The 55582-nt window shown below is 64.5% G+C and carries 56 protein-coding genes, 2 tRNA genes and 2 rRNA genes (1 of these 60 cut by a window edge); 35 read left to right on the top strand and 25 right to left on the bottom strand.

Annotated elements, in window-relative coordinates:
• The 6 genes in view from VNM24_08345 to VNM24_08320 are tightly spaced (at most 52 nt apart) and all read right to left on the bottom strand, a layout consistent with a single transcriptional unit that may run on beyond the window.
• Positions 1 to 615, bottom strand: partial view of an RNA polymerase factor sigma-54 gene (locus tag VNM24_08345; GenBank protein HWQ38604.1) — the 5' portion only. It extends 819 nt beyond the left edge of the window; only the first 615 of its 1434 coding nucleotides appear in the window; its start codon is at positions 613 to 615; its stop codon lies beyond the left edge, outside the window.
• A gap of 37 nt (positions 616 to 652) precedes the next feature.
• A complete protein-coding gene (gene lptB / locus VNM24_08340; protein ID HWQ38603.1) occupies positions 653 to 1375 on the bottom strand; it encodes an LPS export ABC transporter ATP-binding protein in 723 nt (240 codons plus the stop codon).
• A gap of 43 nt (positions 1376 to 1418) precedes the next feature.
• Positions 1419 to 2036 (bottom strand): lipopolysaccharide transport periplasmic protein LptA, encoded by a 618-nt coding sequence (gene lptA, locus VNM24_08335; GenBank protein HWQ38602.1) that lies wholly within the window; start codon positions 2034 to 2036, stop codon positions 1419 to 1421.
• Complete coding sequence (lptC, locus tag VNM24_08330) at positions 1993 to 2592, bottom strand: LPS export ABC transporter periplasmic protein LptC (protein HWQ38601.1); 600 nt, start codon at positions 2590 to 2592, stop codon at positions 1993 to 1995. The genes lptA and lptC overlap by 44 nt, the downstream gene beginning before the upstream one ends.
• The gene (locus tag VNM24_08325; protein ID HWQ38600.1) at positions 2589 to 3116 is read right to left on the bottom strand and encodes an HAD-IIIA family hydrolase; all 528 of its coding nucleotides are present in this window, start codon (positions 3114 to 3116) and stop codon (positions 2589 to 2591) included. The genes lptC and VNM24_08325 overlap by 4 nt, the downstream gene beginning before the upstream one ends.
• A 52-nt stretch (positions 3117 to 3168) precedes the next feature.
• Positions 3169 to 4158 carry a KpsF/GutQ family sugar-phosphate isomerase gene (locus tag VNM24_08320; protein ID HWQ38599.1) on the bottom strand — a complete coding sequence of 330 codons (990 nt, stop codon included), beginning with the start codon at positions 4156 to 4158 and terminating at the stop codon, positions 3169 to 3171.
• A 219-nt stretch (positions 4159 to 4377) separates the two neighbouring features.
• Between VNM24_08320 and VNM24_08315 the strand changes: the two genes are divergently transcribed.
• Positions 4378 to 6345 carry a monovalent cation:proton antiporter-2 (CPA2) family protein gene (locus VNM24_08315; protein ID HWQ38598.1) on the top strand — a complete coding sequence of 656 codons (1968 nt, stop codon included), beginning with the start codon at positions 4378 to 4380 and terminating at the stop codon, positions 6343 to 6345.
• Positions 6346 to 6360: 15 nt separating this feature from the next.
• On the opposite strand, the gene VNM24_08310 is transcribed toward VNM24_08315, so the two are convergent.
• The 4 genes from VNM24_08310 to VNM24_08295 form a co-directional block, all read right to left on the bottom strand.
• Positions 6361 to 7068, bottom strand: coding sequence for a prepilin-type N-terminal cleavage/methylation domain-containing protein (locus tag VNM24_08310; GenBank protein HWQ38597.1), 708 nt, complete (start codon positions 7066 to 7068; stop codon positions 6361 to 6363).
• 141 nt (positions 7069 to 7209) lie between these two features.
• A complete protein-coding gene (locus VNM24_08305; GenBank protein HWQ38596.1) occupies positions 7210 to 7908 on the bottom strand; it encodes a prepilin-type N-terminal cleavage/methylation domain-containing protein in 699 nt (232 codons plus the stop codon).
• A gap of 233 nt (positions 7909 to 8141) precedes the next feature.
• Positions 8142 to 8870, bottom strand: a complete 729-nt coding sequence (locus VNM24_08300) for a hypothetical protein (GenBank protein HWQ38595.1) — start codon at positions 8868 to 8870, stop codon at positions 8142 to 8144.
• Positions 8870 to 9667 carry an ABC transporter permease gene (locus tag VNM24_08295; protein HWQ38594.1) on the bottom strand — a complete coding sequence of 266 codons (798 nt, stop codon included), beginning with the start codon at positions 9665 to 9667 and terminating at the stop codon, positions 8870 to 8872. The genes VNM24_08300 and VNM24_08295 overlap by 1 nt, the downstream gene beginning before the upstream one ends.
• A 41-nt stretch (positions 9668 to 9708) precedes the next feature.
• Here VNM24_08295 and VNM24_08290 point away from each other — a divergent pair, with 41 nt between their 5' ends.
• Positions 9709 to 11415 carry an ATP-binding protein gene (locus tag VNM24_08290; protein HWQ38593.1) on the top strand — a complete coding sequence of 569 codons (1707 nt, stop codon included), beginning with the start codon at positions 9709 to 9711 and terminating at the stop codon, positions 11413 to 11415.
• A 7-nt stretch (positions 11416 to 11422) separates the two neighbouring features.
• On the opposite strand, the gene VNM24_08285 is transcribed toward VNM24_08290, so the two are convergent.
• The 12 genes from VNM24_08285 to VNM24_08230 form a co-directional block, all read right to left on the bottom strand.
• The gene (locus tag VNM24_08285) at positions 11423 to 12208 is read right to left on the bottom strand and encodes a prepilin-type N-terminal cleavage/methylation domain-containing protein (GenBank protein ID HWQ38592.1); all 786 of its coding nucleotides are present in this window, start codon (positions 12206 to 12208) and stop codon (positions 11423 to 11425) included.
• Positions 12183 to 13517, bottom strand: coding sequence for a hypothetical protein (locus tag VNM24_08280; GenBank protein HWQ38591.1), 1335 nt, complete (start codon positions 13515 to 13517; stop codon positions 12183 to 12185). The genes VNM24_08285 and VNM24_08280 overlap by 26 nt, the downstream gene beginning before the upstream one ends.
• Before the next feature lie 38 nt (positions 13518 to 13555).
• The gene (locus tag VNM24_08275) at positions 13556 to 14119 is read right to left on the bottom strand and encodes a hypothetical protein (GenBank protein HWQ38590.1); all 564 of its coding nucleotides are present in this window, start codon (positions 14117 to 14119) and stop codon (positions 13556 to 13558) included.
• Positions 14116 to 14721 carry a hypothetical protein gene (locus tag VNM24_08270; GenBank protein ID HWQ38589.1) on the bottom strand — a complete coding sequence of 202 codons (606 nt, stop codon included), beginning with the start codon at positions 14719 to 14721 and terminating at the stop codon, positions 14116 to 14118. The genes VNM24_08275 and VNM24_08270 overlap by 4 nt, the downstream gene beginning before the upstream one ends.
• A gap of 3 nt (positions 14722 to 14724) precedes the next feature.
• Positions 14725 to 16266 carry a hypothetical protein gene (locus VNM24_08265; protein ID HWQ38588.1) on the bottom strand — a complete coding sequence of 514 codons (1542 nt, stop codon included), beginning with the start codon at positions 16264 to 16266 and terminating at the stop codon, positions 14725 to 14727.
• A gap of 1 nt (position 16267) precedes the next feature.
• The gene (locus VNM24_08260) at positions 16268 to 17473 is read right to left on the bottom strand and encodes a type II secretion system F family protein (protein HWQ38587.1); all 1206 of its coding nucleotides are present in this window, start codon (positions 17471 to 17473) and stop codon (positions 16268 to 16270) included.
• Between the two features lie 13 nt (positions 17474 to 17486).
• Positions 17487 to 19193: a GspE/PulE family protein gene (locus VNM24_08255; protein ID HWQ38586.1), complete on the bottom strand. Its 1707-nt coding sequence runs from the start codon at positions 19191 to 19193 to the stop codon at positions 17487 to 17489.
• 13 nt (positions 19194 to 19206) lie between these two features.
• On the bottom strand, positions 19207 to 20502 hold the full coding sequence (locus tag VNM24_08250) for a tetratricopeptide repeat protein (GenBank protein HWQ38585.1): 1296 nt from the start codon (positions 20500 to 20502) through the stop codon (positions 19207 to 19209).
• Positions 20499 to 22295, bottom strand: coding sequence for a secretin N-terminal domain-containing protein (locus VNM24_08245; protein ID HWQ38584.1), 1797 nt, complete (start codon positions 22293 to 22295; stop codon positions 20499 to 20501). Before VNM24_08245 ends, VNM24_08250 begins: the two co-directional genes overlap by 4 nt.
• A gap of 89 nt (positions 22296 to 22384) precedes the next feature.
• Entirely contained in the window at positions 22385 to 23836 is a 1452-nt protein-coding gene (locus VNM24_08240) for an AAA family ATPase (GenBank protein HWQ38583.1), read from the bottom strand.
• A 2-nt stretch (positions 23837 to 23838) separates the two neighbouring features.
• A complete protein-coding gene (locus VNM24_08235) occupies positions 23839 to 25305 on the bottom strand; it encodes a sigma-54 dependent transcriptional regulator (protein HWQ38582.1) in 1467 nt (488 codons plus the stop codon).
• 56 nt (positions 25306 to 25361) lie between these two features.
• Positions 25362 to 26108, bottom strand: a complete 747-nt coding sequence (locus VNM24_08230) for an ABC transporter ATP-binding protein (GenBank protein HWQ38581.1) — start codon at positions 26106 to 26108, stop codon at positions 25362 to 25364.
• A 200-nt stretch (positions 26109 to 26308) separates the two neighbouring features.
• Here VNM24_08230 and VNM24_08225 point away from each other — a divergent pair, with 200 nt between their 5' ends.
• The 22 genes from VNM24_08225 to tatC all read left to right on the top strand — a co-directional run bounded on the left by VNM24_08225 (position 26309) and on the right by tatC (position 41355).
• Complete coding sequence (locus VNM24_08225) at positions 26309 to 27142, top strand: ABC transporter ATP-binding protein (GenBank protein ID HWQ38580.1); 834 nt, start codon at positions 26309 to 26311, stop codon at positions 27140 to 27142.
• A complete protein-coding gene (gene mlaE, locus VNM24_08220; protein ID HWQ38579.1) occupies positions 27143 to 27937 on the top strand; it encodes a lipid asymmetry maintenance ABC transporter permease subunit MlaE in 795 nt (264 codons plus the stop codon).
• A gap of 3 nt (positions 27938 to 27940) precedes the next feature.
• Positions 27941 to 28420 carry an outer membrane lipid asymmetry maintenance protein MlaD gene (gene mlaD, locus VNM24_08215; protein HWQ38578.1) on the top strand — a complete coding sequence of 160 codons (480 nt, stop codon included), beginning with the start codon at positions 27941 to 27943 and terminating at the stop codon, positions 28418 to 28420.
• Between the two features lie 30 nt (positions 28421 to 28450).
• Entirely contained in the window at positions 28451 to 29089 is a 639-nt protein-coding gene (locus tag VNM24_08210; GenBank protein HWQ38577.1) for an ABC transporter substrate-binding protein, read from the top strand.
• On the top strand, positions 29086 to 29373 hold the full coding sequence (locus VNM24_08205) for an STAS domain-containing protein (protein ID HWQ38576.1): 288 nt from the start codon (positions 29086 to 29088) through the stop codon (positions 29371 to 29373). The genes VNM24_08210 and VNM24_08205 overlap by 4 nt, the downstream gene beginning before the upstream one ends.
• Before the next feature lie 55 nt (positions 29374 to 29428).
• A complete protein-coding gene (locus VNM24_08200) occupies positions 29429 to 30331 on the top strand; it encodes an ABC transporter ATP-binding protein (GenBank protein ID HWQ38575.1) in 903 nt (300 codons plus the stop codon).
• Between the two features lie 5 nt (positions 30332 to 30336).
• Positions 30337 to 31092 (top strand): ABC transporter permease, encoded by a 756-nt coding sequence (locus VNM24_08195; protein HWQ38574.1) that lies wholly within the window; start codon positions 30337 to 30339, stop codon positions 31090 to 31092.
• Positions 31093 to 31106: 14 nt separating this feature from the next.
• Complete coding sequence (locus VNM24_08190; protein ID HWQ38573.1) at positions 31107 to 31343, top strand: BolA family protein; 237 nt, start codon at positions 31107 to 31109, stop codon at positions 31341 to 31343.
• A gap of 43 nt (positions 31344 to 31386) precedes the next feature.
• Positions 31387 to 32640: a UDP-N-acetylglucosamine 1-carboxyvinyltransferase gene (murA, locus tag VNM24_08185; GenBank protein HWQ38572.1), complete on the top strand. Its 1254-nt coding sequence runs from the start codon at positions 31387 to 31389 to the stop codon at positions 32638 to 32640.
• A 10-nt stretch (positions 32641 to 32650) separates the two neighbouring features.
• Positions 32651 to 33313: an ATP phosphoribosyltransferase gene (hisG, locus tag VNM24_08180; protein ID HWQ38571.1), complete on the top strand. Its 663-nt coding sequence runs from the start codon at positions 32651 to 32653 to the stop codon at positions 33311 to 33313.
• A 3-nt stretch (positions 33314 to 33316) separates the two neighbouring features.
• Positions 33317 to 34615 carry a histidinol dehydrogenase gene (gene hisD, locus VNM24_08175; GenBank protein HWQ38570.1) on the top strand — a complete coding sequence of 433 codons (1299 nt, stop codon included), beginning with the start codon at positions 33317 to 33319 and terminating at the stop codon, positions 34613 to 34615.
• Complete coding sequence (gene hisC, locus VNM24_08170) at positions 34612 to 35679, top strand: histidinol-phosphate transaminase (protein ID HWQ38569.1); 1068 nt, start codon at positions 34612 to 34614, stop codon at positions 35677 to 35679. The genes hisD and hisC overlap by 4 nt, the downstream gene beginning before the upstream one ends.
• Positions 35680 to 35717: 38 nt before the next feature.
• Positions 35718 to 36305 (top strand): imidazoleglycerol-phosphate dehydratase HisB, encoded by a 588-nt coding sequence (gene hisB, locus VNM24_08165; GenBank protein HWQ38568.1) that lies wholly within the window; start codon positions 35718 to 35720, stop codon positions 36303 to 36305.
• A 21-nt stretch (positions 36306 to 36326) separates the two neighbouring features.
• Positions 36327 to 37007, top strand: a complete 681-nt coding sequence (gene hisH, locus VNM24_08160; GenBank protein ID HWQ38567.1) for an imidazole glycerol phosphate synthase subunit HisH — start codon at positions 36327 to 36329, stop codon at positions 37005 to 37007.
• A gap of 79 nt (positions 37008 to 37086) precedes the next feature.
• Entirely contained in the window at positions 37087 to 37833 is a 747-nt protein-coding gene (hisA, locus tag VNM24_08155; GenBank protein ID HWQ38566.1) for a 1-(5-phosphoribosyl)-5-[(5-phosphoribosylamino)methylideneamino]imidazole-4-carboxamide isomerase, read from the top strand.
• 96 nt (positions 37834 to 37929) lie between these two features.
• Positions 37930 to 38700 carry an imidazole glycerol phosphate synthase subunit HisF gene (gene hisF, locus VNM24_08150; GenBank protein HWQ38565.1) on the top strand — a complete coding sequence of 257 codons (771 nt, stop codon included), beginning with the start codon at positions 37930 to 37932 and terminating at the stop codon, positions 38698 to 38700.
• Positions 38697 to 39089, top strand: coding sequence for a phosphoribosyl-AMP cyclohydrolase (hisI, locus tag VNM24_08145; GenBank protein ID HWQ38564.1), 393 nt, complete (start codon positions 38697 to 38699; stop codon positions 39087 to 39089). Before hisF ends, hisI begins: the two co-directional genes overlap by 4 nt.
• Positions 39086 to 39412: a phosphoribosyl-ATP diphosphatase gene (locus VNM24_08140; GenBank protein ID HWQ38563.1), complete on the top strand. Its 327-nt coding sequence runs from the start codon at positions 39086 to 39088 to the stop codon at positions 39410 to 39412. Before hisI ends, VNM24_08140 begins: the two co-directional genes overlap by 4 nt.
• A gap of 52 nt (positions 39413 to 39464) precedes the next feature.
• Positions 39465 to 39824 (top strand): histidine triad nucleotide-binding protein, encoded by a 360-nt coding sequence (locus VNM24_08135; GenBank protein ID HWQ38562.1) that lies wholly within the window; start codon positions 39465 to 39467, stop codon positions 39822 to 39824.
• 26 nt (positions 39825 to 39850) lie between these two features.
• The gene (gene tatA, locus VNM24_08130) at positions 39851 to 40075 is read left to right on the top strand and encodes a Sec-independent protein translocase subunit TatA (GenBank protein ID HWQ38561.1); all 225 of its coding nucleotides are present in this window, start codon (positions 39851 to 39853) and stop codon (positions 40073 to 40075) included.
• 34 nt (positions 40076 to 40109) lie between these two features.
• Entirely contained in the window at positions 40110 to 40559 is a 450-nt protein-coding gene (gene tatB / locus VNM24_08125) for a Sec-independent protein translocase protein TatB (GenBank protein HWQ38560.1), read from the top strand.
• A gap of 55 nt (positions 40560 to 40614) precedes the next feature.
• On the top strand, positions 40615 to 41355 hold the full coding sequence (tatC, locus tag VNM24_08120; GenBank protein ID HWQ38559.1) for a twin-arginine translocase subunit TatC: 741 nt from the start codon (positions 40615 to 40617) through the stop codon (positions 41353 to 41355).
• A 3-nt stretch (positions 41356 to 41358) separates the two neighbouring features.
• On the opposite strand, the gene VNM24_08115 is transcribed toward tatC, so the two are convergent.
• Entirely contained in the window at positions 41359 to 42525 is a 1167-nt protein-coding gene (locus VNM24_08115) for a Do family serine endopeptidase (protein ID HWQ38558.1), read from the bottom strand.
• Between the two features lie 264 nt (positions 42526 to 42789).
• On the opposite strand from VNM24_08115, the gene rplM reads away from it, so the two are divergent.
• From rplM to erpA, 6 genes are all read left to right on the top strand, one after another.
• Positions 42790 to 43218, top strand: a complete 429-nt coding sequence (gene rplM, locus VNM24_08110; GenBank protein HWQ38557.1) for a 50S ribosomal protein L13 — start codon at positions 42790 to 42792, stop codon at positions 43216 to 43218.
• 15 nt (positions 43219 to 43233) lie between these two features.
• Positions 43234 to 43632, top strand: coding sequence for a 30S ribosomal protein S9 (rpsI, locus tag VNM24_08105; protein ID HWQ38556.1), 399 nt, complete (start codon positions 43234 to 43236; stop codon positions 43630 to 43632).
• Positions 43633 to 43734: 102 nt separating this feature from the next.
• Positions 43735 to 44763 carry an N-acetyl-gamma-glutamyl-phosphate reductase gene (gene argC, locus VNM24_08100; protein ID HWQ38555.1) on the top strand — a complete coding sequence of 343 codons (1029 nt, stop codon included), beginning with the start codon at positions 43735 to 43737 and terminating at the stop codon, positions 44761 to 44763.
• Between the two features lie 14 nt (positions 44764 to 44777).
• Complete coding sequence (locus tag VNM24_08095; GenBank protein ID HWQ38554.1) at positions 44778 to 45503, top strand: DUF6776 family protein; 726 nt, start codon at positions 44778 to 44780, stop codon at positions 45501 to 45503.
• A 10-nt stretch (positions 45504 to 45513) separates the two neighbouring features.
• The gene (locus VNM24_08090; protein HWQ38553.1) at positions 45514 to 45921 is read left to right on the top strand and encodes a polymer-forming cytoskeletal protein; all 408 of its coding nucleotides are present in this window, start codon (positions 45514 to 45516) and stop codon (positions 45919 to 45921) included.
• Between the two features lie 51 nt (positions 45922 to 45972).
• Positions 45973 to 46323, top strand: a complete 351-nt coding sequence (erpA, locus tag VNM24_08085) for an iron-sulfur cluster insertion protein ErpA (GenBank protein HWQ38552.1) — start codon at positions 45973 to 45975, stop codon at positions 46321 to 46323.
• Between the two features lie 54 nt (positions 46324 to 46377).
• Here the strand turns inward: erpA and VNM24_08080 are convergent, their stop codons facing one another.
• Both VNM24_08080 and VNM24_08075 read right to left on the bottom strand, forming a co-directional pair.
• On the bottom strand, positions 46378 to 47487 hold the full coding sequence (locus tag VNM24_08080; GenBank protein HWQ38551.1) for an anhydro-N-acetylmuramic acid kinase: 1110 nt from the start codon (positions 47485 to 47487) through the stop codon (positions 46378 to 46380).
• Positions 47488 to 47496: 9 nt separating this feature from the next.
• Complete coding sequence (locus VNM24_08075) at positions 47497 to 48729, bottom strand: M23 family metallopeptidase (protein HWQ38550.1); 1233 nt, start codon at positions 48727 to 48729, stop codon at positions 47497 to 47499.
• A gap of 221 nt (positions 48730 to 48950) precedes the next feature.
• On the opposite strand from VNM24_08075, the gene tyrS reads away from it, so the two are divergent.
• The 5 genes from tyrS to VNM24_08050 all read left to right on the top strand — a co-directional run.
• Positions 48951 to 50144, top strand: coding sequence for a tyrosine--tRNA ligase (tyrS, locus tag VNM24_08070; GenBank protein ID HWQ38549.1), 1194 nt, complete (start codon positions 48951 to 48953; stop codon positions 50142 to 50144).
• Positions 50145 to 50512: 368 nt separating this feature from the next.
• Positions 50513 to 52058, top strand: a 16S ribosomal RNA gene (locus VNM24_08065).
• 145 nt (positions 52059 to 52203) lie between these two features.
• A tRNA-Ile gene (locus VNM24_08060) sits at positions 52204 to 52280 on the top strand.
• A gap of 6 nt (positions 52281 to 52286) precedes the next feature.
• A tRNA-Ala gene (locus VNM24_08055) sits at positions 52287 to 52362 on the top strand.
• Between the two features lie 370 nt (positions 52363 to 52732).
• Positions 52733 to 55582, top strand: a 23S ribosomal RNA gene (locus tag VNM24_08050); the annotation flags it as partial.

Here is a 55582-nt window from a genome sequence, read left to right as displayed (position 1 = left end):
CAGCTGCAGTGCCAGGCATTCGGACAGCGAACGCGCGCCGATTCCGGCGGGCTCCAGATGCTGCAGGTACTTGAGCGCGATGGCGAGTTGCTCGCTGTCGATTTCGAGTTCCTCTGGCAGGATCGCGGCGAGTTCCGCGAGATCCTGCTTCATGAAGCCGTCATCGTCCAGATTGTCGATGAGAAAGGCGACGATGCGCTTGTCGCGTTCGGAGAGCTGCATCAGGACAAGCTGCTCGAGCAAGTGATCGCGCAGCGTTGTTGCACCCGCGCCGAGTTGCGGCGACTCTCCGTCGTCATCCGCGTCGGACCCCGCGTACCCCGAATAGCCGTCCTCGATCGACCACTCGGCTTCGGCCGGGGAATCTGCCACGCTTTCGGCCGGGCTGTCAGCGGCGGTCTGAGCGGTCGGGGCGCTCAAGGGTTGCGACGGTGAAAGCGGGCCGCTGCCCTCTTCCTCTTCTTCCTCGCGCTCGAGGAGGGGATTCTCCTGCAGGAAGCGCTCGATCTCCTGATTGAGTTCCAGCGTGGAGAGCTGCAACAGACGGATGGATTGCTGCAGCTGCGGCGTCAGCGTGAGGTGCTGGGACAGCTTGAGCTGCAGGGAATGTTTCATGGTTGAGCCTGGCGGGGCGGTGAGTCGGGGGCCCTTCTTAGAGTCTGAAGTGCTCGCCCAGGTAGACTTTCCTTACGCTTTCATTATAAACGATTTCCTCCGGATGGCCGCAGGCCAGGACGGAGCCGTCGTTGATGATGTAAGCGCGGTCACAGATGCCCAGCGTCTCGCGCACGTTGTGGTCGGTGATGAGCACGCCGATCTGCCGTTCCTTGAGAAAGCGGATGATCTTCTGGATGTCGAGCACGGCGATCGGATCGACCCCGGCGAACGGCTCGTCGAGCAGGATGAAACGCGGCTGGGTCGCCAGAGCCCGCGCGATCTCGACCCGGCGGCGCTCCCCGCCGGAGAGACTGATGGCCGGACTGTTGCGCAGGTGCGCGATATGCAGATCGTGCAGCAACTCGTCCAGCCGCTGTTCGACCTGGTCTTCGTCCAGGCCGCGCAGCTCGAGCACGGCCTGGATGTTCTCCGCCACCGTCAGCTTGCGGAAGATCGACGCCTCCTGCGGAAGATAGCTCAGACCGAGCCGCGCCCGCTGATGGATCGGGGCGTGCGTGAGCGAGCGTTCGTCCAGGAACAGCTCGCCGCCGTCGGCGGGGACCAGTCCGACCATCATGTAGAAGCAGGTGGTCTTGCCCGCGCCGTTCGGGCCTAGCAGGCCGACCACCTCACCGCTTTCCACCTCGAGCGAGACGTCCTTGACGACGGTCCGCGCCTTGTAGCGCTTCTTGAGCTTCTCGGCGCGCAGCCTGCTCATCGCTCCCTTGGAATTCGTGTGCGTAGGGACGGTGTGTGTTGGGCTACCGGGAACCGCCTACCTGTTCGGCCGGCTTGAGCGGCAAGGGCTCCTGCGCGGTGGGCTGCGGGTTGCGCGGTCGCGGCTGGATCGTGGCGCGCACTCGTCCCTGCGGATTGCCCGGCGTCGCGGCGGTCTTGCCGCCGCCAATGACCTGGAAGAACTCGGTGGTTGCGTTGTAGGAGATGTAGTCGCCCCTGACCTCGTCGGCGCCGCGCTTGAGCTGGGCGTTGGCAAACATCTCGAGCTTGTCGGCCTTGCCGTTGTATTCCAGCCGGTCAGCGAAACCTTCGATGTATTCATCCACGCCCTCGCGCTTCTGGCGGAAGTAGGCCTGGTTGCCGTAGGCGATTCCGTACTGGAAGCCCTCGGCATCCTGCTTGACGATGATGCGGTCGGCTTTGATCATCAGCGTGCCCTGCGTCAAAGTCACGTTGCCGTGAAAGACCGCCTCCTTCTTGGCGTCGTCGATTTCCACGCGGTCGGCTTCGAGATTGACCGGCTTGTCGCGGTCGGCGCGCTCGGCCAGGGCCGGCGATGGCACCACCGCCATGGCCAGCCAGAGCGCGATCAGGGTGTCAGCGGCGCGGCGGGCCAAGCTTGAGCGATCTCGGAGTTTCATAGCGCGCCCTCACCTGAGAGGAGAGTTTCAGCAGCCGGGTTCTGTTGTCGAATTCTAAGCCAACCGAACTGGCCGTGGAGTTCCCCTCGATCAGCGTGACCGGCTGGTCGGTTCGCGCCAGCTGCTTTTCGGGCATTACGTGCAGATAGGTCGTGAGCACGCCCAGCTCGGGTTTGTCCGCATAGGCGGCGCGCACCACTTGCACGTTACCCAGGAAGTAGAGGTCATCGCCGCCACGAGCGATCTGCGCGACATCGGCCTTGACCGTTACCGGGGCCTGGCCCGGGTCGTAGTAAATCAGTTGCGGAGCATGCAGCTCGGTGCTGTTGTCGTCGGGATAGTGCACCAGACGCTTGCCCTTCAGTTCGTAGCGTCTGGAGCCGTCGGCGTTCATGCGCGCGGCGGAATAGCCCTCGACGTACATGTCCGGATCGTGCCGCGTGCTGCCGTCGGAACGCCACTCGGGGGGCTGCACTTTGCTGTCCAGCCACCAGGTGAGCGCGGCGAGCAGGAACAGCAAGGCGAGCGGCGCCCAGGTCACCAGGCGGTCGTTCATCGCAGATACGCCTCCAGCTGGCGGCTCAGGGTGCCTTGCGCCTGCATGAGCAGTTCGCAGGCTTCGCGCACCGCGCCGAAACCACCCGGGCGCCGGGTGACGTAGTGCGCATGCCTTTGCACGAGCGCCGGCGCGCCCGGAACCGAAATGGCGAAGCCACAACAGCGCAGCACGGGAAGGTCGGGCAGGTCATCGCCCATGAAGGCCGCCTCGGTCTCGGTGAGCCCTGCTTTGCGCAGCAGCATCCGGAACGCGCGCAACTTGTCTTGGGCCCCCTGCACGACATGGTCGACGCCCACCTCTGTAGCGCGTTTGAGGACGGCGGCAGACTTGCGTCCGGACAGCAGCGCCAGCTCCACGCCGCTTGCGCGCAGCATCTTCAGACCCTGTCCATCGAGGATGTGAAAAGCCTTGAACGCTTCGCCGCGCTCCGACAGGTAGAGCACGCCGTCGGTCAGCACGCCGTCCACGTCGAAGATCGCCAGGCGCACGGCCCGCGCGCGGGGGAGCAGGCGTCGCGTCATGCGTCGCGCCAAGTCACCTTGTTTGGCGTCGCGTCGGCCAGGCGCATCCTCGTCAGATCACCTTGGCCTGCATGAGATCGTGCATGTTGAGGGCGCCCACCAGGCGACGCTCGGCATCGACCACGGGAAGCTGGTTGATCCTGCGTTCTTCCATCAGCTTGACCGCCTCGACTGCAAGCTGCTGCGGTCCGATGGTGCTCGGGTCGGGCGTCATCACGTCGGCCACGGCCACCGCGCTCAAATCGCCGGTGCGCTCGAGCGTGCGGCGCAGGTCACCGTCGGTGAAGATGCCGACCAGCCGATCGGCCTTCTCCACCACGGCGGTCATGCCCATGCCTTTGCGGCTGATCTCCAGGACGGCTTCCTTGAGCGTGGCGCCGACCGGGACTCGGGGCACTGCCGCGCCGGTGCGCATGACGTCCGCCACGAAGGTGAGCAGCTGGCGCCCGAGGCTGCCTCCCGGGTGGGAGCGCGCGAAGTCCTCCCGGCCGAAGCCGCGCGCCTCGAGAAGCGCCACGGCCAGCGCGTCGCCCAGCGCGAGTGCAGCGGTAGTGCTGGCGGTCGGCGCAAGACCCAGCGGGCAGGCCTCCTCCGTCACGCGCGCGTCCAGATGAATGTCGGCCTCGCGTGCGAGGGTGGAGCGCGCATTGCCGGTGATGGCGATCAGGCGCGCGCCCTGGCGCTTGATCAGGGGCACGATCACGAGCAGCTCGGCGCTTTCGCCCGAATTGGACAGCGCGATCATGACGTCGTCTCGGGTGATCATGCCGAGATCGCCGTGGCTTGCTTCGGCCGGATGGACGAAGAACGCGGGTGTGCCGGTGCTCGCCAGCGTGGACGCGATCTTGCGGCCGATGTGCCCGGACTTGCCGATGCCGCTCACGACCACGCGGCCCCTGCACATCAGGATTGCGTGCACCGCCTGGGTGAAGCGCGCGTCGAGCCGCGCAGCGAGCTCGGAAACGGCGCGCGTCTCGATCTCCAACACGCGCCGCGCGATCTGCAACGCCTGGTCCGGCGAGATCCTGCCGATCGATTGCATGAACACGATTGTAGCGCGGCCGCATGGCCGTGGCCCTCGCCGGCAAGCCCCCTGTGCTAAAGTCGATTCACCGCACTTCCGCCAACCCGACGTGGCGCCGCTTCTTCCGATCCCGATCGCGTGCGCATCGCCTGGCCAGCCGCGATCGCGCTCCCGGTGCGCCGGCGGACGAATCGTCGCTTGCAGCGCAGCGCCCCCGCCGAACAACGCATGCTGACGCTGCACGGTACGCTGGAAGTGGTCCTGGTGCTGCTCGCGGCCGCCGTCCTGGTGGTCGTGATCTTCCGCCAGCTGCGGCTGCCGGTGCTGATCGGTTATCTGATCGTGGGCACCTTGATCGGCCCGCACGCGCTCGGTTTCGTCACCGATACCAGGGAAACGCGCTATCTCGCGGAGTTCGGCGTGGTCTTCCTGATGTTCTCGATCGGACTGGAGTTCAGCCTGCCCAAGCTTCTCACTATGCGGCGCATGGTGTTCGGGCTGGGCGCCGCGCAGGTGGCAGTGACCCTGATGCTGGCTCTCGCGCTGGCTGTGGCCGCCGGACTGGACTGGCGCGCCGGGGTGCTGCTCGGCGGCGTGTTCGCCATGTCCTCGACGGCGATCCTGGCGAAGATGCTGGCCGAACGCATGGAACTGAATTCGCCGCACGGGCGGCAGATCATCGGAATTCTGCTGTTCCAGGACCTGGCGGTGGTCCCTTTGCTGATCGTCGCCCCGGCACTGGCCGTGGGCGAAGCGCTCGCCTGGTCGCTGCTGCTGGCGCTCGCCAAGGCGGCCGTGGCCCTCGCACTCATCCTGGCCTTCGGGCAGCGCCTGATGCGACCGTGGTTCACGCTGGTGGCGCGCCAGAAATCTTCCGAACTCTTCGTGCTCAACGTGCTGCTCATCACGCTGGGTCTGGCTTGGCTTACGGGGCTCGCCGGCCTGTCGCTGGCTTTGGGCGCCTTTCTGGCCGGGATGCTGATTTCAGAGACCGAGTACCGCTACCAGGTCGAGCAGGACATCAAGCCGTTTCGCGATGTCCTGTTGGGACTGTTCTTCATCACCGTGGGCATGATGCTGGAGGCACGCGTGCTGATCGAGCACGGGCTGCTCGTCGCCGTCATGCTGGCCGGTGCGCTGGTCATCAAGGCGGTGGTGGTGGTGGGGCTGGCGCGGCTGTTCGGCTCGGAACTCAGCGTGGCGCTGAAGAGCGGCCTGGCGCTGGCCGGGGCCGGTGAGTTCGGCCTGGTGCTGCTCGCCCAGGCCGGTCATCTGGGCATCGTCGGCGGCACGCAACTGCAGGCGGTACTCGCCACGCTGATCCTTTCCATGCTGGTCTCTCCCTTCGTCATCGAACACAGCGAAGGTCTGGTGCGCAGAGTGGGTGCCTCGGAGTGGCTCAGTCGCGCCATGGAGCTGCACAACATCGCGATCCAGACGATGGAGGCCGAGCGGCATGTCATCATCTGCGGCTTCGGCCGCAGCGGACAGAACCTGGCCCGATTCCTGGCGCAGGAAGGCATTCCCTTCATCGCCCTGGATCTGGATCCGCAGCGGGTCAAGGAGGCGGCTGCGGCGGGCGAGAGCGTGGTGTTCGGCGACGCCGCGCGTCGCGAGGTTCTGATCGCGGCCGGATTGCTGCGCGCCAACGCGCTGGTGGTGTCCTACGCCGACACCGAATCGGCCTTGAAGATCCTGAACGTGGTGCGCGAGCTCAGGCCGGGCCTGCCGGTGATCGTGCGCACCGTGGACGACGCCGACATCGACCGCCTGAAGGAGGCGGGCGCCGCGGAGGTGATCGCGGAAATCCTGGAAGGCAGCCTGATGCTCGCCTCGCACGTGCTGATGCTGCTGGGCGTGCCGCTCAATCGCGTATTGCGCCGCATCCGCGAAACGCGCGAGCAGCGCTATAGCCTGTTCAAGGGATTCTTTCGCGGACTGTCGGATGAGATCGACGAAGACGGCGATCGCCATCAGCCGCGGCTGCATTCGGTGGTGCTGCCGCCAGGGGCGGCCGCGCTCGGACGCAGCCTCGAGGAGCTGAACCTCGCGCGGTTCAGTGTGGAAGTCACTGCGGTGCGCCGGCGCAACGCCTCCAGCGCAGTGCCCGATTTTCAGGCGCGACTCGCGGAGGGAGACGTGGTGGTCCTGCGGGGCAAGCAGGAGGAACTGGCGCTCGCGGAGATGTTCCTGCTGCAGGGATAGGTCGCATTCATGGCGTTAGAACACGCTTGCCACACCGCAATTGCTCTGACCAGACGCGGCAAGCCAGGTCGCGGGGGCTGCACCCGCGGCGGGATTGACGCAGTTCGTGGCGCTGGGCGCGGCCGGCGCATTGCCCTGGTAGGCCGAGAACTGGATGTCGCCCCGGTAAGGCAGCCCATCGTCGATCTTGCGATCGATCTCGGCGGCGATGTGCACGGGAATCTGGGCCCCGAGCTTCAGATTGTGTCTTGCGGGAAGCGTGGTTGCAGGATCGCCGTAGACCGCGTCGAAGGCGATGCGCTGGTACACGCCGTAGGGATTGGCCGGGCTGCTGGCCGGTGAATCCGTCGCGCTGTAACTGTAGGTGCGATTGAGAAATCCGGCGTGCGCGAGGTGCTCCCAGGCGAGAATGGCCTCGTTGGGTGTCGCGGCGGCTTCGATCCGTCCATTACCGTTGCCGTTCTGCGAGGTACCCGAGATACGCGTCACCGCCTGTGCATAGTCGCCGGGCAGGGCGCGGTATCGATCCTGGAAGCCGTAGAAGGCGGCCTTGATGCCTTGCTCCTGCGCGATGAGGTTGCGCACCCGCGCGCCGGTGACCAGTTCGTGCGCTTTGAGAACGCTGCCCAGCAGCAGGCCCATGATCACCAGAGCGATGGCGATCTCCACGAGCGTGAAACCGCAGGCCGAATCTTCCTCGTGGCGAAATCCGGCCGCTGACATTCAGCCGGAGCCCCAGTGGCGGGGCCACCGATGCCCCGGATCGTTGGTGCGGCACCGATCATCTGAGATCACGGTGTGCCTCCAAAGGCGCAAGCCCGCCGTTGGCGGGCTTGATCGCATGCGGACTCGCGTTCGCGACCGTTACAGCAGGCTCGCCCCGCCGCAGTTGGTGACGCCGTTCGTGGCATTCCAGGTCGCTGCGGTGGTGTTGCCGCTGGTGCAGGTGTTTGCGCCGTTCTCCGTGGGCGCCGCCGCGGCACCGCCTTGGTAGGCGGAGAACTGGAAGCCGCCGGTATAGGGCAGGCCGTCATCGATCTTGCGGTCGATCTCGGCGATGATCTCGACCGGGATCTGCGCGCCGGTCTTGATGTTATGCCGGGCTGCGCCGCTGCTGGCGATGCCGTAGACGCCGTCGTAGATCAACTGCACACGGACGTTGTACGGGTTGAGCGGCGTCGTGGTAGCGCTTTCCGTGGCCGCGCAGGTATACGTGCCGGTGATGAAACCGGCTTTCGACAGATGCTCCCAAGCCAGCACCATTTCGTTACCTGTGGTCTCAATCTGCCCGTTGCCGTTGCCGTTGCCGTTGTTGCACGCGGCGGTGGCCGCGACGTTGGCGATATTGGTGGTCGCCTGAGCATAGTCGCCCGGGAAAGCGCGGAACCGGTCCTGGAAGCCAAAGAACGCCGCCTTGATCCCATCCTGCTGGGCGATCAGATTGCGAACGCGCGCGCTCGTGATCAGCTCCTGCCCCTTCAGGATGCCGCCGAGCAGCAGGCCGATGATGACCAGCACGATCGCGATCTCGATCAGCGTGAAACCCTGTTGTCTGGGATGCATGATTACCCCTCCGATGGGATGCTTTTGCGCTGATGGTGCCATTTCCATGCCATGCGCGCTGGCGTGCGCGGCGTCCTGATTCTCGACCGTGCATGGGCCCACCACGGCTGCGGGCAGCCCGCGCTTCCATCCTCCGCCAGAGCCCAAGGCATTGATTTCCATGTGGCAAGCCGGGACGTGCGGCACTGCGGTTGCGCGCCGCAGGCCATCGCGCTGAGCGGATTCTGACGTCGTCATTTCGGCACAAGCGTCGACTTTTCGACGTTTTTCAACGCGTTCAAACGCTCTGTCAGGAACAGCGCTTCGTGCGGATCGGTGATGGCGCCGCTTGCCAGCAGCCCGCCCAGCAGGATTCTGGCGGCTTCGTACTCGCCCAGATCCTCGAGCAGGAAAATGTGCATCTGGCGTGCCCAGCTCGGTACCGAGGGGTGATCGGCCCGTTCGGCGAGCGCTTGCGCATAGCGCAGCGCCAGCGGAAGGTCATGCAGGCGGTGCTTGGCCACGATCGCGGCGTGGGCCAGCCAGCGCCAACGGCGCTGCGGATCGCGCTCGAATTCGCGATACACCAGGTCGAGCATGCGTCGCTGTTTGTCCGCATCGGGCACTTGCGCATAGACCTGGGCGGCGAGCAGCAACGGATACTGGCCATCGGGATGCAGGGCGAGGATCGCGCTCAGCCAGCCGGCGAGCTTGTGGTAGTCCAGATCCTTGAACGGCACCGAGATGCCGGGCTGGGTGTCGAATGCCTGCAAGTACAGCGTCAGCACCTGCGCCAGTCCGATCGGCTCGCCCAGCGCGACGGTCCTGAGCGCCGGCACGGAGGGCGGCGCCGGCAGATCGGCGGCCGAAGCCGTCGGCCTCGGTTCGGCCATACGCAGGCCGACCTGGAGCGCAAGCGCGAGTCCAAGCAGGAGGCGCACGGCCGGCGGCACCCGCCCCGGCGCTTTCTGAACCCCGGCCATCAGAAATTGCGCCGGTGCAGGTCGAACATCGCGGCGCCGAGCAGCAATGGAACGTAGATTGCGACCTGCAGCGCGGCCGAGCCGAGAACCCCTGCCGCTGTGGCGGCATCCAGCAGCCACGCCGTCTGCGTGAAGGCATCCAGCCGCGGCAGGACGAGCGCGATCAGATCCGCAATCCAGCCGGCCAGCTTCGTGCTCCAATCCGGGCCCAGCAGCGTGGAGGTGCTCATCAATTGGATCGCGGAAATCGACCGGCCCAGCAAGTAGAATCCGGCCACGAAGGTCGCGGCCGGCAGCAACTGAGTGAAGGTGACCATGCAGAACACGGCCGCCGCCGCGACCAGCCACAGTTCGAGCAACAGCGAGCAGCCCCATAATAGCGGCGCCGCAGTGTCCGTACTGAGTGCGAACAGGGGTAGGGCACACAGGGCGCTCGCCGCCGCGCAGAGCACGGCGTACCCGGCGAACTTTCCAAGGACATAAGTCGCGCGGGGCAGGTCGAGCGAGAGGACCAGCTCGACGACTTTGTCCTGGAACTCGCGGACCAGGCCCTGCAGGATGTAGACCGCGATCGCGAACACCACCGCGAGGCGCATGGAGGCGGCGAAAAAACCAACCTGAAACTGGTTGCTTTCCGTGATGGCGAGCGCTTTGACGAACAGGCTGGCGAGGTAGAGCAGCGCTACCAGACCCAGGACGATCGCCAGGAAGCGGTTGCGCCAGGCCTCCAGCAGGGTGTAGCGTGAAATGGCGAAGACGCGGTCCCAGTGCCAGGGCATTCGGTCGAGAGTCTGCATGGACGACAAGCACGAAGAAAACCGGTTGAGGTTGTCACGAAATGGCGGTTGAGATCAACCGCGGCAGTCCGCTCTCGCGCTTCATCGCCTCGCTGCGTCAGGAGCATTGGCTCGCGCTGATGCTGCTCGCTCTGCACGGCTCGCTTGCGCTGGAGCTCGCCGACCTGCTGGCGCAAGCGCTGCTGATCTCGCATTTCGGGTTGTTCCTGTTGTGGCAGCCGCTGTGGCACGGCGAGCACCGGCTAGTCGGCCGTCAGGTCGCCTTGATCCTGGTGGGAGGCGCGCTGCTGGTCGCGGCGCGCAGCTGGTGGCTGATGGCGCTCTGGCTGGCCGTTCTGTTCTCGCTCATCGGCGGCAACGTTCCCGGGATCAAGAACTTCGGTCAGCGCGTCGTTTCCATTCTGGCTGCCGTCTATCTGCTGTCGGCATTGCTGATGTGGGTCGTACCCCATCTATTCGTCGAGCAGTCCTTCCCTGCGTTCGTCCGCAACGCCGTGCGCTATGGGCTGGTCCTGCCGCTGCTCGCCATCCTGGTGATCCGCACCGGGCGCCAGCCGGCGCAGTCGCACTACTCGGTCGATCTCTTTTACAGCGTGCTGATCTTTCTGATGACGGTCGTGCTGGTGCTGGGTGCGTTCGCCATCAAGCAGGTGAGCCAGGGCAACTACGTGCTGGCTCTGGCCGAGGCCCTGCTGGTGTTTGCCGTGTTTCTGATTGCGCTGTCCTGGCTGTGGGACCCGCGCGGCGGCTTCTCCGGCATCGGGCAGTTGCTGTCGCGGTATTTTCTGAGCGTGGGCGTGCCCTTCGAGCGCTGGATGCACAGCCTGGCGGCGCTCGCCGACCGCGAGCGCGACGCCGACAAGTTCGTGATTCTCGCGGCGCACGAGCTGGCGGAGCTGCCCTGGGTGTCGGGCGTGCGCTGGAAGGCTTCCGGGACGAGCGGACTGGTCGGGGAGCAGACCGGTCATCCGACCGCGTTCACCTTTGGCGGACTCACGCTGACGGTTTTCACGCGCTGGTCCCCGGGCCCCGCGCTGGTGCTGCACGTTCGGCTGCTGGCGCGCCTGCTCGGCGATTACTACGAAGCCAAGGTTCGGGAGCAGGAGCAGCGGCGCACGGCCTATATGCAGGCGATCTACGAGACCGGCTCGCGGCTCACGCACGATGTCAAGAATCTCCTGCAGACGCTGAAATCCCTGTGCAGCGCGGCGCAGACGAGCAGCGAGGGCGATGCGGAATCGGTGCGCCTGCTCATGCAGCGCCAGTTGCCCCAGATCGCGCAACGCCTGCAAATCACGCTCGACAAGCTCGGCAGCAAGCCGGCCGCCGTCTCTTCCGTGGAAGACGCGCTGTCCTGGTGGTCGGGCTTCAAGCAGCGCTTCGCGCACGAGCGGATCGCTTTCGAGGAAAGAGGGCTTCCCGCGGGCGGCACGCTGCCCGCCGAGCTGTTTGAAAGCGTCGCGGAGAACCTGCTGCAGAACGCCCTGGAAAAGCGCAAGCTCAATGCCGAGCTCAAAATCACGGTGACGTTGTCGTGGAGTGACGGATACCTCCTGTCAGTGCACGACGATGGCGACGCGATCCCGGAGTCCGTTGCGCAGCAGCTCTTCCAGTCGCCGGTGCGGTCGAAGACGGGACTGGGCGTGGGGCTGTATCAGAGCGCCCGGTTCGCGCGCGAGCAAGGCCACGAATTGCGGCTCTCGTCGAACACCGCCGGCAACGTCGAGTTTCAACTGCTGCCGTCGTGAGGGCCGCCTACGGTAGCTGACCTGCGGCGACCAGACGGTTGAACAAAATCGGCGGCGCGATCCAGGTGACGACATCGTCGAACACCGCTCCCGCGACGTTCGACTGCGCGCGCATCACGAACACGCGGTCATTGTCGAGGTTCTTGTCTTCATGCGGGCTGCCGCCGCCGGTGGGGGCGTTGGGACCGAGCGACCAGATCACGGCGATGGCGTCATCGCTCAACTGATCGGCCGCCGCCGCGCAGCCGGTGCCCGTCACGCCGGAACCGGTGCCGCAAACATAAAGCAGTTGGGTCGAGGCGGCGATGTTGGACATCCCGGCACTGCGCATGCCGTTGATCCGCGTAAAGGGGTTGGTGATTCCGTTGACGGTGGCGTTGGCCACCGCGTAGCGGATGCGGTTCTGCACGAGCGTCCAGGCGTCCACTGCGTACCCGCTGCCGTCGACCGGTGTGAACCCGATCGTGACCGCCGGCAGGAAACCGACATACGCATTCGTTCCGGTGACCGCTGCCGCGCAGGCGCCGCTGGCGTGACTGGTGACCGCCTCCTGGCCGTTGCTCGCGGCGCTGGCCGGGCACGGAAAATATCCGTAGGCGGCGACATAGCCCAGCAAGGCATCACGCGCTTGATCCAGGAGCCGTCGCGTTTCCTCCAGTCTGCGGGTTTCGATTTGTGTCTGCAGGGGAACGAGGATGCTGCCAAGCAGCAGCGCGATCACGAAAACCGCGATCGCCATCTCGATCAGGCTGAACCCGCGGCGATGCCTAGCGCACGACGAAGAGGCGGTCATGATTGGCATTCGCGGTACTCGGGATGACGAAGCTGTCGTCGTCGTTGTCGCTGTTCTCCGCATCTTCGAAATAGCCGGTGATCGGATCCTCAGGATCCGATTGCGCCCACGTGCCGCGCGGACTGGTGGTCGCGGCGCCCGGCGTGATCAGAATCAAGTCCGCACTCCCGCTGGCCACCGTGGTGGTATTGCACGCGAACGGGCTCGATGAGGTCAGGCACAGGTCGGCGGTTCCGCTGTTGCCCAGACTGAGCGAGGTCGCGCTGCAAGTGGTGCATCCAGCTCCGCTGCCTTCCAGCCGGTTACGGGCGACGGCGTACTGAATGACCCCCGGCCACCCGGTCACCGACCCGCAGCCGTTGGTCAACCAGTTCGGCAGGGCCGGCGTGCCACCGCTGCCCCACGCCACCGGCGCGGCAGTTCCGCACGGGAAGCGGGCGCGGTTGTATGCATCGGAGTACAGGTTGGCATTGCTGTTACCGTCGGCCCAGTCAGCCCAGGGATAGACGCCGGTCGCCGTGCGATAGGCCTGCAACAGCGCCATCATCTCGCGCGCGACGCGTTGCTCGACCGCGGGCATGAGGTCGGCATTGGTCATGAACAGCAGGCGGTCGTTGAAAGTGTCCGTGGCCCGAGCCTGCACGAAAGGACCGTTGGTCTGCGCGTTGTTGCCCCCGCCTACGGCTTCGAGATAGTTCGTCGCGCAGCGATTGCGCGGGAGAGTGGTTCCTGTCGTCGCGCACGCCGCGCTGCTCGCCGGGTTGCGGTCCTGGGCACCGAGCGGCTGGCCGGGCGCGAAGATGACGGCGATCGCCTGGCTGGTGAGCACCGTGCCGCTGCTTTCGGCATAGACGGTGAGGTTGCCCAGGGTGTTGCTGGTGATCGGGGCGCTGCTCATGTTGTAGATGCGGAACGGGCCGGCTACGGCGTACCAGAGCGTTTCTCCCGCATCGTCTTTCGGCTCGGGGATGCCCAGCGTCTTCCATGGAACCCGGCCGATCGCGCCCGCGGAACAACTGCCGTCTTCGGACCCGTCGTTGTCCATGTCGGGGCACGGCAACTCCCCGGGGCGGGCATTGGGAAGGGCGCCGGTGGGCGTGCGCGTTGCCGACCAGCCAATCAGCGCTTCCCTGACCTGGGCGAGCGCCGGAAGGGTTTTCGTGAGCTGCTGACTGGCGCGCGAGGGCGTGGCCGCCGCGTAGTAGACGACGAGAGCGATTCCGACCGCGATCAGCAATACGGTAAAAAGGATGGCCTGACCGCCTTGCGCGCGGGGACCGTGGGGGCAAGATCGCCTGCGTGTTCTCATGGCAAAGCGGACGGCCCGGCCAGTCTGAGCGGGGGAACTCACCGGGCGGGGGCAGCCCGGGTCGTCTCGCCATTCTCGTCGACCCCCGGTGCGGTTTTGGGACGTGCTACCGAGGCAGAGCCGCTGCGCCGCTCGGCGCGCTGGGCACGGCTGCGAGGCTGTGGTCCTGCGGAAGCTCCCAGATACTTCTCGTGCACCTCGCCAGAACCGGCTTCCAGACGCTGGCCCACACGAAGATCGGTTGTTTTCTTTCCCGGGAGCCGGATGCGTGCCGAGGCGGGCCGGCCGGGGTCGGTCAGGATCTCTAGCCCGCGTGGTGAGCCCCGGTAGTAGGACTTGCCGTTGACCCAAACGGTACGTTCGCCGTCGCTGCGCATCACGATGCCGTTCAGCTCGATTTCGCGCGGTCGGCGCGACTGCCGTGCCGGTCTGGGATGATCGTCGCTCTTTTTCGCCGCGAAGATTCGCCGCCCGGCGTCGAGGGCCGCGCGCTGCTGGGGCGTGAAAAACAGGCGTCCGAGCTGCGGCTCCGCGGCGCCTGCCGGTGTCCACGCCACCGCCACCAGCAGGAAGAAGCCGAGCAGGCGCGCGAGCACCTTCATGCGCTGGGCTCCGCCGCCGCGACCGTCAGCCAGTCGATTTCGCACTCCGCTTGCAGGTTGGCGCGCCGGGGTGCCGGATCGCCCGGCTGTCCGGTCATTGCGCACGCGCGGACCGAGAACAGCCCCGCGCTTTGCGCCCGCAAGGCGTCCAGGAATTCCAGCAGATCCAGCTCGTGGGTCAGCCCCAGCGTCAACTTCATCGTCGAGCGCCGCAGCCGCTGCGCGATCACGCCCGCTGCCGCCGGGTGCTGGAACGGCTCCTGCGGATCGATTCGAAACTGCACGCCATCGAGGCCCGCCTTGCGGTCCGCGGCGCGCAGGCCCTCGATCCACTCGATTCTGCGTTCCCCGCCGACGAACCCTTCCTGCTGCAGCGCCTGATAGGCCGGCAGGTAGCGCAGGATGGCCGCCTTTTCTTCGTCGGAGCGCTGAAACCGGCGCCTGGCTTCGTCCAGGGCGGCGGTCTGCGCGGCGAGGCGCTGCTGGGCACGCGCCAGGTCGGCATTGGCATAACGGACGATGAGCGCGCCCGCTGCAACCGCCGCAGCCAGCACTACGCCGGGCAGCCACAGCGAGGACAGATTTTTCCACGTCAGTCTCATCGGTCAGACCCCCGCCCGGAAGGCCACCACGACCTGGAACTGCGTCTCCGGCGGGCGTGCCGTTTCCGACGTCGTCCCGGCCAGTGTCGATGCCGAGGTCACATCCATCGGCAGCTTGACCACGCGCACCTCCTCGACCTGCTGGTCGGCGCCCAGAGACGCCGCGAAACCGCGGATTCGATCGAGGACCGCGCGATGGTCCTGCGCCACCCGGACCACCTCCGCCGACACGACCGCGATCTGTCGCGGGGTGGTCGCGCCGCCCGCGCTGCTCGCCGAGGTCGCCGCCAGTCCCTCGAAAGTCTTGGGATCGCCGTAGCGCCACTCGATCTGCCTGAGCGAGATATCGGGCGAACCGTCCAGGGCGCGGCTGAGCACGACCAGCATGCGCTCCGGCGTGCGGAATTCCTCGCGAATGCGCCGCGCGGTCTCCACCGTGTCCTCCAGTTCTTCCGCCGAGGCCGGGGCTTGCGGAAACTGGGCGGTGACCTGCGCGTAGCGCGCTTGGTAGTCCCGGGTTTGGCGCACCAGATCGACCACTTGGTCTTCGATCTGCGTCGCGCGAAACTCGGCCGCGCCGGCCCACAACACAGCGCCGAGAAACGCAGCGGCGGACGCAATGTACACGTATTGCCGCATGCGGTAGAGGTGGAAACCGGCTTCGACCGGAGCCGGGGCCAGATCGATTGCCGGAACCCCGCTCGCGAGCAGATGCAGATGCAGCACGTCCGGCGAGGCATCGAGATCGGCCGGGGAAATGCCGAGCTTGCGGGCGATCTCGTCCCGGCCGAACCGCACGCATGGCATGTTGGGGCGTTCGCGCGCCAATACGCCCGGAATGCCGCTTAGCGTTGCGTCGTGGTCGAAGATGACCACGGTCACCGTGTCGTCGACGTGAGTGACGGTGAGTGCGTCGAGATACATGCGCGTGTTGCCGATCTCCTCGGCGTAATACGCGTCCGCAGGCGCGCTTCCCGTGCGCGCGGCGGTCAGGCGACTGATGCGAAACCGGAGGTTCTTGCAGAAAGTCTGGCGCAGTCCCGCCTTGTTCTTCGAGACGAGCAGCAGGTTGGGATGCTTGAGCTTGAAGCGCTCGATCAGCGACAGCGTGATGATCGGCAGCGGGTGAATGCCGGCCACCGGAACGTGCAGCCGCTCGATCACGCGCAGCCAGGGAAGCAGCAGTTCGGGATCGGTGATCGCCGCGAACAGGTAGCGATCCTCCCGGCGCTTGCCGGCGACGCGTTCCTGCAACTGGCACGCCGCAAAGGCGGTCGAACGATAGAGTTGACGCAGCTTGCGCGCAACGAGTTGCGCCCGGTCGGATCCGGAAGCATGGGGGAGCGTCTCGAACCGGTAGTCCTCGTCGATCGTGTCGACCACGATGCGCACCGGCAGTCCCTTGATCCCGCGCAGGTAGGCCGCGAACGCGGCGAGGCCTTCCTGACTGTTGTCGAAAGCGCGGATCAGCTCGAGCCTGCGGGAGCGCCAGACCGCGGCGGTCGCGCCTTCTTCCGTGACGCTCAGAAGCAGTTTGGCGGCCATCTCAGAGCTTCAGCTGTCCGAGCATATCGTACACGGGGGTCAGCACCGAAAACAGGATCAGCGCCAGCACGACGCCCAGTACGAGCGTGAGCGAGGGCTCGAGCAGCTTGAGCGCCTTGTCCACCGACTCGCGCACGTCGCGGTTGTAGAAATACGTCACGTTGAGCAGCGCGGTATCGATCGCGCCGGTATTCTCGCCGACCCGCAACATGCGGATGACGAGCGGTGGAAACATGCCGAGATTCTGGAACGCCTCCGACATGGTCTCCCCCGAATTGATCTGCTGTCCGGCACGCTGCAATCCGCGGGCGACGTGGCGGTTGCCGACGATATCCTCGCTGGTGCGCATGGCCTCCAGGATCGTGATCCCCGAGCGGTACATCAGCGCGAAGAAGTTGGCGAAGCGCGCCAGGATGATCTTCTGCAGGATCGGGCCGATGAGCGGAGTGCGCAGAATGGCGTAGTCGAAGAGATAGCGCGCCCTCTCGTTGCTCCTGACCAGGGCCGCGATTGCCGCCGCCGCCAGAACCGGCAGCGGGATGATGATCCACCAGTAGGCCGCCGTGAACTCCGAGATCGCGATGAGCACGCGCGTCTGGATGGGCAACTCGAGGCCCATGGTGCGCAAGAGGCCGACCACCTGCGGAACGAGGTACAGCAGCAAAAACAGAATGACCGCGCCCACCACGAAGCACACTAGAGCCGGATAGACGAGCAGACGTCGCGTCTGGGAGATCAGCTCGTCCTGCCATTTCAGCGTCGCTCCCAGGTTCTCGAATACCTCGGTCAAGCGTCCGGCCAGCTCACCAGCGCGCACCAGGCTGACGAATACGGGGCTGAATACGTTCGGGAAGGCGGCCAACGCCTGGGACATGGTCTTCCCGCCCTCGATGTCTTCCAGCACCGAAGTCAGCACCTCCCGGAAACGCGGGTTCTCCATGCCGTCGCGCAGGTCGCGCAGTCCCTCCACAAGAGGAATGCCGGCGCGCGAGACTTGCTCCATGTCGAAGCAGAACGCGATCAGATCCTGGCGGGTGATATGGCCGCCTCCCAGAGCCGACGCCTGACGGGCCAGCGTGCGATAGGTCACGAGGTCGAGCCCCATCTTGCGCAGCCGCAGCTCGAGGTCGACCTCGTTCGAAGCATCGAGGCGCCCGCGGGCCGGGTTGCCTTCGCGGTCGATCGCCTTGTACTGGAAAGCGGGCATGGCCGGCGTCCGTTCAGCTCACGCGGCCGGTGAGGTCGATCGCGCGCGCCACTTCGGCCAGGCTGGTCGTGCCGTCGATCACGCGCTGGATGCCTTCTTCGGCGAGCGAACGAAAGTCCTTGGCCCGCGCCGCTTCGCGCAGTTCTCGCGGCGAGGCACGACGGGCAACGAGTTCATCCATATCCGCGTCCATGTGCAGGATCTCCATCACGGCCGTGCGGCCCTTGTAGCCCCGGTGGCTGCACTTCGGACAGCCGACCGGACGGAACAGTTTCAGGTCCGGATCGAGGCCGGCTCCCAGAAGCTGGCGCTCCTCGGCATTCGGGGGGTAGGCCTCCTTGCAGTGGGTGCACAGCACCCGAACCAGCCGCTGGGCGATGATGCCGATGATGTTGCCCGCCATGATGTCCGGCATGATGCCGATGTCGAGCAGCCGCGGGAAAGCGCCGAGCGCCGAGTTGGTGTGTAGCGTGGTGAATACCTGGTGGCCCGTCATGGCCGCGCGAAACGCCATTTCCGCGGTTTCCCGGTCACGGACTTCACCGACCAGAATGATGTCGGGATCCTGTCGCATCATCGAGCGGATGCCGTTGGCGAAGTCCATGCGCACCGACTCGTTCACCGAGGTCTGGCGCATGAGCGCCACAGGGTACTCGACCGGGTCCTCCAGCGTCATGATGTTCACCGATTCGACGTTGAGCTTCGCGAGCAGCGAGTACAGCGTGGTGGTCTTCCCGCTGCCGGTCGGGCCCGTGATGATCAGGATTCCCTCGGGACGCGCCAGCATGAGATTGAGTTTGGCCATCACGTTCTTCGGCAGACGCATCTGCTCGAGCGAAATGATGGATTTTTCGCGGTCCAGGACGCGCAGCACGATGTTTTCGCCCCAGATCGTGGGCTGGGTCGATACGCGGAAATCGACCGGCCGGCCGTTGAGGTTGAGTGAAATTCGACCGTCTTGCGGGGCGCGGCTTTCGGCGATGTTCATTCCGCTGATGACTTTGAGCCGCACGGCGATCCCCGGCCAGTAGTTCTTGTGCAGGCTGCGCACCTGCTCGAGCACGCCGTCGATGCGGTAGCGGATGCGCAGGAACGCATATTCCGGCTCGAAGTGGATGTCGGAGGCGCCCCGCTTGACGGCATCGACCAACAGGGCGCCCACCAGGCGCACGATGGGTTGGGTGTATTCGTCGCCACCTGCCTGCTGCAGGCTCTGGTAGTCGATCTCACCGGTTTCGATCTCGCGCAGGATGCCGTCAACCGACAGCTCGTAACCGTAGAACTGGTCGACGTATTCATCGAGTTGCGCCTGCCCGGCCAGCACGGTCTTCAACTGGATGTTCGACCCCAGCATGGCGCGCAGCTGATCCAGGGCGACGACGTTGAAGACCTCGGTAATGGCCACCACCAGCAGGTCCTGCTCCGCGTCGTAGGCGATCGGGAGCAGCCGATGGCGCCGGGCAAACTCCTGGGGCACGAGCTTGAGTGCCTCGGCGTCGACGAGCACCTGCGACAAGTCGATGCTCTCCTGACCGATCGTGCGCGCCATGATGTCCCGGATGACCGCCTCGGTGACGAAGCCGAGGCGCACCAGCAGGCGCCCGATGGGGATGTTCTGAGCTTTCTGTTCGGTGAGCGCGATGCGCAACTGGTCCTGGGTGATCAGGCCCTGCTGGACCAGCAGCTCGCCGAGACGGAGCTTTTTCCGTTGCTCAGCCATGGCGAGAACGACTTTAATCGACGCGGGCCGAGAGCTGCCCGACGCGCTCGATTGCCAGTTTCTGGTCGAAGTTGGCGCGGCCCCGCTTGAACGACAGATCCAGGGCCTTGCGGTAGTAGGCCAGCGCGAGTTTGGGTTGTCCCAAGTGCTCGAGGCCCACGGCGAGGTTGAAGGCGTAGTCGGGGTTCTCCGGCATGAGTTGGTGAGCCTGGAAATAGGCTTGCTGCGCCGCCGGCCACTGCCCTTGTTCGGCGTACAGGTTGCCCAGCGTGAAGTACAGGAAGCCGGAAGGTTCGCGGGCGATCAGTTGCTTCAGTCGTGATTCCGCTCCCGCCGGATCCGAGCGGCCCACCAGGGCGATGAGCCCTGCCTGGGCGTAGCCGTTGCGCGGATCGGCTTCCAGCACACGGGCGTAGTAGGCGGTCGCCGCCTCGCTCTGGCCTTCTTTCCAGTTGATTGCCGCCAGTCCCAGCAAAGCGTCGATGTTGCGTGGATCGCTACCCAGCACCTCCTGATAGAGCACTTTGGCTCGCCCGTAGTCGCCGATGCGCAATGCCTCATAGGCGGCGACCAGTGTCGGGTCGGGCTCGTCCGCAGCCGATTTCTGGCGCCGGACTGCGATTTCCTCGCGCGATGGCGCGACGGGTGCCGCTTGGGGAGCCTCTGGAATTTCGATGGTTTCGACCTCTGGGTCGGCGTCGGTCTCCGCACCCCCCTCTGCAGCCGGCTGAAAGGCCAGCTTCCCGGCTCGGACCGGGCGGGCACGGCGCGGTGCACGCTCGACTCGCGCCGTGAAATCGCCCGATGCTGCCTGGGCCGGCGGGGTTGGCGAGGTTGCCGCGGATGCCGCGGCGGCCGCAGTCGCAGGCGGTGGCGTTTCCAGCGCCGGCATCCCGGAGATCTTTGCCTGCGCCGGGGCCTCGGCTACGACGGCCTGCGGCGCGGGCGGGACTCCAGCACCGAGCGGCGCGGCGGGCGGCGCAGCCTGCAGCCAGCCCGGGTTGCTGATCTGGATGTAAACGTAGGCGCCGTAGCCCATCGCGAACAGAATCGCTGCGCCCAGGAAGGTCAGCATGTAGTGCTCACGTGCCCAGTCGAGCGGGCCAAATGAAGGCGCTTCCTGGGCGCGCAGCACGCTGGCTGCCTGCGCCGGCGACGGCGAAGAACGCAGGGGTGCATCTTCGTCGCTCAGGACCGGTTCCGGAAGCGGCTCGAGCGACAGGCCGCTCTCGTCCGAGGTGGGCAGATCGGAGTCTGCGCCCTCGCGGCTCTTCGATGCCCTCTGGAGGGCTTGCAGCAGCAGGCTCATGGATTCTTGCCGGTGGGGTCGATATTCGGCAGGAAACGCTTGAAGAACTTCAGCTCGTCGCTGTCGATCGACGGGTTGGCGATCACGGTCGGTCGCAGGAACACGATCAGTTCGGTCTTGGCGACGGCTTCGTCGCGGAAGGCGAACGCTTCGCCCACGCGCGGCACGGAGCCCAGGCCGGGGACCTGATCGCGGTCGCGCCGCACGTTGTCCTGCATGAGACCACCCAGCACAATGGTCTGACCGCTGCCGACCTGGAGCACCGACTCCATCTCGCGCACCTGGATTTCGGGGACCTGATTGAGAATCGGGTTCGCCAGCGGATTGCCCTGCCCGTCCAGACGCAGCGAGGGATTGGGATCGTTCACGAAACGGGTGATGCGCGAAATCGTGGGCCGGATGGTCAGGTTCACCATGCTGCTCTCGGTGATCTGGGGCAGCACGGACATTACCAGCCCGACGGGAACGGTCTGCGGCGTGGTGTTGAAAGTCTGCAGCGTGGTCGTCTGATTCTGCGAGGTCTGCGCCTCGATCTCGAAATACACGACGTTATCCACGACTTTGAGCAGCGCCGCCTGGTTGTTGAGGGCCATCAGCTTCGGACTGGAGAGCACGCGTGTGTTGCCGAACTGCTCCAGCAGCCTCAGCGAGGCCGAGATGTTCCCGACGTCGGACGTCGTGTTGGCGTAGCCGATCACCATCCGCGGGGCGCCGCCGAGGTTGGATCCGAGCAGTTCCTGCTGGAAAGTGAAACCCGCGCCGGTCGCCAGCCGACTCCAGTCCACGCCCGCCTGATAGTTGTTCGAGAGCTGGACCTCGGCGATCGTGGCTTCGATCAGCACTTGGCGCTGGGAGGCCGTCGAGATCCCGTCGAGATACTGCTGGATCAGACCATGCTGGCGCTCGGTGCCGAGCACCGTGAGGGTACCGGCAATCGGGTTGATCACGATTTCGTCTTTTGCCGCGGTACGCGCTAGGGTCTCGGCGCCGAACGCCTTCTCGAACAGCGGCGCGGCGTTCGGTCCGGCGCGGGCGACGGCTTCCGCCTGCGCGATGCGCTCCTGGCGCTCGGCGCGGGCCGCTTCGGCGCGCGCCGCACGCTGGTCGGCGCTCTCGCTCAAAGCCTTGGTGGCGGCCAGAATGCTCTCGACGTTTTGTCGCAGGACTTCCCAGAAGTTGTTCTTCGATGTGCTCTCCACCCGGGTACTGGAGGTTCCCGCAGCCTGACTTGGCGCCTGTCCGCCCGCAGTCGACGTGCCCCCCGAGATATCGCCGCTCACACCGATGGAAGCGGTGGTGTCGCGCACGACGTTGACGTAGTTCACGCGGTAGGTCTTGAAGTACGGCGTGTCCGGGCTGACAACGATCGTGTTGCCGATTGTGCGGTAGCGGATGTTAACCTGGCGTGCGATGCGCTCGATGATGGCCGGCAGGGTTTCATCGACCGCGTTCAGGCTGACCAGACCCTGCACGCCGGGGTCGACATCGATGCTCTGCTTGGTGTCGCGCGCGAGCGCGAAGAGCAATTCCTTCACCGGGACCTCCTGCACGACCACGGTATAGGTGGGCAAGCGGACCTGCGGTTTGGGCGGCGGCACGAAGTCGGTGATCGTCACCGGTGGCAGGATCTTCTCCTGCGGCGCCAGGGTGGGCGCCCGCTCACTGTCCAGATGTCCTTGAGACGGTGGAACGGTGGGCTTGTGGCCGCACGCCGGCAGCAATGCCGCGAACAGAAGCGCCGCCGCCATGCGGTGGGTCAGACCCCGCGCCGAGCTGCCGTGCGTGAACTGCAAGTTCGTTACCTCCCTGTTGCCCAGTTGCTACCGGCGATGCACTGATCGCCTTGCTCGCGAGCCGAGGCGCACGGCGCTGCTTCCTGTCGTCACGAACGGTACTGCGCGATCTCCGCTCGTATCCCGTTGAGCGTGCGGCAATACGGCCGATTGGCCTTCAGTTCCTCCGGAAGCTTCTCGATTTGCGCATTGGCTTCCCGCAGAGTGGCGAAATTGCCGTACAAGACGGTCAGCGACGGGCGCTCCCTCGCCATGGTACGGTACACAAAAATTCTTTCTATCTCAAGATATTTAGAAATAGTCTTCAAATAACTTCTCAAGAGTTCAGGGTCGGAAGACCCAAGCAGCTGGATCGTGAAGGGTTGGACCGCTGGACCCGTCAGCAACCGTTCGGTGGCCAGCAGGCGCTGCTCCAAGAGGTCTTCCTCGCCGTCCGCGCTCTGTGCGCCGGGGACGCCTGCAACTTGCGCGCCAACCACTTGAGCAGCCGTCAACGCGGGGGTGGAGCCGGCAGGGGCGGGCTGGAATTGGTCCGACCGTGACGCTGCGGCCGGCGACTCTTCGGGCTGCTGCAGGAGCGCCGGATGAACCGCGGAGGGATCCTTGGGACTGGCGAGCGGTTCTGCGCGCCATGCCTGGTAGGCCGAAAAGGCGCCCACCCCGAGCAGGCCTCCGAACAAGACTCCGGTGACTGCGTAGACCAGTTGGCTGGACAGCGGCCGCGCGCTCCCGGCGGAAAATTCGCTGTCCCGGATGGCCGCCCTGACGTGCTTCATGGAGACGTCATGCGTACCCTCGGCAAAAGCGGCCAGCATGGCCTTGTCGGCGATGATGTTGACGCGCCGCGTCAGCCCGGCGCTAGCCCGGGCGATGTAGCCCACGACGCGCCGGCGGAACAGGTCCGGCCCGCGGTAGCCCGCGGCGTGCAGCCGGAAATTCAGATACAGGCGCACGTCCTCGGCGGTCAGCGGAGCGAGCGTGAAACTGTGCGTGATGCGCTCGCGCAATTGGCGGATCTGCGGCCGGCGCAGGTTTTCGTCCAGCTCGGGTTGTCCGAACAAGACGATCTGAAGGAGCTTGTGGTCGTGGGTCTCCAGGTTCGAAAGCAGGCGGATTTCTTCCAGCGTGGCGAGCGGCATGCCCTGCGACTCTTCCACGAACAGGACGACCTGCCTTTTCTGCGCGTGCCTTTCCAGCAGATACTCGTTGAGGCGGTGCATGACTTCCAGGCGAGGCGCATCCTTCGCCACCGGCAGCTGCAGCTCGAAGGCGATGGCGTGCAGGATCTCGTCAGGAGAGACGTTCGGATTGGCGAGGTAGACGGTGTCTATGTTGCTCGGCAGGCGGGTCTGCAACATGCGGCACAGCATGGTCTTGCCGCTGCCGACCTCGCCGGTCACCTTGATGATGCCCTCGCCCTGGGAAATGGCATAGATAAGCGCTTCCAGGATGGCGCCGCGATTGCCGCCCTCGAAGAACACTTCGGTATCGGGCGTGATCTTGAAGGGCGGATGCGAGAGCCCGAAGAAAGCGTAGTACATCGCTATTGGCGTTCCTGCGCCGCCTGCTCGTAGGCCTGCATCCGGCTGTACAGCGTGGTTCTGTGGATGCCAAGCAGCCGCGCGGCCTGGCTCAGGTTGCCCTGAGTGATCTCGAGCGCGGCCTCTACGTAACTGCGTTCCAGTTCGCGCAGCGCCTGATCGAGGTTGAAGCCCTTGCGGCCCTGCAGGAAGCGCCGCGCGTTTTCCAGCGATACCTTGAAATCCTGCGCCGCGACCGTGGGGGCAACGGCTACCGGGTCCTCCCAGTCCAGTTCGCCGATGAGCTGGTCGGCGTCGATCGACCGACCGGCGTGCTTGGTTGTCAGGCGAATGACGATATTGCGCAACTCCCGCACGTTGCCTGGAAACGAATACTCCATCCACGCCCGCCGCGCGCCTTCGTCCAGGCGGATCGGAGCGACGCCGCTTTGCCGCGCGTAGAACTGTGCGAAGTGCTCGAACAGCCGCAACTTGTCCTCGCCAAGCTCGCGCAGCGGAGGCACCGCGATGGTAAACACCGACAGGCGGTGATAGAGGTCGGCGCGGAAGCGCCCGCCTTTGACTTCCTGGCGCAGGTCGCGGTTGGTGGCCGCGATGACCCGCGCATGGCTCACGCGGCTCACCGTTTCCCCGACGCGCTGGTACTCGCCGTTTTCCAGCACGCGCAGCAGCTTTGCCTGCAGCTCGAGGGGCAGTTCCCCGATCTCGTCCAAGAACAGGGTGCCCTCCTGCGCGTCCTCGAAGTAGCCGGCGCGGGCGCTGGTCGCGCCGGTGAAGGCCCCCTTGCTGTAGCCGAACAAGGTCGGCTCGACCAGCGTCGGCGAAATCGCCGCGCAGTTGAGCGCGAGAAACGGTCTGGCGGCGCGAGGGCTTCTGCGATGAAGCGAAGCCGCCACCAGTTCCTTGCCGCTTCCCGACTCGCCCTCGATCAGCACCGGGAATGGCGAAGGGGCGTACTGGATGATCTGCTCGTGCAGCTTGGCGATGGCCGGGCCGCTGCCGATGATTCCGCTGTCCTCGCCGGAGCCCTTGCGCTCCACCGCGGCGAACTCCAGCGCCTTGGCCAGCAGCTCCCTGAGCACGGCCGGTTCGCACGGTTTGGCGATGAACTCGATCGCTCCCAGCGTGCGCGCGTAGCGCGCATTGGCTTCGTCGCTTTGCCCGGAAAGCACCAGCACCTTCATGCCGGGAGAATAGGCGAGCAACTCGCGGATCAGGCGGAAGCCCTCGTCGGGGCGGTGCGGGTTCGGCGGAAGTCCGAGGTCGACCAGCGCCAGCTCGGGCGGATTGTCGAGCTGTTGCAACAGGCTCTTGACCTGGGCCCGAGACTCCGCCACGTGCACGCTGTAGTCGCGCCCGAGCACGAAATCCAGCGTATCGGTGATCAGCGGATCGTCGTCGACGACCAGCAGGCCCGGCTTGGTCCGCTGCGGGCGGCCCGTGAAAGCGCTGGAGGGAGCATTGGACATGACGGCGATCTAGTTTGCCAGAAAATATTCCCTGTCAATCGCTTGTGAGCGTGACCTCAGGCGATGCAAGAAAGATACGCCTGTTCCAGGTCGGCGGCAGCATGGCGCTGCTTGAGCGCGGCCGGGGTGCCGACATAGCGCAGCCGCCCTTCGTGCAACACCGCCATCTCGTCGCACAGTTCCTCCACGTCCGCCAGCGCATGCGAGGTCAGAAACAGGGTCGTGCCGCCATCGCGCAGGTGCCTTAACTGCGCCTTCAACAGCGACCGGGCCTTCGGGTCCAGTCCGCTGGTCGGCTCGTCCAGCACCAGCAGGTCCCGGCCCGAAAGCAGGCAGGCGGCGAGCCCGAGCTTCTGGGTCATGCCTTTGGAGAACGCGCGCACGGGCTTGCGCAGCGCCTCCCGCGGCAGGTCGAGCGCCTCAGTCATGCGCAGCGCGGCCAGCGCCTCGTACGGGCGTCGGTACATGCGCATCATGAAGCGCAGGAAGTCCTCTCCGGTCAGGTAGTACGGCGGGACGAATCGCTCGGGAAGAAACGCGAGACGACTGCGCGCCGCGCTCAGTCGGCTGGCTTGCTCGAAGATCGCGATGCTCCCCGCATCGAAATCGCAGAAATCGAGCAGGCACTTGATCAACGTCGTCTTGCCGGCGCCGTTCGCCCCGACCAGGCCGAACAGAACGCCGCGCGGCACGCGAACGTCCAGGTCGCGCAGGGCAAACGCCGTTCCATAGCGCTTGCTCAAGCCACGCACCTCGATGGCCGGCGCTTGCTGTCGTCTGGCCGAGGCCTGTATCGAATTCATTCGCCTATCGCCTGATGGCCGAGCAGTGCAACACGGGGTCTTGCGCGCCGTCCGCCCGCCGCTTCGACGCAGCGCACGCGCTGCTTTGGCCGCCGGCGGCGTGTGTCGACCGGTGGCGAGGGACCTGGCTGCATTCGGACGCGAAGCTTGCATGCAAAAGCCTTTCGATGGAAGCCCCGGGACCGTCACTCTCCGCTAGAATGCCGGGCGAACAAACCGGCTCCCTTCCAGTGCACTCTCAGCCCATCGTCGAGTTCTCGCGGGTCGATTTCTCCTACGACGCAAAGCCGCTGCTGAAAGCGGTCGACTTGCGCCTGCCGCGCGGAAAAGTGGTCGCCATCATGGGCGGCAGCGGCACCGGCAAGACCACGCTGCTGCGGCTGATCGGAGGCCAGCTCAAACCCAGGCGGGGCGAGATCCGGGTCGACGGCCACATCATTCACCGCCTCGGACACGATGAACTCTACGAGCTGCGGCGACGCATGGGCATGCTGTTTCAGTTCGGTGCGCTGTTCACCGACTTGTCGGTGTTCGACAACGTAGCCTTCCCGCTGCGCGAGCACACCAGCCTTCCAGAGTCGATGATCCGCGACCTGGTGCTGATGAAGCTGCACGCCGTGGGACTGCGCGGTGCGCATCGACTGCGGCCCTCGGAGCTCTCCGGCGGGATGGCCCGACGCGTGGCGCTCGCGCGCGCCATCGCGCTCGATCCGATGCTGATCATGTACGACGAACCGTTCACCGGCCTCGACCCGATCTCCACCGGCGTCATCGCCAATCTGATCCGGCGGCTCAACGACGCGCTGGGCGCGACTTCCATCGTGGTGACGCACGACGTGGCCGCGTCCTTCAAGATCGTCGACTACGTCTACTTCCTGTCGCGCGGCGAGATCGTTGCCGAGGGAACGCCGCGCGATGTCGTGGCTTCCGCCGAGCCCTTCGTCCATCAGTTCGTCAACGGCGAGGTCGACGGGCCGGTGCGGTTTCATTATCCGGCTGCGCCGTATCGCGCCGACCTGGGATTGGGAGGCTGAGTGGGCGGTGCGCTCGCGCGAGGACTGCGCCTGGTCGGGCGATTGACGATCAACGGCGTGTGGCAGCTGGGTTGCGCTACCCGCTTCATGGGCCTGATCCTGCTGCGCTCGACGCCGACCTTCGTGCGCCCACGGCTGCTGCTCGACGAGATCTATTTCGCCGGCGCGCTGTCGCTGATCATCATCATCGTCTCCGGCCTTTTCGTCGGCCTGGTGCTGGGCCTGCAGGGCTACGAAACGCTCAAGCGCTACGGATCGGCCGAGGCGGTCGGAACGCTGGTGGCGCTTGCGCTGGTGAGGGAGCTGGGGCCTGTGGTGTCGGCGCTGCTATTCGCCAGCCGCGCGGGCTCGGCGATGACCGCGGAGATCGGAATCATGAAATCCACCGAGCAGCTCTCCGCCATGGAGATGATGGCAGTGGATCCGTTTTCTCGCGTGATCAGCCCGATGTTCTGGGGCGGATTTCTCTCGATGCCGCTGCTCGCTGCGATCTTCAGCGCCATGGGGGTGTTCGGCGGCTATCTGATCACGGTGGTGATCATCGGCGTGGACGCCGGCGCGTTCTGGTCGCAGATGCAGGCCAGCGTGGACCTGCGCGAGGATATTCTCAACGGGGTGATCAAGAGCGTGGTGTTCGGCGCGGCGGTGACCGCAATCGCGCTGTTCGAAGGCTACGATGCGCCCCCCACCGCGGAAGGTGTATCGCACGCGGTGACGCGCACCGTGGTGACTTCCGCCCTGGCGGTGCTCGCGCTCGACTTCGTGCTTACCGCGTTCATGTTTACAGGAGTATGAACCGTGGATCGAACGACCGTTGATCTCTGGGTGGGCGTCTTTGTCACCGCGGGCCTCATCGGCCTGTTGGTGCTGGCCTTGAAAGTGGGGAACGCCGGCCAGGCCGATGTGTCAGACGGCTACAGGATCGTGGCCGAATTCGACAACATCGGCGGGCTGAAGCCGCGCGCGCCGGTCAAGAGCGCCGGAGTGGTGATCGGGCGCGTGGAGAGTATCGCTTTCGACAATCAGACTTTCCGCGCCCGCGTGACGATGCGTATCGCGAAGCGCTATCAGTTTCCGACCGACAGCGCGGTGTCCATTCTGACCGCGGGCCTGCTCGGCGAACAGTACATCGGAATCGACGGCGGCGGCGACACCGAGTATCTGAAAGACGGCGACAGGGTCCGCCTGACCCAGTCGGCCATCGTCCTGGAGAAGGCCATCAGCCAGTTTCTGTACGGCAAGGCGGCCGAAGTCGGTTCCGGGCAGAAGCAGCAGTGAGACTCGAAGAATCTCGAGGAGAGCCCGTCAATGCTCAATTTCCTACGCGTCTGTCTGCTCTCGGTGGCCGTCGGCCTGCTGGCGAGCGGTGCACGCGCTCAGATCACTGCGCCGGACCTGCTCGTCAGGCAAACCGTCGAAGAGGTTCTGCGCATCCTCCAATCGGACCGTCAGGTGCAGGCCGGCAACCTGGAACGCATCGCGCGCCTGATGGAGGAGAAGGTGGCGCCGCACTTCGATTTCGCCAGGATGACCCGCCTGGCCGTGGGCCGAAGCTGGCGTGAGGCCACGCCGGAACAGCGCGAGACGCTGATGCGGGAGTTCCGCACCCTGCTGGTGCGGTCCTATTCGGCGGCGTTCACCTTCTACCAAGGTATCGCGGTCGAATATCGTCCGTTGCGCATGAATCCCGGCGACCAGGAGGCGACGGTGGGAACCGTGGTTCGCCTGCCGGGCGGCGCGCAGCCGATCACGGTGGACTACGACATGGCGCTCACCGACTCCGGGTGGAAGGTCTTCGACGTGCGCATCGACGGCGCGAGTCTGGTCATCAACTATCGCAACGTGTTCAGCCAGGAGATTCAGCGCGGAGGCATCGAAGGTCTGATCCGCAGTCTGATCGCCAAGAACAGCGGGCGGGTGAGCACCGGCGCGAAAACTCAGCCATGATCGAGCGCCAAGGCGAGCGCTGCTATGTTTCGGGAGCGGTCACCCACGCCACAGTCGTCGCTCTGCTCTCCGAGGGCGAGAAGCTTTTCGGCCAGGGCCGGCTGATCTTTGATTTCTCCGGCGTCGAGTCGGTCGACTCCTCCTCGCTCAGCCTGATGCTGGAGTGGATGCGCCGCGCGGCCCTGGTGGGTACTGCGCTTGCCTTCGCCAACCTCGGACCCGCTATCCGCAGTCTGATCGACCTGTACGGGCTCGCCGAACTGATTCCTCTGACGGCAGAATAACCGCCCGTTATCCTAATCCAGGCGGGAGCCGCCCTCCGAGGCGAACCTCGGGCCCATGCAGCCAGCCATCGAGATCCGGGATGTAGCCAAGGCATACGGTGCGGTCCAGGCCTTGTGCGGCATCGATCTGGAGATTGCCCAAGGGGAGTTCTTCGCGTTGCTCGGGCCCAATGGCGCGGGCAAGACCACCCTGATCAGCATCCTGGCCGGCCTGACGCGCGGAAACCGGGGCTGGCTCAAGGTCATGGGACATGACGTGGTGCGCGAGTATCGCGCCGCGCGGCGCTGCCTGGGGGTGGTCCCGCAGGAACTCGTGTTCGATCCGTTCTTCACGGTTCGCGAAACGCTGCGCATCCAGTCGGGTTACTTCGGACTGCGACGCAACGATGCCTGGATCGATGAGATCATGGCGCGGCTGGGCTTGAGCGCGAAGGCGGACGCCAACATGCGCGCGCTCTCGGGCGGGATGAAACGCAGGGTACTGGTGGCGCAGGCGCTGGTGCACAAGCCCCCCGTCATCGTCCTCGACGAGCCCACCGCCGGCGTCGACGTGGAGCTGCGCCAGGGGTTGTGGGATTTCATCCGCCAGCTCAATCGCGACGGCCATACGGTCGTGCTGACCACGCATTATCTGGACGAGGCCGAGACGCTGTGCAGCCGCGTGGGCATGCTCAAGCAGGGCCGCCTGGTGGCGCTGGACACGACCGAGAACCTGCTCAAGGGTTACTCGGGCTTGCGGCTCAGATTGCGCCTGGCGGACGGGGCGCTGCCGGAGGCGCTGGCCCCGCTGCTGGAGGAATCGGTCAATCCCGGCGAGTACGTATTGTCGCTGAATGATTACGGACAGCTCGAGCAGGTGCTCGCCGAGTTGCGCAAGGCAGGCCGGGAGTTCGCCATCACGGAGTTGCGACAACCCGATCTGGAAGAGGTGTTCGTCTCGATCATGCGCAGGGCCTAGCGATCGTGACCGGATTCTTCACCCTTTTCTACAAGGAGCTTCTGCGTTTCTGGAAGGTGAGCTTCCAGACGATCGCGGCGCCGGTACTCACCGCGCTGCTCTACCTGCTGATTTTCTCGCACGTCCTGGAGGAGCATGTGCAGGTCTATCCAGGGGTGGGCTACACGGCCTTCCTCGTTCCCGGCCTGGCCATGATGTCCGTGCTGCAGAACGCCTTTGCCAACAGCTCCTCCAGCCTGATTCAATCCAAGATCACCGGCAACATCGTGTTCATCCTGTTGCCGCCGCTTTCCCACTTCGAGTTCTTCCTGGCGTACGTCCTCGCCGCGGTGGTCCGGGGCCTTATCGTCGGAACCGGGGTGCTGGCGGTGAGCGCGCTGCTGGTCGCGCCGCCGCTTCAACACCCGCTGTGGGCGATCGTCTTCGCGCTGCTGGGGTCGGCCATCCTCGGGGTGATGGGCATCATTGCCGGCATCTGGGCGGACAAGTTCGACCAGCTCGCCGCTTTCCAGAATTTCATCATCATTCCGCTGACGTTCCTGGCCGGCGTGTTCTATTCGATCCACTCGTTGCCGCCCCTCTGGCAGAAAGTGTCGCATTTCAATCCCTTCTTCTACATGATCGACGGATTTCGCTACGGCTTCTTCGGCGTCGGCGATGTCTCGCCATGGCTTTCGCTGGCGATTGTGGGCGGCGCGCTCTTGGCCTTATCATTCGCGACCTTGGCGCTCATCCGGTGCGGTTACAAGCTGCGTCACTGATTTCGTCTCTTGCCATGGTGACCCCCGACCAGGTCAAGTCCTACATAAAAGACAGCCTCGCCTGTGAATACGTCGAGGTGTCGGGCGACGGTCATCATTTCGAAGCCGTGATCGTGAGTCCCGAGTTCCGCGGCAAGACTCGCGTGCAGCAGCACCAGGTGGTGTACCGCGCCCTGGGAGATCGCATGCGCGAGGAAATCCATGCGCTCTCTATGCGCACCTTCACTCCGGAGGAGTGGGCGACGCGCTAGGCGCGGCTGGCCCGCGGCCGCGGGCCTTCGTCCGCCAAGGTACATGGACAAGCTCGTCATCCAGGGGGGCGTGCCACTGGCCGGGGAGATCAAGGTGTCCGGCGCCAAGAACGCCGCCCTGCCCATCCTGTGCGCCGCGCTGCTTACTCCCGAGACGCTGCGCGTGAGGAACGTTCCGCACCTGCGCGACGTGACCACCATGCTCACCCTGCTGGGGCAGATGGGCGTGGACGTCTCGCTCGACGAAAAGCTGGGAGTGAGCCTGACCGCGGCGCGGCTTGCAGACCCGGTCGCACCCTATGAGCTGGTGAAGACCATGCGCGCTTCGATCCTGGTGCTCGGGCCGCTCACGGCGCGCTTTGGCGAGGCGCGGGTATCGCTGCCCGGAGGCTGTGCCATCGGCCAGCGGCCGGTCGATCAGCACATCAAGGGGCTCCAGGCGCTTGGCGCGCAAATCAGCATCGAGCACGGTTACATTCATGCGCGTGCCGCTCGCTTGAAAGGCGCACGACTGGTCATGGACCTGGTGACCGTGACCGGCACCGAGAACCTGATGATGGCAGCCGCGCTGGCCCAAGGCACGACGATCATCGAGAACGCGGCGCGCGAGCCCGAAGTCGTGGACCTCGCGCTGTGCCTGAATGCGATGGGCGCCAGAGTGCAGGGCGCCGGCAGCGATGTGGTTCGCATCGAAGGGGTGGACCGTCTGCAGGGCGCCGATTACTCGGTCATGCCCGATCGCATCGAAACGGGCACTTTCCTCGTGGCGGCGGCCGCCACAGGCGGCAGCATCCGGCTCAGACAGGCGCGCGCCGATACGCTGGACGCGGTGGTCGCCAAGCTGCGCGAGGCCGGCGCCACGGTCGAATGCGGCGAGGACTGGATCGCGCTCAAGGCGCCGCGGGAGCTGCGCGCGGTCAGCGTGCGCACCGCGCCGTACCCGGCCTTCCCGACCGATATGCAGGCGCAGTTCATGGCGCTCAACAGTGTGGCGCGGGGCACCGCGGTGGTCACGGAGACGATCTTCGAGAATCGCTTCATGCACGTGCAGGAGCTGCGACGGCTGGGTGCCGACATCGAGGTGGAAGGAAACACGGCGGTGGTGCGCGGTGTACCGCGTCTGGAGGGCGCCCGGGTCATGGCGACCGACCTGCGCGCTTCGGCGAGCCTGGTGCTGGCCGGGCTGATGGCCGAGGGAGAGACCGTGGTCGACCGCGTGTACCATCTGGACCGCGGTTACGAATGCATCGAGGAGAAGCTTGGTCAACTCGGTGCGCGCATCAAGCGCGCGCACTGACCGGAAAGCCGTGGTCAAAGACGCCGACACCATCACGCTCGCCTTGTCCAAGGGACGTATCTTCGTGGAGACCGTTCCGATCCTTCGTGCGGCGGGAATCCGGCCGCTGGAGGACCCGGAAACTTCTCGCAAGCTGGTCCTCGACACCGATCGGGCGGACGTGAAGATCATCATCGTGCGCGCTTCCGATGTCCCGACTTACGTGCAGTTCGGCGCCGCGGACCTCGGTGTCGCCGGCAAGGACGTGCTGCTCGAACACGGCGGCGAGGGGCTGTATCAGCCCCTCGATCTGGCCATCGCCCGATGCCGGATGATGGTCGCGGTACCTGCCGGCTTTGACTACGAGTCGGCGGTGCGCCAGGGCGCGCGGCTGCGGGTGGCGACCAAGTACCTCAAGACCGCGCGCGACCACTTCGCGTCCAAGGGGGTGCACGTCGATCTCATCAAGCTCTACGGGTCCATGGAGCTGGCTCCGCTGGCCGGACTGGCGGACGCGATCGTGGACCTGGTTTCCAGCGGCAATACGCTCAAGGCCAACAACCTGCGCCCGGTGGAGGAGATCATGCCGATCAGCGCACGGCTGATCGTCAACCAGGCGGCGCTCAAGCTCAAACGGCCGCGCCTTCAACCGCTGCTCGACGCGTTTGCGCGGGCAGTAAAGCAGACGGCCTGATCGATGCTGATGCGCAGGCTATCCACGGCGCAGCCGGACTTCGACGCCCGGCTGAGCGAACTCCTGGCCTTCGAGGCCACGATGGACGAACGCGTGGACTCGGCCGTCGCAGCGATCCTTGCCGAGGTGCGCGCCCGCGGCGATGCGGCTCTACTGGAATACACGAGGCGCTTCGATGCGCTCGAGGCCGAGTCGGTGGCGGCGCTCGAAGTGCCCCGCTCTTCCCCGGCGGCGGCTCTGGACGCCTTGCCCGGCGGACAGCGTGTCGCACTCGAGACAGCCGCCGCGAGGATACGCGCCTATCACGAGCGACAGCCTGTGGCGTCCTGGAGCTACACGGAAGCCGATGGAACCATGCTGGGCCAGCAGGTCACGCCGCTCGATCGGGTCGGCATCTACGTGCCGGGCGGCAAGGCGGCCTATCCCTCTACCGTGCTCATGAACGCGATCCCAGCCCGGGTCGCCGGCGTAAAGGAGATCATCATGGTGGTTCCCACGCCGCGGGGCGAGCGCAGCGAGCTGGTGCTCGCGGCCGCGCATCTGGCCGGCGTGGATCGCGTCTTCACGATCGGCGGCGCGCAGGCGGTGGCGGCGCTGGCCTACGGCACCGCGACCATTCCGGCCGTCGACAAGATCGTCGGGCCCGGGAACGCCTACGTTGCGGCGGCCAAGCGGCGCGTATTCGGCGTCGTGGGCATCGACATGGTGGCCGGGCCTTCGGAAATCCTGGTCATCTGCGACGCGAGAACCGAGCCCGACTGGATCGCCATGGACCTGTTCTCCCAAGCGGAGCACGACGAGAACGCCCAGGCGATCCTGCTGTGTCCGGATGGCGGGTTCATCGATCGGGTGGCGGCCAGCATCGAACGGCTGATCCTGGAGATGCCGCGGCAGGAGGTAATTCGGGCGTCTCTGGCCGGACGAGGCGCGCTGATCCAGACACAGAGCCTGGAGGAAGCGTGCGAGATCGCCAACCGCATCGCACCGGAACACCTCGAGCTCTCGGTCGAAGAGCCGCGGCGCTGGCTGCCCCGCGTGCGGCACGCGGGCGCGGTGTTTCTCGGCCGATACGCTTCGGAGGCCCTGGGCGACTACTGTGCGGGGCCGAACCACGTTCTGCCGACCGCCCGCACCGCCCGGTTTTCCTCTCCACTGGGCGTCTATGACTTCCAGAAGCGCACCAGCCTGATCGAAGTCACCGCGCAAGGCGCCCGCTCGCTCGGTGCCGTGGCGGCTGAACTGGCGCAAGGCGAAGGATTGCCGGCGCACGCCAGGTCGGCCCGGCTGCGCTTTCACCGATGAGTCGCCGACCCGAAGAGCTGCTGCGCGAGGAAGTGCTCGCGCTGCAGGCCTATCACGTTCCGGATGCGGGCGGATTCGTGAAACTGGACGCGATGGAGAATCCGTACCCGCTGCCACCGGAGCTGCGCGAGCGCATCGGCAAGCTCGCCGCCGCCGCGGCAATCAACCGCTATCCGGATGCCCGGGCCACGGCGCTGAAGGCCCGGTTGCGCGAAGCCATGGAGGTGCCCGCGCAAGCGCAACTGCTGCTGGGAAACGGCTCCGACGAGATCATCCAGATGCTCGCGCTGGGGGTGGCAAGACCCGGTGCCGTGATTCTTGGCGTGGAACCGTCCTTCGTCATGTTCCGCATGATCGCGACGCTGGTCGGCGCGCGCTTCGTCGCCGTGCCGTTGAAGCCCGACTTCAGCCTGGACAGCAGGGCCGTGCTGGAGGCCATGGAGCGTCACCGGCCGGCTGTGGTGTTTCTGGCCTACCCCAACAATCCCACGGGCAATCTGTTTGACCGGCATGCGCTAACGCGTATCATAGAAACCGCTCCGGGTCTGGTTGTCATCGACGAGGCTTACCACGCCTTCGCCGGCGAAAGCTTCATGGCGCAGACAGTGGTCCGTGACAACCTACTGGTCATGAGGACGGTGTCCAAGCTCGGCCTGGCGGGGTTGCGTCTGGGGTTGCTGGCGGGCCGCGAAGAGTGGTTGCGTCAGTTCGACAAGCTGCGTCTGCCCTACAACGTGAATGTGCTGACGCAGGTGATCGGGGAAGCGGTGCTCGCGCGGCGCGACCTGCTCGAGGAGCAGGCCGGCGAGATCCGGCGCGAGCGCACGCGAGTGTTCGAGGCGTTGAGCGCGCTGGACCGGGTGAAGGCCTTCCCGAGCCGCGCCAACTTTGTCCTGTTCCGGGTCGACGACGCACCGGGCGTCTTCGCGAGACTGAAGCAGAAGAAGATTCTCATCAAGAATTTGCACGGATCGCACCCGCTGCTCGACAATTGCCTGCGGGTCACCATCGGCACGCCCCGCGAAAACGATTTGTTCCTTTCCGCTCTGAACCAGAGCATCTGAAAACCGTGCAGCGCGAGAACAGCATTCAGGCACCGCCCATGCGCCAGGCGGAGGTGCGGCGCGATACGCTGGAAACCCGCATCCGCGTGCATCTCAACCTCGACGGAAGCGGTCGCTCCCGGCTCGCTACCGGCATCGGATTCTTGGATCACATGCTGGACCAGGTCGCGCGCCACGGCATGATCGATCTGGAGATCGAAGCGAAGGGCGACCTGCACATCGATGCGCATCACACGGTAGAAGACGTCGGAATCGCTTTGGGCCAGGCGCTCGCCAAGGCGCTGGGCGACAAGAAGGGGATCCGCCGCTTCGGTCACGCTTACGTGCCGCTGGACGAGGCGCTGTCGCGTGTCGTGATCGACCTATCCGGACGGCCTGGCCTGGCGTTCGACGTGCCGTTCGTTCGCGGACTGGTCGGCGAGTTCGACGTGGATCTGATTCACGAGTTCTTCCAGGGCTTCGTGAATCACGCGCTGGTCACCCTGCATGTCGACAATCTGAAGGGCAAGAACGCGCACCATCAGGCCGAAACGGTGTTCAAGGCTTTTGCCCGGGCGCTGAGGATGGCGTGCGAACCGGATCCGCGCGCCCCTGCGCTGGTGCCTTCCACCAAAGGGGCGCTGTAACAAGTCTTCAGACCCGTCCGCATGATCGATATCGCGGTCGTCGATTACGGCATGGGAAACCTTCGCTCCGTGGCGAAGGCCCTGGAGCATGTCGCGCCCGAAGCCAGGGTGGTCGTGACCAGTGACCCGGGGGCGATTGGCGAGGCGGCGCGCGTCGTGTTCCCCGGCCAGGGAGCAATGCCCGACTGCATGCGCGAGATGGACGCGCGGGGCCTGCGCGAAGCGCTGCTCGAAGCCGCCCGGTGCAAGCCCTTTCTTGGCCTGTGCATCGGTTTGCAGATGCTGTTCGACTGGAGCGAGGAGGGCGGCGTGCGCGGTCTGGGCATTCTGCGCGGGAGGGTGGTGCGCTTTCCGGCGCAGAGGATGTTCGCCGCCGACGGATCCAAGCTCAAGGTCCCGCACATGGGCTGGAACCAGGTGTATCAGCGCATGCGCCACCCGATGTGGGCACAGATCGCCGACGGCACCCGGTTCTATTTCGTGCACAGCTACTATGTCGAGCCGCAGGAAGCGCAGATCGTGGCTGCGACCAGCAACTACCCGTTCAGCTTTGCCTCTGCGGTGGCCAGCGGCAATATCTTCGCTGTGCAGTTCCACCCGGAAAAGAGCCATCAGGCCGGTTTGCAGCTGTTGTCGAACTTTGTTCGATGGGACGGCTCGGCGGCAGTGCCTTCCCTTGAAATGGGAACCGCCAGCGCTTGATCAGCCGGAAGGTCTCCAGACAGTCGCAGGGTTGTCCGCTCAGAACGCTTCGCCAAACCCAGTTCACGAAGTCTTCTCCATGCTCATCATTCCAGCCATTGACTTGAAGGACGGCCACTGCGTGAGGCTCAAGCAGGGATCGATGGCCGATGCCACGGTGTTCTCTGAAGATCCCGGAGCGATGGCCCGGCACTGGATCGTGCAGGGCGCGCGCCGGCTGCACCTCGTGGATCTGAACGGCGCATTCGCGGGCAAGCCCAGAAACGAAGAAGCGGTGAAGGCGGTGGTGAAGGCGGTGGGAGACGAGATACCGATCCAGCTCGGCGGCGGTATCCGCGACCTGGATACGGTGGAGCGCTACCTCGACGACGGTATTTCCTACATCATCATCGGAACGGCGGCCGTGAAGACGCCCGGCTTCCTGCACGACGCCTGTTACGCATTCCCGGGGCACATCATCGTCGCGCTCGACGCCAGGGACGGCAAGGTGGCCGTCGACGGCTGGTCCAAGATGACCGGTCACGACGTCGTGGATCTGGCCAAGAAGTTCCAGGACTACGGAGTCGAGGCGGTGATCTACACCGACATCGGTCGCGATGGCATGATGACCGGAATCAACATCGCCGCGACGTTGGAGCTTGCGCGGGCCCTCAACGTGCCGGTCATCGCGAGCGGGGGGATCAGGTCCTTGAACGACATCCGCATGCTCTGTGAGATCGAAGCCGAAGGGGTCACCGCGGCCATTGCCGGCCGGGCGCTCTACGAGGGCACGCTGAGCTTCGCGGAAGCCCAGAAGCTGGCCGACAAGATGGCCGAAAAGTCCTGACCGTTCCCCGGTCCGTCCTGCGCCAATCGTCCTCGCCCTTGCCGTGCGCTTCGAACGCGCCTTCGATCTTCAACCGTTTCGCCGCTGCGCCATGCGATGGGTCTAGCCAAGCGCATCATTCCCTGCCTCGACGTGACCGACGGACGGGTCGTGAAGGGTGTCAGGTTCGTGGAGCTGCGCGATGCCGGCGATCCGGTCGAGATCGCACGGCGCTATGACGAGCAGGGTGCGGACGAGATCACCTTCCTGGACATCTCCGCGAGCGCCGAGCATCGGGCGCTGATCCCGGGGATCGTCGAGCAGGTTGCCGCTCAGGTATTCATTCCTCTCACCGTGGGTGGGGGGGTGCGGGAAGTGGGCGACGTGCGCCGGCTGCTCAACGCCGGCGCCGACAAGGTGAGCATCAACACGGCGGCCGTCCGGAACCCCGGGCTGGTGGAAGAGGCCGCAGGCCGATTCGGTTCGCAGTGCATCGTCGTGGCCGTGGATGCCCGGCGCGTTCCGGGCAGCGCGCCGCTGCGCTGGGAAGTGTTCACCCATGGCGGGCGCAGGCCGACCGGCATCGACGCCATCGACTGGGGCCGGCGGATGCAGGCAGCGGGGGCGGGAGAGATCCTGCTCACCAGCATGGATCGCGACGGGACACGGCAGGGGTTCGATCTGGAGCTCACCCGCGCGTTCTGCGACACGCTGGACATCCCCGTGATCGCGAGCGGAGGCGTGGGAAGCCTCGAGCACTTGCTCGAAGGTATCCGCGTGGGCGGAGCGGACGCCGTCCTCGCGGCGAGCGTGTTTCACTACGGTGAGCTCACGGTGGGGCAGGCCAAGCGCTTTCTCGCCGCCCACGACATCGAGGTACGGCTGTGAGCGAAAGCTGGCTGGACGAAGTTGCGTGGGACGCAGACGGCCTGGTGCCGGCGATCGCGCAGGACGCCGTCAGCGGGAAGGTGCTCATGATGGCGTGGATGAACCGTCAGGCGCTGAGCGAGACGGTGCGCACAGGCCAGGCGGTATACTGGTCGCGCGCGCGCGCGCGCCTTTGGCGCAAGGGCGAGGAGTCGGGGCACGTTCAGCACGTGTCGGAAGTACGCCTGGACTGCGATGGCGACGTTGTGCTGTTGCAGGTGCGGCAAGGCGGAGGAATCGCCTGCCACACCGGTCGCGAGCGATGTTTCTTTCGCAAGTTGCAGGACGGGTGCTGGATCGCCACCGAAGCGCCGCTGAAAGATCCAGGCCAAATCTACAAGCGAAAATGATCGACACCGACATCCTCCGCCGGCTCGCGCAGACGATCGCGAGCCGGCGCAACTCCGATCCGCGCACTTCCTACGTTGCGAGCCTGTTCGCGAAGGGCCAGGACGCAATCCTGAAGAAGGTGGGAGAGGAGTCGGTGGAGACCCTGCTCGCCGCGAAGGACGGTGATAAACTGCATCTGGTCCGCGAGACGGCGGATCTTTGGTTTCACTGCCTCGTGATGCTGGCATGGCACGGTCTCGGCCCGGACGACGTTCTCGCCGAGTTGCGGCGCAGGGAAGGCATCTCGGGAGTCGACGAGAAGCGGGACCGGACCGACGGTTAGACGCGAGGGGAACCAGGCTGCGCAGCCGCGGTAGCGGCGGGATCACCGACAAGTGAGCGCTCAGGACTGCATCTTCTGCAAGATCGTGCGAGGGGAGATCCCGAGCAAGAAGGTGTACGAGGACGAGGAGATCCTCGGCTTTCACGACATTCACCCAGTGGCGCCCGTGCATTTCATGCTCGTTCCCAAGGAGCACATCGCTTCCCTGGCGCACGTCGAAGAGCGCCATCAGTCCGTTCTCGGCAAGATCCTGCTGATGGCGCCGCGCCTGGCGCGGGAACAAGGTTCCCCGGATGGCTTTCGAACCATCATCAACACCGGGAGGATCGGCAGGCAGGACGTTTTACACCTTCACGTGCATATAATCGGCGGCAAGGATCCACTGCCCGGCATGATTCAAAAGGTAAAGTGACCGAATAGTTTTCAGGAGCAATCGAAATGGGTTCGTTCAGCATCTGGCATTGGTTGATCGTTCTTCTGGTCGTGGTACTGATTTTCGGGACCAAGAAGCTCGCCAACATCGGCAGCGACTTGGGCAAGGCGGTGCGCGGATTCAAGGAAGGCATGAAGACCGACGAAGACGCGAAAGTGACCGCCAAACTGGAGAACGGCGGCGTCGGACAGACCATCGAGGGCGAAATCAAGGAAAAGACCAAGGGTTGAGCCCGGTCGCGGCCCATGCCTCTTGGGTGCGTCGATGTTCGACATCGGCTTTTCCGAGATTTTTCTCATCGCCGTCGTTGCGCTTGTCGTCATAGGTCCCGAGCGGCTGCCGCGCGTGGCGCGCACGCTGGGGCACCTTTTCGGTCGGCTGCAGCGTTACGTGGCCGAAGTCAAGGCCGACATCAATCGGGAGATCGAGCTCGACGAACTGCGCAAGCTGCAGTCCACCATGCAGGAAGCGGCGCGCGAGATCGAGCAGAGCGTTTCGAATCAGGTCCAGTACGTAGAGAACGAGGTCAAGCAGGCCGAGAGCGAGGCGAGGCAGGCGGTGGAATCCGCGGTGGCCCCGCTGAGCGGAATCGATCTTGCCTCCGGCCTGCAGACGCCGGAGCCCGCAGCGCAGGCCGATAAACCCCAGGACGAGACCCCTCAGCTGGAGCTGGGTTTCGATTCCCGTTCCAGGGCCGAAACCGCGCCGAAGTAGGCGCGCTTCGCCCGCGGTCCATTCAAGCGTCGCGCAAATCCGTCAGTAGCAAGCGATGAGCGAGCCCGACACCTTCATGTCTCACCTCATCGAGCTGAGGGACAGGCTCCTGCGCTGCATCGTCGCCCTTCTGGTGGTTTTCATCGCGCTTTTCCCGTGGGCGAGCGAGATCTATGCGCTGGTGGCGAAACCGATGCTCGCCGCGCTGCCCAACAGCGGGCAGATGATCGCCACCGGCGTGGTCACGACGTTCTTCGTGCCGGTCAAGGTGACGATGCTCGCGGCGCTGCTGATCGCGCTGCCTTTCGTGCTGTATCAGATATGGGCCTTCGTCGCGCCGGGTCTGTATCAGCATGAAAAGCGTCTCGTCGCCCCGCTGGTGATTTCGAGCACGATTCTGTTTTTCTGCGGGATGGCATTCGCCTATTTTGTCGTATTCCCCATCGTGTTCACCTTCCTGGCGAAATTCGCCCCCGCGGGCGTGTCCTACATGCCTGACATCCAGGCCTACCTGGATTTCGTGTTGACGACTTTCGTGGCCTTCGGCATCACTTTCGAAGTGCCGATCGCGGTCGTGGTGCTGGTGCGGGCCGGCGTGGTTTCGGTCTCGAAGCTGAGGGAAATTCGCCCTTACGTGATTGTCGGGGCCTTCGTGATCGCCGCGATCTTCACTCCACCCGACGTGATCTCGCAGCTTTTGCTGGCGGTTCCGTTGTGCGCGCTGTACGAGATGGGAATTGTGGTCGCGACCTGGGTCGCGCGCCCGCAGCGGGCGGCGCAATCCGATTCGGCCTGAGCCTTATTCCAGCGCCGCGCGAGCGGCCGGGCGTGGCCGTTTGCCGACGTTGACCTTGACCTGAAGTTCCTTGCGGTCGCGCAGGATGCTGAGCATGGCCGACTTGCCCGGTTCCAGTGCGGCGATCAGATTGAGCATCGTCGCGGAATCGGTCACCTTCTGGTTTTCCACCTGCAGCAGAATGTCGCCGGGGCGGATGCCCGCGCGATCAGCCGGACCGCCGCGCAGCACGCCGGCGATGAGCGTGCCTTGCGTGTCCGGGAGGCGGAAGGAGTCGGCCAGTTCCGGAGTAAGATCCTGCACCTCCACGCCGATCCAGCCGCGTGTCACCGTGCCGGTGCGCACGATCTCCTCCATGACCTTGCGCGCCAGGTCGGCGGGAATGGCGAACCCGATGCCCAGAGATCCGCCGGTGCGTGAGTAGATCGCGCTGTTGATGCCGACCAGGTTGCCGGATGCATCGACCAGCGCGCCGCCCGAATTGCCGGGGTTGATTGCGGCGTCGGTCTGGATGAAGTTCTCGAACGTGCTGATGCCGAGATGGCTGCGGCCCAGTGCGCTGACAATGCCCATGGTGACGGTCTGACCCACGCCGAAGGGATTGCCGATCGCGAGCACGACGTCGCCGACGGACAGTGCCTGCAGGTTGCCGAACGTGATCGAAGGCACCGATCCGGAGATCTCCGCCTTCAGGACGGCGAGATCGGTTTCCGGGTCGGTGCCCACCACGCGTGCGCGCGCCTTTCGTCCGTCGGCCAGGGCGATTTCGATTTCGTCAGCCGCTTCGATCACGTGGTGGTTGGTCAGGATGTAGCCTTCCGGGCCCACGATCACGCCCGACCCGAGGCTGGAACTCTGGCGGGTCTCGTCGTCGAACGAGTCGCCGAAGAAGCGGCGAAACAGCGGATCGTCCATGAACGGTTGCCGCGGCACCTTGACTTCCTTGGTGGTGAAGACGTTCACCACCGCCGGCATCGCCTTGCGGGCTGCGACACGCAGTGAACCGGCATGCGCGCCCGCGCGCGCCTCGTCGGCTGTTTCGCGGATCGTCAGCACGGCACCGTTGCGACCGCCCCATGTCACCAGGTCGGGACGCAGGGTTGCCACCACAAACAGAACCGCCAGGCTGATCGTGACCGCCTGCGAAAACAATGACCACAGCTTGCGCATTGGCGCTGCTTGCTCGTCTAGGAAATCAGGAAGGAACCGCGGCTGGCGACGGGCTTTGAGATGCGAAGCGCATTATTCACCAAAGCGCGATCGGGTAGAAGCGCGGGCCCGCATGGCTGGCACGCCGAGCCTCGCGCGCACGCCGCCGGCACGCGGATTTTGCTTAGGAATCCGCGTGTTGTCGAAGATGGGCAGGTTTGACAAGGCAAGCGGCGTTCCTCTAGAATGCGCGCCTTTCGCTAACGGCCCCGGCTTGCGCTGTCCATGAAAACCTACTCGGCCAAACCGCACGAAGTGCGTCGCGACTGGTTCGTGATCGACGCGACCGATAAAGTGCTCGGGCGGCTCGCGGTAGAGATCGCGAGGCGCCTGCGCGGCAAGCACAAGCCGGTGTTCACGCCTCACGTCGATACCGGCGACTACATCGTCGTGGTGAACGCGGACAAGATCCGGGTCACCGGCCGCAAGGCTCAGGCCAAGACCTATGTTCGCCACAGCGGATATCCCGGGAGTCTTGCACGGACGAGTTTCGAAAAGCTGCAGGCTCGCTTTCCGGAACGCGTGCTCGAGCTGGCGGTGAAGGGCATGCTGCCGAAGGGTCCTCTCGGATACGCCATGCTGAAGAAGCTCAAGATCTACGCGGGCCCCGAGCATCCGCACGTCGCCCAGCAGCCACAGTCTCTGAACGTGTGAGGAACAAATAAGCCGATGGCGGTAGCAGCCCAACCCAACTACGGAACCGGCCGGCGCAAGACTGCGGTGGCGCGTGTACGCATCAGACCGGGCAGCGGGAAGATCCTGGTCAACGACAAGCCCGTCGACGAGTTCTTTTCCCGTGAGACCGGGCGCATGCTGGTACGGCAGCCCCTGGAGGTGACCAACCTGCAGACGGCTTTCGACATCTTCGTGAACGTTCGCGGAGGCGGTGAGTCCGGCCAGGCGGGCGCGGTGCGCCACGGCATCGCACGGGCGCTGATCGAGTACGATGCCTCGCTCAAGCCCGCGTTGCGACAGGCGGGTCTGGTGACCCGCGATGCCCGGGAGGTCGAGCGCAAGAAGGTGGGTCTGCACAAGGCTCGCCGCCGCAAGCAATACTCGAAGCGTTGATTCGCTTCCAGCCGCGAGAAAGCCGCCTGCGGGCGGCTTTTTTGTTTGCACGGCGGCAAGTTACAGCATTATCATCGCTGTCGCTCATAAGTGTTTGGCTCAATGATCAAAGTCGGAATCGTCGGCGGGACGGGCTACACGGGCGCGGAACTGCTGCGGATCCTCGCGCAGCACCCGAAGGCTTCGCTGGAGGTCATCACTTCGCGCAGAGAAAAAGGAGTTGGGGTCGCCGAACTCTTCCCCAGTCTGCGCAAGCGACTGGATCTGCGATTTTCGGACGCGGACGATCCCCGCCTGGCGCAATGCCACCTCGTGTTCTTTTCCACGCCACACGGGGTAGCGATGGAGCAGGCGCCGGCTTTGCTCGAGGCCGGGGTGCGGATCATCGACCTGGCCGCCGATTTCCGTCTGAAGGACGCTGCGGCATTCGAGCGCTGGTACAAGATGCCGCACGCCTGCCCGCAGCTGCTGGCCGAAGCGGTGTACGGCCTTCCGGAGGTTCACCGGGAAGCGATTCGGCGTGCGCGCATCGTCGCCAATCCCGGTTGCTACCCGACTGCGGTGCAACTCGGATTCCTGCCGCTTCTGGAAGCCGGCGCCGTGGATGCCGAGCACCTGATCGCCGATGCCAAATCCGGGGTGAGCGGAGCCGGGCGCAAGGCGGAGGTTCACATTCTGTTTTCCGAAGCCTCCGACAACTTCAAGGCCTATGGCGTGACGGGACACCGGCATCATCCCGAGATCGAGCAGGGGCTGGCGGCGTTCGCGGGTCGCGGGGTGCGCGTGACTTTCGTCCCGCATCTGACACCTCTCATCCGCGGCATTCACGCCACACTTTATGCGCGACTCACCCGGGACCTCGATGTGCAGGCGCTGTTCGAGAAGCGCTACGCGGCCGAGCCGTTCGTCGACGTCATGCCGGCAGGCAGCCATCCCGACACGCGCTCGGTGCGGGGCGCGAACCATTGCCGGCTGGCGATCCATCGTCCTGGAAACGGCGACACGGTCGTGGTCCTTTCGGTGATCGACAACCTCGTCAAGGGAGCGGCGGGTCAGGCCGTGCAGAACATGAACCTCATGTTCGGTCTGCCCGAGACCCTCGGGCTCGAGCAGGTCGCGCTGTTGCCATGACGACGATCCGGAAATTGAAGAGGAAATTCGGCATCTCCGCGCCTCGGGTGGCGGTCCAGTCCCAGGTTGCCTGGTACTGGAGGTGGCTCGCCATCGCCGCTGCGGTCGGGCTCGTGGTCGCAATCGCTCTGCTGGCCTATGACCTTGGCCGGCGCAACGCCGGATTCGACCGCAGTGCAGCGCAGCGCGAGCAGGCACGCTTGCAGGAGCTGAACGGCGACCTAGAAGAGGAGAACAACTCGCTGCGGCGGCAGATCGCGGCTATCGATCGTCAATTGCAGATCGAGCTTTCCACCCAGGGCAATCTGTCGGGGCAGATCCAGGTGCTCTCGGAGGAGAACGCGCTGCTGAAGGAAGATCTCGCGTTCTTTCAAACGCTGATGGCTTCTGGCGGAGAACCCGGAGGAATCACGATCAATCGTTTCCGGGTCCAGCCGGATGCGCTGCCCGGCGAGTACCGATACCGCCTGCTGATCGTGCAGTCGAGGCAGCGCGTGCGGGAGTTCCGGGGAAGGCTGCAATTCGTGGTGGACATGGAAGAAGGCGGCAAGCCCACCGTGGTCACGATTCCCGCCGAGAACGACAACACGCAGGTCTATAATCTTTCGTTCAAGTTCTATCAGCGTGTGGACGGCACGTTCATGCTGCCGCCTTCCGCCGTCGTCAAACGAGTACAGGTGCGCGTGTTGGAAAACGGCAACCCGACACCGCTGTCGACACAGTCCGTCACTTTGTCTTGAGGAGGCGCTGATGTTCGGAAACAAACCCTCTAAGCCGCAGAATCGGATCGACAGTCTGATCGGGGCCGGCACGGTAGTGGAAGGCAACATCGCGTTCACCGGTGGGCTGAGAGTCGACGGCCGCGTGCGCGGCAGCGTGCTCACGGCCGATGATCAGCCGAGTACCTTGGTTTTGAGCGAAAAGGCCCAAATTGAAGGAGAAATCCGGGTCTCGCATGCCGTGATCAACGGCACCGTGATCGGGCCCGTCTACGGGGCCGAGTACGTGGAGTTGCAGCCGAAGTCGAACGTGACCGGAGACGTGCATTACCGGACGATCGAAATCCAGTTGGGTGCGGTCGTCCAGGGACGGCTGGTCCACCAGGACGACGAGCGTGCAGGAAAAGTCGTGTCGCTGAAAGGGTCTGGCAGCGATTGACCCATACCCTCGGGATTCCGATAATCGGATACAGGGCATCAGGAGCAAGCGATGAATGCAGTAGGCGAAATGCCGGCACCGCTGATCTTCACCGACAGCGCCGCGCGCAAGGTCAAGGAACTGATCGACGAGGAAGGCAACGCCAACCTCAAGTTGCGCGTGTTCGTCACCGGCGGCGGCTGCGCCGGATTCCAGTACGGGTTTACCTTTGACGAGGCCGTCAACGACGATGACGCCACGATGGAGAAGAACGGCGTCACGCTGCTGATCGACCCGATGAGCTACCAGTATCTGGTCGGCGCGGAGATCGATTACCAAGAAGGAATCGAGGGCGCTCAGTTCGTCATCAGGAATCCGAACGCTACGACGACCTGCGGCTGCGGCTCGTCCTTCTCCGCCTAGAAGAGCGAGTTGCGCCGGCCCAGCAAGAGGCCCGCGCCCCCTGTCTTGTCATGTTCAGGCGCGATGGATCGCGCCGAGCACCCGGGGTGCTCTCGCCCCCGTGACGGACGGAAGATTGCCTGGTGCGCCCTCCAGAGCGCGCCGGGCGAGCCAGGCAAAGGCACATGCCTCCACCCAGTCCGGCGCGATCCCCAGCATTTCTGTCGTATCCACCACCACGCCGGGCATGGCGCGCCGGAGCGACTCCATCAGCGCGCTGTTGTGGACACCGCCTCCGCAAGCGTAGATCTCGGCCGCGCCGCGGCAATGCTCCGTCACCGCCGCCGCAATGGTCGCGGCGGTGAGTTCGAGCAACGTCGCCTGAACGTCCTGCGGTTTCTCGCCGCCGCTCAGATGGCTCTCCAGCCAGCGCAGGTTGAACTCGTCGCGTCCGGTGCTCTTGGGGGGCGTATGCGCGAAGTAGCCATGCGCCAGCAGCCGGCGTAACAGGTCCGGCAGCACGCGCCCGGCGCGTGCCCAGCGTCCGTCCTCGTCATGCGGGAGCCCCAGATGCTTCTCGCTCCAGGCATCGAGCAGCACGTTTCCCGGTCCGGTGTCGAAACCGCGCACCGCGTCATTACCGGGCAAGTCGGTCAGATTGGCGATGCCGCCGATGTTGACGATGACCCGATGCGTCCGGGGACTGGAGAACATGGCCGCGTGGAAAGCGGGGACGAGCGGCGCTCCTTGCCCGCCAGCGGCAATGTCGCGGCTGCGGAAATCGCAAACCACCGTGATACCGGTCAGCTCCGCGAGCAACGCGCCATTGACGAGCTGCAGCGTGTAGCCCAGGTCCGGGCGATGGCGCACCGTCTGGCCGTGACATCCGATGGCCCGCACCTCCGAAGCTTGTCTGCGTGCATCCTTCAGGGCGCTCAGAGCTGAGCTGGCGTACAAGCGGGACAACTCGTTCGAGACCAGCGCAGCCTCGTGCAATTCATTGGCCGAAGCGGCCTGCAAGGCCAGAATGCGTGCGCGCAGTTCCGGAGCGAATGGCTGGTAGTGCCGCCCGCATAGCTTGGGCACAGTCGCGGACAAGTCCAGCGCGACGGCGTCGACGCCGTCCGCGCTGGTCCCGGACATGATGCCCAGAAACAGTTGCCCGGAGGCGTCCAGTCCAGGCATCGGGCTCGCCTAGTCGAGCTGCGCGAGATTGGTGTTGCGCAGGATATCGAGGCGTGCGAAGAGCGGCTGGGAAGCCCCGGCGAAAGCGGAGCGCGAAGCTTCGGTGATCGGTGGACCGGGCGGCAGTGCAAGGCGCATGGGATTGACCTGTCCGCCGTTGACCAGAAATTCGTAGTGCAGGTGCGGGCCGGTTGCCAGTCCGGTCTGTCCGACGTAGCCGATCACCTCTCCCTGCGCCACCCGTGTGCCGCGGTGAATGCCGTGCGCAAAGCCCGACAGATGTCCGTAGACGGTGGCGTAACCGTTGGTGTGACGGATTCTGATCACCTTTCCGTAGCCGCTCTGCCAGCCGGCCGCGAGCACCACGCCGTCCGCGGTAGCGCGCACGCGCGTGCCGGTCGGCGCCGCGTAATCGACACCGCGATGCGCCCGCCAGGTCTTCAGGACGGGATGAAACCGGGCGCTGGTAAAGCCGGAGGTGACGCGCGAGAATTCCAACGGAGAGCGCAGGAAGCTCTTGCGCACGTTGCGCCCATCCGGCGTGTAATAGCCTGCGCGGCCCGAGTCGTCGCGGAAGTAGACGGCGCGATGCACGCGGTCGGCGTTGATGAACTCGGCTGCGAGCACGCGGCCCACGCCGACGAACTCGCCATCGGCGTAATTGGCCTCGTAGATCACCGAGAAGCGATCACCCTTGCGCAGGTCGCGGTGGAAGTCGATATCGCTGGAGAAGATATCGGCCAGCTGTAGGGCGACGTTCTCGTGCAGGCCGGCCGCATCGGTGGCGGCGAAGAGCGACGTGCTGATCTCTCCCGAGCTGTGCGCGATGCGCGCCTCCTGAGGAGGCGCTTCCTCGGTCACGCGAAGGCCGGACTCCGTGCGTTCCAGCAGCAGCCGCATGCCATCGGCATTGAGGTAGGTAAAGCGCTCGAGCCGCCCGTCCGCGGTGGTCACGGCGCGCACCGCGCGGCCGGGCACGAGCTGGTAGAGCGACCGGACGTCGCGCGCTTGCAACAGGAAGGCGAGCGCCTCCGTGTCGTCGATCGCTAGCCGGGAGAAGATCGTCGCCACTGTATCCCCGCCGCGAACCCGCTCCTCTCTCCAGTAACGTTGCTCGGCCTGCGGCGGGGCGGTGGCGGTCGCAGGCAGCGCGACCTCTTCGACGACCTGACGGATATCGACTCGCTCGGGCACCGTGTCCGGCGCGATACCGAACGCCGCGACCACACCGAAGAAGGGCATCGCGGCAAGAACAAGCGGCCATTTGACGCTGCTGCGGGAGGCTTGAACCGGACCCTTTTGAGCTAGAATCTTTTCTTTCTTCAAGTACATGCGCAGGCCTTATTATTGCCGGGCGCGAGCTTAGCAGAATCGCCCGGACCGCGAAACCGGCAATGCAAGGCTCATTCCCGCCGGGCAGGCATCGGATCGTGCAAGGCGCGAGCGAACGTCAATCCGGATCCATGGACATCGAACAACAACTGAACGTCATCAAGAGGGGCGCGGACGAGCTGCTTGTCGAAGCGGAACTCGTCGAAAGATTGCGAAGCGGACGGCCATTGCGCGTCAAGGCGGGATTCGATCCCACAGCGCCGGACTTGCACCTCGGTCACACGGTGCTGATCAACAAGCTGCGTCAGATCCAGGACCTCGGGCACCATGTCATCTTTCTGATCGGGGACTTCACGGGCATGATCGGTGATCCGACCGGAAAGAATTCGACGCGCCCGCCGCTCACCCGGGAACAGGTGGCCGAGAACGCCCTGACCTATCAGGCGCAGGTGTTCAAGATTCTCGATCCGCAGAGGACCGAGATCGCGTTCAATTCGACCTGGATGGACAAGTTCAGCGCAGCCGACATGGTCCGGCTCGCCGCGTCCTACACGGTCGCTCGCATGCTCGAGCGCGACGACTTCGGCAAGCGCTACAGGAGCGGCCAGCCGATCGCGATCCACGAGTTCCTCTATCCCCTGGTGCAGGGTTACGACTCCGTCGCCCTGCGAGCCGATCTCGAGCTGGGCGGTACGGATCAGAAATTCAATCTGCTGGTCGGACGCGAGCTGCAGAAACATTACGGCCAGCCCGCCCAGTGCATTCTCACGATGCCGCTGCTCGAGGGGCTGGACGGCGTGAACAAGATGTCCAAGTCGCTTGGCAACTACGTCGGGATCAACGAGAGCCCAGAGCAGATTTTCGGCAAGCTGATGTCGATTTCCGACGAGCTGATGTGGCGCTATATCGAACTGCTCTCGTTCGAGTCGCCCGGAACCATCTCGAGCTGGAAGCACGCGGTCGCCTCCGGGGCCAATCCCCGCGACATCAAGGTCCGGTTTGCTCAGGAAATCGTCGCACGTTTTCACGACAAGGCCGCCGCGCAGCGGGCGCTGGAAGACTTCGAGGCCCGCTTCAAGCAGGGAGAGGTTCCCGACGAGATGCCCGAGTTCACGCTGCAGACCGGTGCGTCCCCTGCGGCGCTTGTGCAGATCCTGAAGCAGGTCGGGTTGACCTCCAGCACGTCCGAGTCGATGCGGATGATCGAACAGGGCGGGGTGCGAGTGAACGGCGGCAAGGTGAGCGACAAGGGGCTTGCGCTGGGTCGGGGCACGTACGTGCTGCAAGTCGGCAAGCGCAGGTTCGCCCGGGTAATCGTGGGTTGAGCCGCGCGGGCTCAGCTTGCCGACGACTGCTTTTCCAGGATTTTCAGCCAGAAAACGCTTGACCCCCCGGGTTCGAGCCGTATAATGCGCGGCTTTGCCGGAAACGGCAGTCGCTCTTTAACAATCTGAACAGCCGAAGCGTGTGGGTGCTTTGGGGTGCTTTGAGTGGAAGCGCGGGGGAATTGCGCCTGCCTGGTGCGAAGGGATTTGGGCTTGAGGGGCCGAGAGAGGTGGCCTGGGGGCCTGGATCTTGGCGCTGGGTGACTTGAAGTTTGACGAAGTGCTCATGCGTTTTTTGAAGGATCCTTGGTGGATTCTTTGAGAGTGAACGTTTGGGCGGCCCGAGCAATCGGGCAGCAGCAGTGATTGAACTGAAGAGTTTGATCCTGGCTCAGATTGAACGCTGGCGGCATGCCTTACACATGCAAGTCGAACGGCAGCACGGGGGCAACCCTGGTGGCGAGTGGCGAACGGGTGAGCAATGCATCGGAACGTACCCAGTCGTGGGGGACAACCCCGAGAAATCGGGGCTAATACCGCATACGACCTGCGGGTGAAAGCGGGGGACCTGATGAGGGCCTCGCGCGATTGGAGCGGCCGATGCCGGATTAGCTAGTTGGTGGGGTAAGAGCCTACCAAGGCGACGATCCGTAGCGGGTCTGAGAGGACGGCCCGCCACACTGGAACTGAGACACGGTCCAGACTCCTACGGGAGGCAGCAGTGGGGAATTTTGGACAATGGGGGCAACCCTGATCCAGCCATGCCGCGTGCGGGAAGAAGGCCTTCGGGTTGTAAACCGCTTTCGGCCGGGACGAAATCGCTTTCCTGAACAAGGGGGGTGGATGACGGTACCGGAAGAAGAAGCACCGGCTAACTACGTGCCAGCAGCCGCGGTAATACGTAGGGTGCGAGCGTTAATCGGAATTACTGGGCGTAAAGCGTGCGCAGGCGGCCCTCTAAGACAGGTGTGAAATCCCCGGGCTTAACCTGGGAATGGCGCTTGTGACTGGGGGGCTTGGAGTGCGGAAGAGGGAGCTGGAATTCCTGGTGTAGCAGTGAAATGCGTAGAGATCAGGAGGAACACCGATGGCGAAGGCAGGCTCCTGGGCCAGCACTGACGCTCAGGCACGAAAGCGTGGGGAGCAAACAGGATTAGATACCCTGGTAGTCCACGCCCTAAACGATGTCGACTAGTTGTTGGGGAAGGAGACTTCCTTAGTAACGCAGCTAACGCGTGAAGTCGACCGCCTGGGGAGTACGGCCGCAAGGTTAAAACTCAAAGGAATTGACGGGGACCCGCACAAGCGGTGGATGATGTGGATTAATTCGATGCAACGCGAAGAACCTTACCTACCCTTGACATGTGCGGAACCTCCCGGAGACGGGGGGGTGCCCGAAAGGGAGCCGCAACACAGGTGCTGCATGGCTGTCGTCAGCTCGTGTCGTGAGATGTTGGGTTAAGTCCCGCAACGAGCGCAACCCTTGCCATTAGTTGCCACACTTTGCGGTGGGCACTCTAATGGGACTGCCGGTGACAAACCGGAGGAAGGTGGGGATGACGTCAAGTCCTCATGGCCCTTATGGGTAGGGCCTCACACGTCATACAATGGCGCGTACAGAGGGTTGCCAACCGGTGACGGGGAGCCAATCCCTGCAAAGCGCGTCGTAGTCCGGATTGGAGTCTGCAACTCGACTCCATGAAGTCGGAATCGCTAGTAATCGCGGATCAGCATGCCGCGGTGAATACGTTCCCGGGTCTTGTACACACCGCCCGTCACACCATGGGAGTGGGGTTCACCAGAAGCCGTCAGCCTAACCCGCGAGGGGGGGCGATGACCACGGTGAGCTTCATGACTGGGGTGAAGTCGTAACAAGGTAGCCGTATCGGAAGGTGCGGCTGGATCACCTCCTTTCTAGAGAAGCGCAATGCCTGCAGCGCTGCCGCGCCAAGGCGCGCTCCAGACGCACCCACACGCTTTGGCTGTTGTGCGCACCGGCAATCGGGCAAAGCGCGCGCGGCTTTGCCGCGCCTGCTTTCAGTCTGATGCCTGAGGTGCCGGGTCTGTAGCTCAGCGGGTCAGAGCACACGCTTGATAAGCGTGGGGTCGGTGGTTCAAGTCCACCCAGACCCACCAACTGACGGGGCTATAGCTCAGCGGGGAGAGCGCCTGCTTTGCAAGCAGGAGGTCACCGGTTCGATCCCGGTTAGCTCCACCAGTCAGAAGCCAGAGGACGCAAGGCAGAAGGAGGGGGCCTCTCGAGGGCGCAAGCAGCGCGCGCAGGACTGGCGCGAGTGCAAAGTGCGCGTGCGCGGGCCTTTGCGCTGACTGCGCAGCCGGGGCCTGTCCTTCAGTCTTCGGTCCCCTGTCCTCTGGGCGGGCTGTTCTTTAACAATGTGGAAGAAGTCAATCCGATTGCCCTGCAAATGTGGGGGTGATCGGAACTGGGTTTTGAAGATTGCATTGTGTAGTGAAGTGGTGCTCATCGACCCAAGGGGTTGATGAAGCGCCAGGGCAAGCAAGCGCTCATGAGAGTGCCTTGTGGTCGGGCCGCCCCTCCCCAAGGGGGGGTGTGTGCAAGGCTATAGGGTCAAGCGAGCAAGTGCATGTGGTGGATGCCTTGGCGATGACAGGCGAGGAAGGACGTGGCAGCCTGCGATAAGCCTCGGGGAGCTGGCAAACGAGCATTGATCCGGGGATGTCCGAATGGGGAAACCCACTCCGCAAGGGGTATCCGTTCCTGAATTCATAGGGGACGAGAGGCGAACCTGCCGAACTGAAACATCTCAGTAGGCAGAGGAAAGTAAATCAACCGAGATTCCGAAAGTAGTGGCGAGCGAAATCGGAGCAGCCTGTGCGATGTAGTCTGTGCTCTAGCAAAGCGGTCTGGAAAGGCCGGCCAGAGAGGGTGATAGCCCCGTATGCGAAAGGGTGCAGGTGGAACTAGGCGCACGAGAAGTAGGGCGGGACACGTGAAATCCTGTCCGAAGATGGGGGGACCATCCTCCAAGGCTAAATACTTGTCATCGACCGATAGTGAACCAGTACCGTGAGGGAAAGGCGAAAAGAACCCCGGGAGGGGAGTGAAACAGATCCTGAAACCGCATGCATACAAACAGTGGGAGCCCGACCACTCAATCGCTCTGGATGCATTACGTCTACGTTTTACAGGAGGTGGCCGAGGCGCGTTTTTACCTCGGATTTACCAGCGACTTAAGGCGCCGCCTTGAGGAGAGCACAACGCGGGCGGCAACACCTCAACCCGAGGGGGGCCGCTGGGCGTTGGGTGTATTACGAAGCGTATGCAAGCGAGAAAGCCGCCCGCGAGCGGGAGGCAAGACTGAAGCGCAACCGTTGCATGCAACAGTTGCTGATGGTGCGCCTTAAGTCGCATCTGGAGCAGAGCGATTGAGTGGTCGGGTGACCGCGTACCTTTTGTATAATGGGTCAGCGACTTACATTCGGCTGCGAGGCTAACCGTGTAGGGGAGCCGCAGGGAAACCGAGTCCGAACAGGGCGATTTAGTAGCCGGGTGTAGACCCGAAAGCGGATGATCTACTCATGGCCAGGTTGAAGCGGGGGTAACGCCTCGTGGAGGACCGAACCGACTACTGTTGAAAAAGTAGCGGATGAGCTGTGGGTAGGGGTGAAAGGCCAAACAAATCCGCAAATAGCTGGTTCTCTCCGAAAGCTATTTAGGTAGCGCCTCGTGGTGTGACACCTTTGGGGGTAGAGCACTGTTTTGGCTAGGGGGTCGGTAGCGATCTACCAAACCAAGGCAAACTCCGAATACCGAAGAGTGCGTCCACGGGAGGCAGTGCACCGGGTGCTAACGTCCGGACACGAGAGGGAAACAACCCAGACCGCCAGCTAAGGTCCCGAATCGATGGCTAAGTGGGAAACGAGGTGGGAAGGCTTAGACAGCCAGGAAGTTGGCTTAGAAGCAGCCATCCTTTAAAGAAAGCGTAATAGCTCACTGGTCGAGTCGTCCTGCGCGGAAGATGTAACGGGGCTGCAAGCCATCAACCGAAGCTGCGGATGCGTGCGTCTGATTTTGAGTCAGGCGCACGTGTGGTAGGAGAGCGTTCCGTAGGCCTGTGAAGGCGGCTGGAGACGGCCGCTGGAGGTATCGGAAGTGCGAATGCTGACATGAGTAGCGATAAAGGGGGTGAAAGGCCCCCTCGCCGTAAGCCCAAGGTTTCCTGCGCAACGTTCATCGGCGCAGGGTGAGTCGGTCCCTAAGGTGAGGGCGAAAGCCGTAGCTGATGGGAATCTGGTTAATAGTCCAGAACCAGCGCGCGATTGCGATGGGGGGACGGAGAAGGTTAGGCCGGCCGGGTGTTGGACGTCCCGGTGAAGTGTGTAGGCGGGGCCCTTAGGCAAATCCGGGGGCTTGACGCCAAGGCACGGGACCAGCGAAGCCGCGAGGCTTTGCGAAGCGGTTGATACCCTGCTCCCAGGAAAAGCCTCTAAGCATTCCAAAGTCGCGTGCTGACCGTACCGGAATCGGACACACGTGGGCGGGAAGAAAATTCTCAGGCGCTTGAGAGAACTCAGCAGAAGGAACTCGGCAAATTGACACCGTAACTTCGGAAGAAGGTGTGCCCTGCTAGGTTGTAGGCCCTTGCGGTCGAAGGCCGAAGGGGTTGCAGAGAATCGGTGGCTGCGACTGTTTAATAAAAACACAGCACTCTGCCAACGCGGTTGAGCGGACGTATAGGGTGTGACGCCTGCCCGGTGCCGGAAGGTTAAGTGATGGGGTGAGAGCTCCGGATCGAAGCCCCGGTAAACGGCGGCCGTAACTATAACGGTCCTAAGGTAGCGAAATTCCTTGTCGGGTAAGTTCCGACCTGCACGAATGGCGTAACGATGGCCACACTGTCTCCTGCTGAGACTCAGCGAAGTTGAAGTGGTTGTGATGATGCAATCTACCCGCGGCTAGACGGAAAGACCCCGTGCACCTTTACTGTAGCTTTGCATTGGACTGTGATGGAATCTGTGTAGGATAGCTGGGAGGCGAAGAAGTGGGGGCGCCAGCCCTCATGGAGCCGTCGTTGAAATACCAGCCTGGTTTTATTGCGGTTCTAACCCGGGTCTGTGAACCAGATCGGGGACCGTGCATGGTAGGCAGTTTGACTGGGGCGGTCTCCTCCCAAAGGGTAACGGAGGAGCTCGAAGGTACGCTTGGCGCGGTCGGCAATCGCGCTGTGAAGTGCATTGGCAAAAGCGTGCTTGACTGCGAGACCGACGGGTCGAGCAGGTGCGAAAGCAGGACAAAGTGATCCGGTGGTTCTGAATGGAAGGGCCATCGCTCAACGGATAAAAGGTACGCCGGGGATAACAGGCTGATGCCTCCCAAGAGTTCATATCGACGGGGGCGTTTGGCACCTCGATGTCGGCTCATCACATCCTGGGGCTGTAGCCGGTCCCAAGGGTAT

The organism is Burkholderiales bacterium (assembly GCA_035560005.1).
In the GTDB taxonomy this organism is placed as follows: domain Bacteria; phylum Pseudomonadota; class Gammaproteobacteria; order Burkholderiales; family Eutrophovitaceae; genus DASRFY01.
Note: the sequence above shows the minus strand (reverse complement) of the source record. Positions and strands in the feature narration are given on the sequence as shown.

What these genes read in the sequence shown, in the direction of transcription:
- VNM24_08230 (HWQ38581.1), bottom strand. Translation starts at nt 26,108, where the DNA reads ATGAATTCGATACAGGCCTCGGCCAGACGACAGCAAGCGCCGGCCATC.
- rpsI (HWQ38556.1), top strand. Translation starts at nt 43,234, where the DNA reads ATGGCGGTAGCAGCCCAACCCAACTACGGAACCGGCCGGCGCAAGACT.
- rplM (HWQ38557.1), top strand. Translation starts at nt 42,790, where the DNA reads ATGAAAACCTACTCGGCCAAACCGCACGAAGTGCGTCGCGACTGGTTC.
- VNM24_08200 (HWQ38575.1), top strand. Translation starts at nt 29,429, where the DNA reads ATGCAGCCAGCCATCGAGATCCGGGATGTAGCCAAGGCATACGGTGCG.
- VNM24_08205 (HWQ38576.1), top strand. Translation starts at nt 29,086, where the DNA reads ATGATCGAGCGCCAAGGCGAGCGCTGCTATGTTTCGGGAGCGGTCACC.
- VNM24_08260 (HWQ38587.1), bottom strand. Translation starts at nt 17,473, where the DNA reads ATGCCCGCTTTCCAGTACAAGGCGATCGACCGCGAAGGCAACCCGGCC.
- hisB (HWQ38568.1), top strand. Translation starts at nt 35,718, where the DNA reads ATGCGCCAGGCGGAGGTGCGGCGCGATACGCTGGAAACCCGCATCCGC.
- argC (HWQ38555.1), top strand. Translation starts at nt 43,735, where the DNA reads ATGATCAAAGTCGGAATCGTCGGCGGGACGGGCTACACGGGCGCGGAA.
- tatC (HWQ38559.1), top strand. Translation starts at nt 40,615, where the DNA reads ATGAGCGAGCCCGACACCTTCATGTCTCACCTCATCGAGCTGAGGGAC.
- tyrS (HWQ38549.1), top strand. Translation starts at nt 48,951, where the DNA reads ATGGACATCGAACAACAACTGAACGTCATCAAGAGGGGCGCGGACGAG.
- VNM24_08240 (HWQ38583.1), bottom strand. Translation starts at nt 23,836, where the DNA reads ATGTACTACGCTTTCTTCGGGCTCTCGCATCCGCCCTTCAAGATCACG.
- VNM24_08190 (HWQ38573.1), top strand. Translation starts at nt 31,107, where the DNA reads ATGGTGACCCCCGACCAGGTCAAGTCCTACATAAAAGACAGCCTCGCC.
- VNM24_08300 (HWQ38595.1), bottom strand. Translation starts at nt 8,870, where the DNA reads ATGGCCGGGGTTCAGAAAGCGCCGGGGCGGGTGCCGCCGGCCGTGCGC.
- VNM24_08310 (HWQ38597.1), bottom strand. Translation starts at nt 7,068, where the DNA reads ATGTCAGCGGCCGGATTTCGCCACGAGGAAGATTCGGCCTGCGGTTTC.
- VNM24_08080 (HWQ38551.1), bottom strand. Translation starts at nt 47,487, where the DNA reads ATGCCTGGACTGGACGCCTCCGGGCAACTGTTTCTGGGCATCATGTCC.
- VNM24_08285 (HWQ38592.1), bottom strand. Translation starts at nt 12,208, where the DNA reads ATGACCGCCTCTTCGTCGTGCGCTAGGCATCGCCGCGGGTTCAGCCTG.
- tatB (HWQ38560.1), top strand. Translation starts at nt 40,110, where the DNA reads ATGTTCGACATCGGCTTTTCCGAGATTTTTCTCATCGCCGTCGTTGCG.
- hisH (HWQ38567.1), top strand. Translation starts at nt 36,327, where the DNA reads ATGATCGATATCGCGGTCGTCGATTACGGCATGGGAAACCTTCGCTCC.
- lptA (HWQ38602.1), bottom strand. Translation starts at nt 2,036, where the DNA reads ATGAAACTCCGAGATCGCTCAAGCTTGGCCCGCCGCGCCGCTGACACC.
- hisC (HWQ38569.1), top strand. Translation starts at nt 34,612, where the DNA reads ATGAGTCGCCGACCCGAAGAGCTGCTGCGCGAGGAAGTGCTCGCGCTG.
- VNM24_08280 (HWQ38591.1), bottom strand. Translation starts at nt 13,517, where the DNA reads ATGAGAACACGCAGGCGATCTTGCCCCCACGGTCCCCGCGCGCAAGGC.
- VNM24_08250 (HWQ38585.1), bottom strand. Translation starts at nt 20,502, where the DNA reads ATGAGCCTGCTGCTGCAAGCCCTCCAGAGGGCATCGAAGAGCCGCGAG.
- VNM24_08325 (HWQ38600.1), bottom strand. Translation starts at nt 3,116, where the DNA reads ATGACGCGACGCCTGCTCCCCCGCGCGCGGGCCGTGCGCCTGGCGATC.
- VNM24_08235 (HWQ38582.1), bottom strand. Translation starts at nt 25,305, where the DNA reads ATGTCCAATGCTCCCTCCAGCGCTTTCACGGGCCGCCCGCAGCGGACC.
- hisF (HWQ38565.1), top strand. Translation starts at nt 37,930, where the DNA reads ATGGGTCTAGCCAAGCGCATCATTCCCTGCCTCGACGTGACCGACGGA.
- VNM24_08275 (HWQ38590.1), bottom strand. Translation starts at nt 14,119, where the DNA reads ATGAAGGTGCTCGCGCGCCTGCTCGGCTTCTTCCTGCTGGTGGCGGTG.
- VNM24_08210 (HWQ38577.1), top strand. Translation starts at nt 28,451, where the DNA reads ATGCTCAATTTCCTACGCGTCTGTCTGCTCTCGGTGGCCGTCGGCCTG.
- VNM24_08075 (HWQ38550.1), bottom strand. Translation starts at nt 48,729, where the DNA reads ATGCCCTTCTTCGGTGTGGTCGCGGCGTTCGGTATCGCGCCGGACACG.
- VNM24_08320 (HWQ38599.1), bottom strand. Translation starts at nt 4,158, where the DNA reads ATGCAATCGATCGGCAGGATCTCGCCGGACCAGGCGTTGCAGATCGCG.
- VNM24_08270 (HWQ38589.1), bottom strand. Translation starts at nt 14,721, where the DNA reads ATGAGACTGACGTGGAAAAATCTGTCCTCGCTGTGGCTGCCCGGCGTA.
- lptC (HWQ38601.1), bottom strand. Translation starts at nt 2,592, where the DNA reads ATGAACGACCGCCTGGTGACCTGGGCGCCGCTCGCCTTGCTGTTCCTG.
- hisA (HWQ38566.1), top strand. Translation starts at nt 37,087, where the DNA reads ATGCTCATCATTCCAGCCATTGACTTGAAGGACGGCCACTGCGTGAGG.
- murA (HWQ38572.1), top strand. Translation starts at nt 31,387, where the DNA reads ATGGACAAGCTCGTCATCCAGGGGGGCGTGCCACTGGCCGGGGAGATC.
- VNM24_08290 (HWQ38593.1), top strand. Translation starts at nt 9,709, where the DNA reads ATGGCGGTTGAGATCAACCGCGGCAGTCCGCTCTCGCGCTTCATCGCC.
- VNM24_08305 (HWQ38596.1), bottom strand. Translation starts at nt 7,908, where the DNA reads ATGCATCCCAGACAACAGGGTTTCACGCTGATCGAGATCGCGATCGTG.
- hisD (HWQ38570.1), top strand. Translation starts at nt 33,317, where the DNA reads ATGCTGATGCGCAGGCTATCCACGGCGCAGCCGGACTTCGACGCCCGG.
- VNM24_08295 (HWQ38594.1), bottom strand. Translation starts at nt 9,667, where the DNA reads ATGCAGACTCTCGACCGAATGCCCTGGCACTGGGACCGCGTCTTCGCC.
- VNM24_08255 (HWQ38586.1), bottom strand. Translation starts at nt 19,193, where the DNA reads ATGGCTGAGCAACGGAAAAAGCTCCGTCTCGGCGAGCTGCTGGTCCAG.
- VNM24_08140 (HWQ38563.1), top strand. Translation starts at nt 39,086, where the DNA reads ATGATCGACACCGACATCCTCCGCCGGCTCGCGCAGACGATCGCGAGC.
- VNM24_08115 (HWQ38558.1), bottom strand. Translation starts at nt 42,525, where the DNA reads ATGCGCAAGCTGTGGTCATTGTTTTCGCAGGCGGTCACGATCAGCCTG.
- lptB (HWQ38603.1), bottom strand. Translation starts at nt 1,375, where the DNA reads ATGAGCAGGCTGCGCGCCGAGAAGCTCAAGAAGCGCTACAAGGCGCGG.
- VNM24_08265 (HWQ38588.1), bottom strand. Translation starts at nt 16,266, where the DNA reads ATGGCCGCCAAACTGCTTCTGAGCGTCACGGAAGAAGGCGCGACCGCC.
- VNM24_08090 (HWQ38553.1), top strand. Translation starts at nt 45,514, where the DNA reads ATGTTCGGAAACAAACCCTCTAAGCCGCAGAATCGGATCGACAGTCTG.
- VNM24_08225 (HWQ38580.1), top strand. Translation starts at nt 26,309, where the DNA reads ATGCCGGGCGAACAAACCGGCTCCCTTCCAGTGCACTCTCAGCCCATC.
- erpA (HWQ38552.1), top strand. Translation starts at nt 45,973, where the DNA reads ATGAATGCAGTAGGCGAAATGCCGGCACCGCTGATCTTCACCGACAGC.
- tatA (HWQ38561.1), top strand. Translation starts at nt 39,851, where the DNA reads ATGGGTTCGTTCAGCATCTGGCATTGGTTGATCGTTCTTCTGGTCGTG.